Here is a 56,778-nt window from a genome sequence, read left to right on the forward strand (position 1 = left end):
CGTACCGCTGCTCGGCGGCTGCGGCATCCCCGAGACCGACGTCATCGAGGCCGGCGGTCCCGCCAGCTTCCAGGCGTTCCTCGACCGCGACCAGGACATGCTGCTCTTCTTCCGGTCCCCGGACGGGCGAGTGACACCCGTGATCCGGTCGACCGAGCCCGAGGGCGGGTTCGGCGAGGTGTACGACCTGCCGGGCTCCGCGGACCGCGACCGAGGCGAGACAGCCGGCCCGGTGTCGACGGAGAAGGTCGTCATGGCACTGCTGGCCGGTCCGCGGAAGGAGGACCGGACCGCCGGTCTGAGCACCTCCCTGCCCGCCGCCCGCCCCGGCGGCACCGTCGAGGTCGAGCCCTTCCCGGGCGGCCGGGTCACGGCCCGTCTGCCGCTCGCCCTGAAGGGCCTGGACACCACCGCTCTGCACCAGCTGACCTGCACGATCGCCTACAGCCGGAGCGCCGACGGGCGGGCCGTCGTCGAGCTGACGGGACAGGACGGGACCAGGAGGTCCGGGACCTGCGAGCTCACCCCCGCCGGCACCGCCGAGCCGGGCCGCGGGGACGGCCGATGAGTGAGCGGGGTGTACGGGGCCCCGGTGGGGACCCCGCCCGCCCGGCCGGGTCCGGGGCTCAGCGCACCGGGAAGCCGAAGGAGTAGCCCTGCTCCTTGAGCGAGGGGAGGACCCGGCGCAGCGCCTCCACGGTCTGCGAGCGGTCACCGCCCGCGTCGTGGAAGAGGATCGTCGGCCCGTTGGGCAGCTCCCGTTCGACGGTGGCGACCATCGCGTCCGCACCCGGCCGCTCGAAGTCCTTGGAGTCCACGTTCCAGCCCAGCGGGCGCATGCCCCGGGAGGCGGCCAGCTTGCGGCTGTAGGGGGTGAAGGCCCCGCCGGGCGCCCTGTAGTACATGGGCCGTACGCCCCCGGACGCCTCGGTGATCATGCGTTCGGCATCGAGGATCTGCTGCGACTGGTACGCCTCGGACTTCCTGTCCATGGTGGTGTCGTGCGACACCGAGTGGTCGCACAGCCGGTGCCCCGCCGCGACGACCTTCTTCACCAGGTCCGGGTGGGCCTGCGCCTGCGTCCCCACCATGCAGAACGTGGCCTTCGCCCCGTTCTGACGCAGTACGTCGAGCATCTGCGGGGTCCACACGGGGTCGGGGCCGTCGTCGATGGTGATGTTGACGCCGCGCGGCCCCTTGTCCGAGGCGTGCGCGATGCTCACCGCGACCGGCTTGACGCCACCGCCCGGCCCGGCCGACGCGGTCGCCTGCGGCGACGAGCCGCCCGCGGCTCCGGCCTGGGCGGTCCACGCCGCCGCCCCCGCCGCGAGCACCGTCACTCCGAGCGCCGCCCCGAGCACCTTGCCGTACCAGCCCCGCCCACCGCCGTGCCGTGCCATGTCCGCCCCCGCCCTCGCGCAGTTCCTCACCGACCCTCGGCCGACTTGCGGCCACCTGGCAGGACGAGGGAATGCGGCCACGGGATGCGTCCGTTACCGATCACGGACAATCCCGGAGGAGTTCACGGACAACTCGGCGGGCGGCGGGGAACCACAGCGCCCGCAGCGCGGCACCGGGGCACGCGGGCCCGGCGCGGTTGGGGACCCGTCTCGGGGCAGGCCCGAAGGGGCCGGCCGTCTCACGGAAGCCCCGAAGGCGCACATACCCCCGGCGCGGTGCACTACTGCGGGGGCGAGGCGCGTTCCGCCGTCAGCGGCACCCGGCGGCGACAACCGGGCGGTGCGGGCCGTACCGGTCCAGGGCGGTGCGGGCCGTACCGCCCACGTACCGGTCGCGGCTCCTTGCCGAACCGCCCCCCGGGACGTGGTGCGGGTACGGCCCGCCCGTGTACCGGGTGCCACATCCTCCGGCCCTCACACGGAGAACCGCGCCTCACACGGCGCCGCCCTCGAACCGGCCTCGGCGAGCGCCGGCACGTGGGCGGCCGTCAGCGGGTTGCGCGGACCCGCGGCGGTGGCCGGCGACCGGAGGGCCGCCGCGACCGACGCACCGGGTGGGACGACGCGCGGCCCCCGGGCATCCGGTGGGTGTGTGCCCCGTCCGGGGAGCCGTCGCCGGCCGAGGCGCCGGTGACGTCCGTTCCCCGGTCCCGTCCCGAGCGGCTCCTGGCCGTTCGCTTCCGTGGCGCCCGAGGACGCCCGCGGGCCTCACTGGTCCGAGTAGCCGATGTCCCCGACGGTCCACGCGCTCACGTCCTCCAGCGCGACGCGGTACATGCCTCCCGTGTCGGGGATGCCGAAGCTTCCCTGGAGGATCCGGGCCATGTGGAAGTGGAGGTGGGTGGGGCCGTCGTCGTGCTCCGGGCGGCGGTCGCCGCCGCCTTCGGGCGGGGTGAAGGCGGCGGCGAACCGTCCCAGGTGCTCGGAGTCCCGCAGGACTTCGGCCACACGTTCCTTCCAGAGGGCTTCCGGGGCCAGCCGTCCCGTGATGACGGCTCCCGGAATCACCACGGTCAGGGACATCCGACTGGTGTGCTGCGACTCCACCATCGCGGCGATCGTGGCGAGCAGGTGGTCAGGGCGCTTCATGCCTCAGGAGCCTAGTCCGACGAGGGGTGTCGGCGCAGCGGCAGCAATCGAGCCGTCACCAGCCCAGTGCACCCTCGTCAGGCCGTACCTGCGCGGCCGGTGCGACGGGAGGCGCGTCGTGGCAGGTGAAGCCGAGTCGGGTCAGTGCCCGGCGCATCTCGCCCGAGGTGAAGTCGCGACGGTCCTGCCGGGTGATCACTTCCCCGACCTGCATCACGGGATAGACCCGGCGTCCGATGGTGACGGACACACCGGTGACCGGTTCGGGCTCGACGCCGCTCATCGACTGCTCGACCTCACCCTTGACCAGGTCGAAGGGGAAACTCGCGATGACACAACGCATGGCTGCCTCCACGGGGTTGGGGGGTAACACGGATGGGATCGACTGTGCTGCGGCCGGTCGGCGACCGGCGCGAGGGTCTCTCCTCTTCGTCGGGTCCGTCGGGTCGGTGAGGACGAACGGCGGTACGTGCCGACCGCGGAGAGCGGATCTCGCGTACGGGCTAGGCGTTGTTCCTCGGCGCGGAGCGCCGGGTCCTGGAGGCGCCCCGCCCGGCCCCGCCGCCGGCGGCTCGGCCCCGCCTGCCGCGACCCGAACCCCGCCCCCGCCGGTTCGCGTCGGGGGAGTCCGTGCGCGCGCCCTGTGCGGCGGTGGCCGGTGGGGTGAGGGTGACGGGCACACCGGAGGGAGTCCGGGCGCCGGTGATGCGCTGCAGTTCGGCCTCGCCGGGACGGATCCGGGCGGTACGCGGGGTGATGCCGGCGTCGGCCATCAGACGGTCCATCGCGCGGCGCTGGTGGGGCAGGACGAGGGTGACGACGGTGCCGGACTCGCCGGCGCGGGCGGTACGGCCGCCGCGGTGCAGGTAGTCCTTGTGGTCGCCGGGAGGGTCGACGTTCACGACGAGGTCGAGGTCGTCGACGTGGATCCCGCGGGCGGCGACGTTGGTGGCCACCAGGGCCGTCACATGGCCGTCCTTGAACTGGGCGAGCGTCCGGTTGCGCTGGGGCTGGGACTTGCCGCCGTGCAGGGCCGAGGCGCGTACGCCGACGGACAGCAGATGCTTGGCGAGCCGGTCTGCCGCGTGCTTGGTGTCCAGGAACATGATCACCCGCCCGTCACGGGCGGCGATCTCGGTCGCGGTGGCGTGCTTGTCGTCGTCGTGCACGTGCAGCAGATGGTGCTCCATGGTGCTGACGGCACCCGCGGACGGGTCGACCGAGTGCACCACGGGGTCGTGGAGGTAGCGGCGCACCAGGAGGTCGATGTTGCGGTCCAGGGTGGCCGAGAACAGCAACCGCTGGCCGTCGGGGCCCACTTGGTCGAGCAGCGCGGTCACCTGCGGCATGAAGCCCATGTCGGCCATCTGGTCGGCTTCGTCCAGGACGGTGACGGCGACCTGGTCCAGTCGGCAGTCGCCCCGCTCTATGAGGTCCTTGAGGCGGCCGGGTGTCGCCACGACGACCTCGGCGCCGCCGCGCAGCGCGCTCGCCTGACGGCCGATCGCCATGCCGCCCACGACGGTGGCGAGGCGCAGGCCCAGGGCGCGGGCGTAGGGGGCGAGCGCGTCGGTGACCTGCTGCGCCAGTTCCCGGGTGGGTACGAGGACGAGGGCGAGCGGCTGCCGGGGCTGGGCCCGCTGCCCGTCCAGCCGCGCCAGCACGGGCAGGCCGAAGGCGAGGGTCTTGCCGGAGCCGGTGCGCCCGCGGCCCAGCACGTCCCGACCGGTCAGGGCGTTCGGCAGCGTGGCCGCCTGGATCGGGAAGGGCTCGGTCACGCCCTCGGCGCCCAGCGCGGTCAGCAGACGTGCGGGCATGTCCAGCTCGGCGAACGTGGCGACCGGTGGGAGCGGCTCGGTGAGCGTGACAGGGAGGGCGAACTCCTGTGGGCGTGTCGCGGCCCGTGCCTTGGGGCCGCTGTTGCGCCCGGTGTCCGAACGCCGGCTCTGTCGGCCCTTCTCCTGGGCGCGGACGTGGCCGGAGCCGCGGCCGGTACGGCGGGGGGTGCGGTTCATGGAGGGAACCTTCCTCGATGCGGCGTATCGAGGAATTCCTTCCGGCGGTGCGAGCCGCACGAGGATTCACGCGAATGGGCCGACAGACATGCGAAGCAAGCCCGCACGGCGCTGTGGCCGGGGCTTTTCGCAAGAGTGAAAAATCCGGGAATCCGGAGGTCTATGGAAAGCAATGAGCTGGGGCCCGCACCCCTAGAGTGCGGGCCCCAGTCACGTGGTGCGCGTCAGCGTCAGGCGGGAACGATGTTCTCGGCCTGCGGGCCCTTCTGGCCCTGCGTGACGTCGAAGGTAACCTTCTGGCCTTCCTGAAGCTCGCGGAAGCCGCTGGTGGCGATGTTCGAGTAGTGGGCGAACACGTCAGCGCCGCCACCGTCCTGCTCGATGAAGCCGAAGCCCTTTTCCGCGTTGAACCACTTCACGGTGCCAGATGCCATATTGAATCTCCCTTGGGGGGCAGTGCCGGATTCCGCACTTTACGGATCCGAGTCGCCGCGATGATCACCCCTCCGGAAGAATCCGGAAAGCTCTGCAAAGAATCAAATCTCTGGCAACCAAAACTGCAACTGCTATCACGCTAACACACGTCGGGTTGAATCCGGCGAGTGGTTTTCGTGATCGATCAGGAATTCTCATCCCGCCGGACCAGGTAATTCTGCAGCGGCGGGACTAGATATCCGTGCCGCGCTCGTCCAGCTCCCGGCGCATGTCCCGGTTCTGGCGCAGGGCGTCCTCCAGCTGGTCCTCCAGCCAGACGATGCGGCACGCGGCCTCCACGGGAGTCCCCCGGTCGACGAGCTCACGGGCGCGGGCGGCGATACGCAACTGGCGGCGGGAGTAGCGGCGGTGGCCGCCTTCCGAGCGCAGGGGAGTGATCAGGTCGGCTTCTCCGACGGCCCGGAGGAAGGCGGGAGTGGTGCCGAGAACATCGGCGGCCCGCCCCATGGTGAACGCGGGGTAGTCGTCGTCGTCGAGGTTCCCGTTGACCGGGGCGTTGTCAGCCGGCATGGCACCTTCGTTCGGGGGCACGGCCACAGACCGGGCGTCCACGGCACCCGTGCTCCCAAGGAGCCGGCACCACCCACCCGGTGCGACAACCCTAACTCCGGCAGGCACGAGGATGTGGTCCCGCCATGGCAGACTTTCCCCTGCCGCGCGGGTAGGAGCGCGCACCGGAGCAGGACAGCGGCGAACGCCCGAGGACCGTGACGTCAGCCGGTCGGCGATCACCTCCGCGAGGGTGATCGGCCGCGCGAGTCGGCGATCACCTCAGCCGGGGATCTCGGGGGCGTACTCGTTGCGCCCCCACTCGGAGGAACCGAGCGGATAGGTGTACGCGGGCCGTCCCACGTTGCCGCTCGTGCGGAACGGCTTGCCGTGGTCGTCGATGCGTACGGTGCCCTGCTGGTCACCGCTGGACCAGTCCAGCTCCAGGTACCAACTCACGTTGTAGGCACGGGCGTCGGCGAAGATGTGGAAGACCTCGGGGTCGGACTCGCTCACCTGGTACGGGAAGTCGCGTTGACCGGCCTTGGGGGAGAGCGCGGGCCGCCCGGCATCGAGGTCCACCTCGAACGCCGTCGTCTCCACGCCGCCACCGCATCCGACGCCCATCTCGAAGTCGTTCCAGGCCAGCGGCTCGCTCTTCTCCACCACCCGCACATGCAGATCGTCCAGGACGACGGTGGCGGCCCCGGTGCCCTGCACGTTGACCGCGAGCATCTGCTGCCCGGCGGCGACCCCGCCGAGGGCGTGGACCCACCCGCGCGCGTCCGGCTCACCCGGCGGCGGAGGCACCTGCTCGGGCTTCCGGTCGACCAGGTAGTGCTGACTGCAGGGGTCCTCCCACTTGTACGGGTTGACGGTGACGGCCGGTGCGGTGGCCCTGTCCTCGGAACCCCCGCCCCGGGCCGCCCCGCCCCCACCGCCGCGCGAGGCGGACACCGAACCGGCGGCCGTGGGGCTGCCGCTGCGCGAGGCGGACGGCGAGGCCGATCCGCCCTTCGCGTCGGCCGACTCGGAGGCATCGGGCTCGGTGACGCCGGAGTCGACGGACCGGGAGGCAGCTCCCACGGTCCGCTTCCCACCCTGGTCGTCCTCGCCCCCGCCGGGCACGAGGCTCACCGCGAGCGCCGCCGAGACGAGGACGGCGGCCGCGGCGGCCCCGGTCAGGGCGACGGTACGCCGCCGCGCCACGGGGGCCTCCGCCCGTGGCCTCGGCCCGTCCTCGGGAACGGCCTCGGCGGCCGCTTCGGGCCCGTCCGCCCCGGACCCGCCCTTCGCCGACTCGGTCCCGGCCCGAACCGCTTCCCGCGGTCCGTCCTCCGCAGGGGCCCCGCCGGCTTTCTGCCCCCGCCGGGCGTCCGCCAGAACCCACCGCCGATGCAGTTCCACCAGTTCCTCGGGCGTCGCCCTGCACACCCGCGCGAACCGTTCCACGGGCGCGTAGTCCGTCGGTACGGCATCCCCGTTGACGTACCGGTGCAGCGTGGACGCACTCGTGTGCAGCCGCTTCCCGAGCACCCCGTAACTGAGTCCGGACCGCTCCTTCAACCGGCCCAACAACTCCGTGAACTCGTCCCCCGCCACCGTTCCTCCCTCTGCCCACGTTCCGGGCCCCCGTTCCAGGGGCAGGTCATTCCCCCAGGTCAGAGCTGTCACAGGCATTCCAGCGTCCCTGATGCCCCGGCAGCCGTGGCGGTCGGGACGGATCGCTGCACAAGCTTGGGCCATCCAAGCACGCCGCTTTCGGCACCCGGTCGAGCGGCCTGCGTCAACACCCTTACCGCATCTGGGGATTCACATGTCCACACGCACCCACCGCACCCGTACGCTCCTCGCCGCCGCGCTCACGGCCGCCACGCTGACACTGACGGCGTGCGGCGGCGGAGCAGGCGTCCGGGACGAGGGCCCCTCGACGGGATCCGCGTCCACGGCTTCCGGCACACCCTCCGCCGAGGCGAGCGGGGGAGCCTCCGCCGGGGGTTCGGCCGACGGTGCTGCGGGTTCGGGCGGTGCGACGGGTTCGGGCGGTGCGACGGGTTCCGCGGGTTCGTCGGGATCCACGGGCTCGTCGGGATCCGCGGGGTCGTCGGGTGCCGAGGGCTCCGAGGACCCGGAGCCCGTCTCGGGCCCGTGCACGAGCGCCGCCACCCGGACGACCGCCACGGAGGTCACCCGCCCCCTGAACCACCTTCTCCTCACCGTCACCAACACCGGCTCGAAGAACTGCGACCTCACCGGCTACCCGGCGGTCAAGTTCGGCGGGGCCCAGTCCGTCCCGCCGGCCTTCGAGGACTCCAAGCCGCAGGCGGTGGTCACGCTGGCCCCCGGCGAGTCGGGCTACGCGAGCGTCCTTCTCTCGGCGGCGGACGGCAGCGGCTCCAACGGCTACACCGCCAAGTCCCTCACGGTCCACTTCGGCAAGGGCACGAGCTCCGCCGCCCGTCCGTCGCTCCCCGCGAAGGGCGTGTACGTCGACGACTCGATCCGTGTCTCGCACTGGCAGTCCACCATGGCCGACGCCCTGGCCTGGTGACGCACCGGCCGAGGCCCCGGGGGGCGGTCGCGCCGCGGCCGGATGCGTGCTGTCCTGGAATCAGCCAGGAGTACACGCCGATGCGCCACAGCCGGACCGCCGCCTTCGCCTCCGCCCGGTCCCCCGCGCCGACCGGAGCGGGCGGAGGACTGCTGCCGGCCAGGGATCTCGCCGGAGCCTGGTTCCTGATCGTCCTGATCGCGGTGCCCGCCTGGGCGCTGACGCTCGGGCAGGCCCGGGACATGGGCGTCGAACCGGGCACGATGGGGGTCGCCCTGCCGCTGTTCCTGCTGCTGTGGGTGACGATGACGGCGGCCATGATGCTGCCGTCCATGGCGCCGGTGGCCCTCACCTGGGTGCGCGGGATCGGCCGGCAGTCCTCCGGCTGGACGCGGACCGCGCGCACCATCGAGTTCGTGGGCGGGTACCTGCTGGTGTGGACCGCCTTCGGCCTGCTCGTCCACGCGGCCCTGGCCCTCACGGGCGGGCTGGTGGACGACCATCCGTCCGCCGGGCGCTGGATCGGCGCGGTGGCCTTCCTGCTCGCGGGCCTCTACCAGCTCGGCCCGCTGAAGTACGTCTGTCTGCGGCACTGCCGCGACCCCATGGGTCACCTGGTGCGGTACGCCGGATTCCGGCGGCCGGCCCGTGACCTGCGGGTGGGAGTCCACCACGGCGCCTACTGCGTCGGCTGCTGCGCGGGACTGATGGTCGTCCTGATCCCGCTCGGCGTGATGAACGTGGCGGCGATGGCCGCACTCGCCGTGGTGATCTTCGTGGAGAAGCTGTGGTCCCGTGGTCCGCTGCTCGCCCGGGTCGTCGGCGTCACGTTCCTCGTGCTCGCCGTGCTCGCCCCGTTCCAGGACTGGTTGCTGCCGGGACTGCGGGCGTCGATGCCGTCGATGGCAGGTGCGTGACCCAGCCGGCCGGCCTCCCGGCCCGTGTCCGCGAAGTCCCGCCTACTCCGGACCGCTCCACTCGAAGGGGAAGTGCTTGCTGGACTTCCCCGAGCGTTCCCAGGAGAAGCCGAACGCGTCGACGCGGTCGGCGGTGGCCCGGCCCCAGGTGGCGACCTGACCCGGCCCGACCTCGGCACCCGGGGCGTTGTGCACCTGGACGCGTGCGCCGTCCGGTGTCGTCGGGCCGGTGAGTGCCTCGGCCGTGGCGGTCACCCGGCCGGGGACCTCGGCCCGCCAGGTGGCGAGGTCCTCGTCGATCTCGACATGGACGGGGGCGAAGTCCATGCCGCGCATCTCGGGGTGGAACATCTCCCCGAACTGCGCCGGCCACCCGCCCGCCTCACCGCCGAAGATCGCCCCCAGCGCACGCCGCTGCTGCTCGTCGGCCCGCTCGTCGAGGAAGACCGCGGCGTAGGGGTCGGTGTGCGTACCGGCCCAGGGGTTGCCGACGAACGAGCCGAGCATCAGGACGTTGAGGTCGTCGAGCCGCACGTCACCGAAGCTGCCTTCCCGGATGTGCCACACGAGCACGCCTTCGCAGTCGCCGTAGGTCGGGGGCTGGGCGAACGTACAGGGGCACGGTATGGCGCACTTGCACACGTCGAACCAGTCACCGAGCAGGTGCCAGCGTGTACCGGTGCTGACTTGATCCGTCATCTCGCTTCCCTCCTGCCGAGCCCGAGGGAGCTCCATCGAAGCGGCGGGACCGCGCGTCCCGAGTGCGCGACCGGGACGACCGGGCGGCCCCCCTTCCAGCTTGCACCCGCTCCCCGTCAGCAGCCCACCCTGTCCTCGACGAGCTGTCCCTCGATGACGTTCGCGGCCCTGCGGGTGCCGCCCTCGGCGCGCACCTCGGACCACAGCCACGCCGAACGGGCGGCGACCTGCGGGTCGCCGATGAGTTCCAGGAGGGCGCAACGCAACGCCGCCGCCGTGAGGTCCGCGGCGTCGACCCGGCGGGCGACTCCCAGGTCGACGAGCCGGTCGGCGTGGAGGCCCTGGTCGGGCCCGTCCGGTACGGCGATCATCGGCACCCCGGCGTACAGGCCCGCACCGCAGCTGCCCACAGCGGTGTGCGTCACCCACACATCGGCCTGCTCAAGGATCGTCGACGGCGTCCCCCACGGCCGCACCTCGAAGTTGCGGGGAACGCGCTCGACCACCTCGCCGCCACCGCCCGTCTGCAGCACCACATGCCAGCCCGGAAGATCCGCGAACGCCGCCACACACCGGTGGTGGACCTCCCGCGCCCCGAGGCCCCCGGAGTCGGCCAGTGAAACCAGCAGCACCTTCCGCACCTCGGCCGGCCGCATCCAGCCGTCCTGCTCCTGACCGGCGCCGAAGCACGGGCCGACGAACGTCACCGCCTCGCTGTCGACCCGGTCCGCATGCGGCTGCATGGCACGCGGGATCAGGGCCAGCACGCGCCGCGGGCGGCCGGTGAACTCCTCCACGTTCGTGGTCGTCGCACCGCACCGCATCAGCCAGGCAGCGAACCGCGCGCGGTGGGCGAGCCCTCCGGGCAACCGGGCGAGAGCCGCGCCGATCTCCTCCTGGGCCCCCTCCCAGGCCACGTGCGCCGAGGAGAGCTGGACGCAGCCGCGGCCCTGCGCCTCGGCCAGCGCGCGACCCGCGTGCGCGCCGGCGTCGTAGAGGTACAGGTCGGCGGGATCGCCGTCGTACGCGGCGCGCAGCTGGGGGAGTACGGCGATCGCCTCGTCGAGGAAGAGGGAGGCGGAGGCGATGGGATCCTGCGGCCAGTCGCGCTCGGCGACCGGAAGGATGGACGTGATGCCGACCAGCTCGGCGCCGGTGGGGGCGATCAGCTCGGCGACGGAGGCGGCGGTGGCGTACGTGACGCGATGACCGCGGGCCACCAGCTCACGGATGATCTCCAGGCTGGGCAGCACATGGCCGACCAGAGGCGTGCCGATCATGGCGATATGAGCAGGACGGGGCATATCCGGACTTCCTTGGATAGAGGTCTACGTCAGGGAAACGCCGAGGAGCCCGACGGGGAAACGCGGCCCTCGGACCCAACCGTCCGCACGCCGCGCCGGCCGGCTTCTACGCCGGCTCGGTCGACTGCCCGGCCGCCTCGTGCTCGCCGGCGCTGACCAGCCCTGTCTCGTAGGCGACGACGACGGCCTGGACACGGTCACGGAGCCCGAGCTTGGCGAGGATGCGGGCGACGTGCGTCTTGACGGTCGTCTCGGCCAGGTGGAGGCGCGCGGCGAGTTCGGCGTTGCTCAGCCCGCGGGCCAGGAGGCCGAAGACCTCCAGTTCGCGCGGGGTGAGCGAGGCGAGGTCGCGGTGGAGGGCCACGTCGCCGCTGCCGCGCCGGGTGCTGTGTCGGTGTTCAGCTGCGGCAAACCGCTCCACGAGACGGCGGGTGATGGCGGGCGCGAGGAGAGCGTCGCCGGTACGGACCGTGCGGACGGCCGCGGTCAGCTGCTCAGGAGTGACGTCCTTGAGGAGGAAGCCACTGGCCCCGGCGGACAGTGCCGCGTAGACGTACCGGTCGAGGTCGAAGGTGGTCAGGATGATGACGCGGGGCTCGCCGGGGGCGCCGCCGAGGATGCGGCGGGTGGCCTCCAGACCGTCCATCTCGGGCATCCGGACGTCCATCAGGACCACGTCGGGACGGGTGCGGCGGACCGCTTCGACCGCTTCGATTCCGTTGGTCGCCTCGGCCACGACGTCGATGCCGTCGGCGCCGAGGATCAGTCGGAAGCCGGTGCGGACCAGGGTCTGGTCGTCGGCGAGGAGCACCCGCAGCGGCTCGGTCACGGTGTCTCCAAGGGGATCAGGGCCTCCACACGGAAGCCACCGGTCAGGCGTCGGCCGGTGTTCAGGGTTCCGTCGTGGACGGCGAGGCGCTCCCGCAGACCGATCAGGCCCCTACCGCTTCCGGCGGTCCCGACCGGGTGCCCACCGGTGTCGGTGACCTCCACCCGGAGCCGCTGCGGGCCGTACTCGACGGTCACGGCGGCGGTGGCGCCGGACGCGTGCTTCACCGTGTTGGTCAGGGCTTCCTGGACCACGCGATACGCGGCGAGTTCCAGGCCGGGCGGGAGCGGACGGGGCTCGCCGGTCACCGTCAGGCCGACGGGCAGTCCGGTGGCCCGGACCCGTCCGACCAGCCGTTCCAGTTGGTCCAGGCCGGGTTGCGGGGCCAACTCGGCGGCCGGGTCGGCCAGGTCCGCACCGGTGTCCGTCCCCTCGCCCTCGTCGGCCGGGGTGAGCAGTCCCATGACGTGGCGCAACTCGGTCATCGCCGCCCGCCCGCCGGCCTCGACGGCGAGCAGCGCCTCGCCGGCCTGCTCCGGGGAGGTCTTCATGATCTTGCGGGCGGCGCCCGCCTGAATGATCATCACGCTGACGTTGTGTGTGACGACGTCGTGCAGTTCGCGGGCGATCCTGGCCCGCTCGTGCTCGACGGCCCGGCGCAGCGCCTCGGCCTGTTCACGTTCCAGGGCGGAGAGCCGGGCGCGGCCCTCGTCGGTTCGGAGCCTCCAGGTACGCAGGCCGACGGCGGCCACGGACATCGGGATCAGGATCAGCAGCGCGATGTATGCGGTGGGGACGATCGGGGTCACCGAGTTCCCCGAGGTGCCGACCAGGACGACCGACACCGGCAGCGCCGCCAGGGTCGCCACCCGGTACGGGCTGTACACGGCGGCGCTGTAGACGGCGATGACGAACGCGTAGAAGGTCAGCCGCATCACGCTCTGCGGCGTCGCGAGTGTCGCGGCCGTCACGACGCACAGCACCGCGAGCGGGTAGCGGCGGCGCAGCGCCAGGGCACCCGAGGCGATGACCGCGAGGGTCACCATGAAGGCCGCCCCGCCCGGGCCGGACGGTCGCGGCATCACGTACTGCACGCCGGGCGCGATCTCCCGCACCACGACGACGTCGACGTTGTCGATGCCGTAGTAGACGGTGGCGGCTCCGAGTACCAGTGCCACCACCGCGTCGAACTGACAGGCGCGCCGGGTGGGCCGCGGCGGCGGACCGCTCGGGAGGCCGGCGTCGCGGACCGCCCGGCGGGCGGCTTCCCGCAGCCGGCGCAGCGTCGCACGTGAGTCCGTCACCGGCTCATTGTCGCCGCCGCGCCGATCCGCGGAGTCCGTCCCGGCGGTCATTTCCGCCGCACCGGATACTCCACCCGCCTACATCGCAGGGATGACGTTCCCGGGGCTCGTCCGGGCGCGGTACCGCGATGGGTCCGGGCGGGGGACGCGCGCGGGCCGGGCCCGCTCCTAGCGTTCATGCAGCCAACTGCCCGTGATCGAGGAGCCTTTCATGACCATGCCGGTGCTCGAACTGCGCGAGGTGAGCCGTCGGTACGACGACTCTCCGCCCGCTCTGCACGAGGTGTCGCTGACCGTGCAGCCCGGCGAAGCCGTCGCGATCCTCGGCCCCTCCGGCAGCGGCAAGTCCACCCTGCTCAATCTGATCGCGGGCCTCGACCGGCCCGACGCGGGGACCGTCACCGTGGACGGCGTGCGGGTGGACCGGCTGGGCGAAGCCGGATCGGCGCTCCACCGGCGGTCGAGGATCGGCATGGTCTTCCAGTTCTTCAACCTGCTCGACGATCTGACCGTCACCGACAACGTCGTCCTGCCCGCACGTCTCGCGGGCACGGCACGTGGCGAGGCGGACCGCCGCGCGGCGGAACTCCTGGAACTGCTGGGCATCGACCGGCATGCCCGTGCCTACCCGGGGCGGCTGTCCGGCGGCGAGCGGCAGCGCGTCGCGGTGGCCCGGGCGCTGATGAACCGGCCGGCACTGCTGCTGGCCGACGAGCCGACCGGGGCCCTGGACACGGCCGCAGGGCAGGACGTCAGCAGGTTGCTCGCCGGCCTCAACGGTGAGGGCCAGACCGTCGTCGTGGTCACCCACGACCTGGCTCTGGCCCGGTCCTGCACGAACCGTACGATCCGGATCGCCGACGGCCGGATCACCGAAGACGTCCGGTCGCATGACGTCGGGCCGCAGGACGTCGGGCCACAGGGCCTCCGGACGCGCAACGAGGGCTCACAGGCCCTCGGTTCACAGACCGTCACCCCCAAGGCCGTCCGATGAGCGCGCTCGGCAGGGTGGTGCGCTCGGGGGTGGGGCGACGCCGGGTGCAGACGCTGGTGATCGGGCTCGCCACGATGATGGCGGTGGCCGCCTCCGTCCTCGGCGGAACGCTGCTCGTGGTGTCCGGCGCGCCCTTCGACGACGCCTTCGCCGAGCAGCACGGCGCGCATCTGTCCCTGCGGTTCGACGCGGGCAAGGTGAGTGCCGGGCAGCTGTCGAAGTCCAGGGACGCCGAGGGGGTGAGCAGCGCGGCCGGGCCGTTCCGCGCGGTGACGGTCACCCCGCGGTCGGGTGAGACGGGCCCCGGGTGGCCGATGACCGTGGTCGGCCGGGGCGATCCCGGCCGGGACGTGGACGAGGTGGCACTGCTCGACGGGCGGTGGCCCATGCGCTCCGGCGAGATCGTGCTGTCCGCCGACTCCTCGCTCATCCCGACCATGGGCACGAAGGTCGCCTTCACCGGTCTGCCCGGCCGTCCGGCGCTGACGGTGGTCGGTGTGGCCCGCTCGGTCACGCGGACCGCCGACGCCTGGGTGGTGCCGTCCCAGATGCCGGCGCTCACCGCACCCGGCAGCGGCGGCTACCAGATGCTCTACCGCTTCACCGACGCGGGCACGGCCGCGCGGATCACCGCGGGCGGCAGGGCCGTGACGCGGTCCCTGCCGCCGGGATCGGCGGTCGGCGAGCAGTCATGGCTCACCGTGCGGAAGTCCGCCGAGCGGGACACCGCCCTGTACGTTCCGTTCCTCGCCGCGTTCGGCGCCCTGGGCCTGGTCATGTCGGTGCTCATCGTCGGCAACGTCGTCGCGTCGGCCGTCGGCACGGGAACGCGCCGCATCGGCATCCTCAAGGCCGTCGGCTTCACCCCGGTCCAGGTCGTGCGGGCCTACGTGGGCCAGGCGCTGATCCCGGCCGCCGTCGGCACGGTCCTCGGTGTCCTCGCCGGCCACCTGCTCGCCGTTCCGGTACTGGCCGAGGCCCAGGAGGTCTACGGCACCTCGTCCCTGGCCGTCACCCCCTGGGTCGACCTGGCGGTGATCGCCGGGGTGCTCGGCCTCGTGGCGGCGACCGCGTGGGCGAGTGCCTGGCGGGCCGGCAGGCTGCGTACGGTCGACGCGCTCGCCGTCGGGCGCACCGCTTCGGCGAGGCGCGGCCGGTGGGCGGTCCGCCTGGCCGGACGGCTGCCGTTGCCGCAGCCGGTCGCGCTGGGCCTGGCCCGACCCTTCGCGCGGCCCGTTCGCGCGCTGGCCATGGGCACGGCGATCCTGTTCGGCACCGTCGCCGTCACGTTCACCGTGGGGATGGGCGCCTCGCTCGACCAGGTGATGGAAGCCAGAGCTCACGACACCGCCGATGTCGTCGTCCCTGCGCCCCCGCCGGACTTCGGACCCGGGGGCCTTGCCCCCGGGAAGCGGCCCGAGGCCGATCCCGCCGCGGTCGTCGCGCACATCGAGGCCGCCGCCGGAACCGGGAAGTACTACAGCGCCTCGACGGTACGGGCGGCCGTGTCCGGCCTGACCGGCGTCGTCGACGTGATCGCCTTCACCGGCGACGCTTCCTGGGGCGGCTACACGATGGTCTCGGGCCGCTGGATCGACAAGCCGGGCGAGGCCGTGGTCCCGACCCCCTTCCTGACCGCCACCGGCACCCGCGTCGGTGACACCGTCACCCTGAACGGCCTGGCCGAACCGGTCACGGCCCGGATCGTCGGCGAGGTCCTCGACCCCCGCAACGACGGCATGCAGGTCTTCACCGACGCCTCGACCCTCACGGCCGCCCATCCCGACCTGACGGAGACGAGTCATCACATCGCGCTCACGGCAGGCACCGACGTGACCGGCTATGTCGACGCGCTGAACAGGGAGTTGGCCCCGCTGGGGGCCACCGCTCGGGCCGGCGGCCTCGACACCGGCGGCGACATGGTCGTCACGCTCAACACGCTGTCCCTGATCCTCACGCTGATGCTCGTCGCCGTCGCCGCGCTCGGCGTGCTGAACGGTGTGCTGCTCGACACCCGTGAACGGGTCCGGGAGATCGGTGTCCACAAGGCGCTCGGCATGACCCCCCGGCAGACCGTCACGATGGTCCTCACCTCGGTCATCGTGACCGGACTGGTCGCGGGCACCGCGGGTGTGCCGCTCGGCGTGACCCTGCACGGCTGGGTCGTGCCCGCGATGGGCGACAGTGTGGGACTGCGCCTACCCGGTTCCGTCATCGCCGTCTACGGCGTGGCCGAACTGCTCCCCCTCGCACTCGGCGGCCTGCTCATCGCCACCCTGGGCGCACTCCCGCCCGCCGGCTGGGCCGCCGGTGCCCGCACCGCGACGGCCCTGCGCACCGAATAGCGGCCCTCCGCGTCCTCCCCGCGAGCCTTCGCGTGTCCTCAGACCACGGCGCCTGAGTCCCGCGCCCGTCCGCCTCGCTCCAGGGGACCGCGCGCCCCCCTGTCCTGGCCGCGCCCAGGGCGCACCGGCGGTGCGGGATGGCTGCCCTCCAGCTGCACGGCGATCGGCACGGCGGTGAACACCGTCGACGCCATGCCGATCACCACGCCCGCGATCAACGCCACCGAGAAGTCCGCGAGCGAGTCACCGCCGAGTACGGCCAGGGCCGCCAGGATGAACAGCGCGCCCATACCGGTGTTCACCGTGCGTGGCAGCGTCTGGACGACGGCCTTGTTCGCGGTGGTCTCCAGGTCCGCCGCCGGTTCGCGGCGGCGCGCCTCGCGCACCCGGTCGAAGACCACGACGGTGTCGTTGACGGAGTACCCGATGACCGTGAGGAGGGCCGCCAGGAAGACGCTGTCGACGGGTTTGCCGAGCCAGGCGAACAGGCCCACCACCAGCAGCACGTCGTGCACCATGGCCGAGACCGCCGCGGCGGCGAACGTCCACCGGAACCGCACGCTGAGGTAGATCAGCTGAGCCGCGACGGCGATGCCGAGCGCGATGAGCGCGTGCCGGCGCAGTTCGTCGCCGAGGCTCGGGCCGATCAACTCGTCCCGCTCGACGGTGACCTCGCCGCCCTCCTTCGCCAGTGCCGTTCTGATCGTGTGCTGCTCGTCGTTGCTCAGCTCACCGGTGCGTACCGAGATGTCCCCGTCGCCTGACTCCTGCACCACCGCCCGCGGGAACCCGGCGTCGGTGACCGCCGCCCGCGCCGCGTCCACGTCCACGGGCCTGCTGGTGCTGTACTCCACCAGGCGCCCGCCGGTGAACTCCACCCCGAAGTCCAGTCCGCGCAGGCCGATTCCGGCGACGGCGACCACGATCAGCAGCGCGCTGCCGCCGAGCCACCGGCGCCGGTGGTGCACCAGGCGGGGGTTGCGGTGCGCGAGCCAGGTACGCACGCGGCCGGTGGAGGTGATCCCGGTCAGGCCGGGCCGGTCGCGCACGAAGCGGCGCCGGATCGCGAAGTCGGCGAGGACCCGGGTGATCACCAGGGCCGAGATCATCGAGACGAGGACACCGATGGAGAGCGTGACGCCGAAGCCCTTGACGGGTCCGGTGGCGAAGAAGAAGAGCAGCCCGGCCGCGAGCAGCGTGGTCACATTCGAGTCGACCACCGCGCTGAAGGTCTTGGCGAAGCCGGTGCGCAGCGGCTTGTCCAGATGCGCCGAGGACGACTTCAGAGCGCGGACTCCCAGATACTCCTCACGGGCACGTTCGAAGACCAGCACGTTCGCGTCCACCGCCATGCCGATCGCCAGGACGAAACCGGCGAGTCCGGGCAGTGTCAGGGTCGCACCCAGGGCGACCAGCGCGGCGTAGGAGATCAGCGCGTACAGCGCGAGCGCGAGGGTGGCCAGGGCGCCGAGCAGCCGGTAGACGACGAGGATGAACAGCCCCGTCAGGGCCAGCCCGATGATCGCGGCCTGGGCGCTGGCGGCGATGGCGTCGGCACCGAGCGTGGGGCCGACGGTGCGCTGCTCCACGATCTCCACGGGCAACGGCAGCGCACCGCCCTTGACGAGCGCGGCCAGCTCGCGAGCCTCGTCCCGGCCGAAGTCGCCGGTGATCTGCGTGGAGCCGCCGGAGATGCCGACCTTGCACGCTACGTCCGCGTTGACGCCGGGTGCCGAGAGGACCTTGCCGTCCAGGACGATGGCGACGCGCCGCTCCGGGGCGCCCTGCGGGGCACAGGCCGCCGCTCCGGTGATCCGTGCCCAGTCCTCGCCTGCCTGCCCGCGGAAGGTCAGGTTGACCATCCAGCCCGACATGGTCTGCTGGTCGAGCACCGCTTCGGCGTCCTTGACGCCCTCGCCGGTGAGGGCGGTGGGCCCGAGTTCGAGGTACGCCCCCTTCTGGTCGGGGTCGGCCAGGGTGCGCGAGCCGTCCTCGGCCGGCTTCCCCTTCTTCTCCCCCTGCTCGTCCGTCACGCCCCGCACCGGGTGGACGGTCAACTGCGCGGTGCGGCCGATGACGTCGGCGGCCTCGCGCGGGTCCTGCAGGCCGGGCAGCTCGACGAAGATCCGCTGCTGTCCGGACCGGTACAGGCTCGGCTCGGACACGCCGAGCGCGTCGACCCGCTGGCGGAGCACCTCCAGGGCCCGCTGGGTCGATTCGGGATCGGCGTCGACGTCGGGTGAGTCCTTGGTCTCCAAAACGATCTGGGTGCCGCCGCGCAGGTCGAGGCCGAGGCGGGCGGACTGGGTGAGAGCGAAGAAGAGCGACGCGGCGATCACACCTAGGGCGACGATCGCCCGCCACATGGGCGCGCGGGACATGGGTTCTCCACGATGGGCAGGCAGACGGAACCGACGTCTGCGCCGGGCGCGGAGGCGAGCGGTCAGGCGTCGGTACGGACTTCGGTGCTCCATCGGGACGGCGGTCCGCGCGGCCGGCACACGTGCCCGCCCCGGCTCGCTCCCGCGGCCGCGACCACCACGGCCACCCCGGGGCCGCCGACAGCGCGGTGCGGGGCTGCCTCCCCGGTGCCGGGGCCCAGGAAGCCATGGGCCGGGTACGGCACGGCGGGGGTTTGGGCATGGGCGTGGGCGAGCGCGAGGTGCGCCACGGTGACGGGTCGCTGCGCGTCGGCGGTCGCGGATGCCTGCGCGGTCGCCGTCGTGGCCGTGCCCGTCGAGGACAGGCGGGACGCCGACTTGGCCGACACCGGCAGCAGGAAGGTCAGGACCGCGAGCAGCGCGGAGAGCACGACGGCGGCCGGACGCGTGCGGTGTGCGCGGTGCTGCTGCACGCCCCTTGCCACCCCCCGGTCAAGTCGCCGTACGGAATCAGCAGTTGGGTACTGCGAGCCGACGCTCGGCTCTTCCGGCCATCAGTGACACGAACGCCGTGGGGCGCCGGGAGGTTCCCGACTCACCGCAGGAATGCTCGGCGCCGGACCCGGGCACGGCCGGTGTCCGCTCCCGGGTTCAGGTGGGCCGGCGTCACGACGCCCGTCCGTACCGGCTGAACATCTCAGCTCGTCCGGCGCTCCTGCGGGCCGTCCGTGCCGTACAGCCTCGCCGAGGCGGTGGCATGGGCCAGCCTGCGCAGTGCGCTGAACACCGCCTCGCCCAGTACGGTCCCGATCACCACACTCTCCACCATGTCCTCGACCGCCACGCACCGGTCCACGTAGGCGAGGTCGGCGCGGGCGACCTGCTCGGCGGCGTCGGCGTAGTCGTCGAGCACCTCGACGAACGCGCCGTGCCCCAACCGGGCCATGGCGGCGAGGGCCTTGGAAACGTCGGCCGCGGCGGGGTTCGACGCGTCCGCCTGCCAGCCGCGCCGGGAGATGAGGTCGGCGACGACGGTCTGCGCGGACGCCGCCTCGGGGTCGTCGTGCTCGTCGGGTGCGTTGCCCAGGCCGTCCGCGGCGACGCCGAGCACTTTGTGCAGCGGACGCGCTGGATCGTCGATGGCCGCCAGCACGTTCGCGATCTGGGCCACCTTCATGCCGCCCACGTCGAGCAGAGCGCGCACGAGTCGCAGCCGGCGTTCGTGCGCCTCGCCGTAGGTCGCCTGATTGGGGCTGGTCAGCTCGCCCGGAGGCAGCAGCCCTTCACGGACGTAGTACTTGATCGTCGGCACCGGCACGCCGGTCTTTCGGCTCAACTCTCCGATACGCACTGCCGGTTCACTCCTCGGCCTTCGCCCTGTTCGCCGAGCCGGCTCTTGCCGACCTGTCACCCATGATAGATAGTGGAGCTATCAGACAGCGGCGAGTGCCGCTATCTATTATTAGGGGGGTAATCATGGTCTCCTTACGCACGTCCTCAGGGCTCGCGTCCTCAGGGCTCGCGTCCTCGTGGCCCGCGTCGTCGTGGCTGTCTTCGGCGCCATGGCGGTCATGGCATCGACCGCTGGTGCTGTTCTCGGCGCTGATGGCGGTGTCGGCGGTCGTGTCCGCAGTAGGACTCGTCGTCGACGACCGCGTCCTGGCGGGCGCGCCGATCTGGTTCAAACCGTTCAAGTTCTCGGTCTCGTTCGTGGCGTACTGCCTGTCTCTCGCCTGGATGCTGTCGCTCCTTCCCCGTGGGCGACGTCTGGGCTGGTGGGCGGGGACCGTCGTCGCGCTCGCGAGCCTCGTCGAGATGGTGATCATCACCGGACAGGCGGTACGCGGGAAGCGCAGCCACTTCAACCACGAAAGACCGTTCGACGAGGCGCTGTTCAACGCGATGGCTGTCACGGTCGTCATCCTGTGGATCGGCACGCTCGTCGTCGCCCTGCTGCTGCTCCGGGCCCGGATCGCCGACCTCGCGTCCGCCTGGGCGATGCGCTGCGGCATCGTGCTGGCCCTGGCCGGGGCTGCCGTCGGATTCCTGATGACGCAGCCCGCCCCGGGACAGCGGCGCGGCGTCTCCAAGGTGGTCGGCGCGCACAGTGTCGGTGTGCCGGACGGCGGTCCCTCGATGCCGTTGACCGGATGGTCGACGACCGGCGGCGATCTGCGGATCCCGCACTTCGTCGGCATGCACGCGCTGCAACTCCTGCCGCTGCTGGTCATGGTGCTGACCGCCCTCGCGCCGCGCTTCACCCGCCTCGCCGACGACCGGGTACGGCTGCGCCTGGTGCTGCTCGCCTCAGCGGGCTACGCCGCCGCCTTCGCCCTGGTGCTCTGGCAGGCGCTGCGGGGCCAGTCCCTGATCCATCCGGACGAAGCAACGCTGGCCGGTGCCGGCCTGATCCTGGTGGCGGTCGCTCTCGGGACGTACGGGTGCCTGCGGCCTTCGATTCCCGCTGCGGGCGCGGCAACTGCCGCTGAGCAGGCCGGTGCCTCGAAGGAGCTCGTGCCATGACCGGTTTTCTCTTCGAGCTCTCCTTCTGGCTGGCAGCACCCGTCTGGCTGCTCATGATCTTCGCGCCGGCCTGGGGCCCGACTGCGCGCATCGCCGGGTCGCCATGGACCGTGGTGCCCGTGCTGCTCGTCTATCTCGCGCTCGCGGCCGCTGTCTTCCCTGAACTCTGGACCGCGGTCCGCAGCCCGGACCTCGACGCCTTCCGCGACCTGACGGCGCTGGCGGACGGCGCGGGAGCCATATGGGCGCAGGTCATCGCCTGGGATCTGCTGATCGGGCAGTGGATGTACGGGGAGGCCAGGAGGCTCGGGATCCCCGCCCTGCTGATGGGGCCGCTGCTGGTCCTCACGATCCTGCTGTCACCGTTCGGGCTGCTGGTGTTCCTGTGCCTGCGCGCGGCCTGGTCGCGGCGTGCGCCGGCCGGACCGCGTCCGCGTGGCGAGGCATCGGGGGTGCGCTCCTGACCCGGACGACACCGGCTCGTCGGCGTGGCCTTCCGTGCGGCGGCACGTAGAGGGGGACCGGCGTCGGCCGAACAACCCCGGCTCAGGCGGTGCGGAACGTTTCCGGGCGGTCATCCGGAGCCGAGATGCGTACCGAGACCGGCATCGCCGCCCTCATCGTCTTCGCCGTCCTGATCGTCTTCGCCGTCCCCATCGTCTTCGTCTTCTTCGTCTTCTTCGTCGTCTTCCCCGAAGGGGTCGGCGAAGATCGAGAGGAGGGTGTCATCGACCTTGTCGCCGACTTCGTCCTCCGTGAGGAGGATCCTCCGCAGTGCGTTGAGCGGGTACACGTAGCTGTCCGGGTCGCCGGGGGCACCGACGCAGGGGTGATCGAGGGCGGAGGTCTCCGCGCCCGCGCCGAAGAACGGCTCGAGCTGTCCGCTGACGAGGTCCGGGATGTACTTCCACACCATGCCCTTGTGGCGGCGGAACACTTCCCCTACGTACCAGATCGCGCCCTGGACGAAGGGTGTCATGCGCCGGTCGGTGATCTCCTCCATGCTGCTCGCGCTTTCCCGGACCAGGTCGTCCAGGACCGCCAGGGAGGCCGGTGAGAAGTCGAGGACGCCGGCGAAGGATGTCTGGGCGGCCCACGCGGGGTGAGCGCCCTCGCGTTCGGCGAGCCACCCGAGCAGGTCGGGGTGCCGGGTCGGGTCGTACGTCTCGTCAGCTTCGGTCATGCAGGCGAAGGTAACAGCCCCCACAGTGCGCCCCAACAGCCTTGTGTCTACACAGAGTTCACACAGGACGAGCCCACAGCCCCATGCATCTGACGGGGCGTCAGTGGCTAGGCTGACCGGCGGACGGGCGGCGCAAAACGGGGGCCCTGCCTCGCCCGCGTCCCTTTCATGTCCCATGGCCCCCACCAAGGGACACGGCTTTGAGTACACCGATACGAATCCGCCTGCGACGGCGTCTGGGCTCGTGCCTGGCGGTCGTCGCCTCGGCGGGGATGATGCTCGTCGGGCTACCCGCGAGCCCGGCCGCGGCGGCGCCGGGCGACTACGCGAAGGTGACCAGCGGCGGCCGGTGCGACAAGATGCACCTCGGCAGAACCTTCCCGCGGACCCCGGCGAATTCCGGAGCGCCGAGCGGACCGCACCACTGGACGAGGTCCGGGCCGGACGAAGAGTATTACTTCAACCTGGAGTTCAAGGGCTTCGAGAACGTCCCCGCCCCCACCCGCGCCGACCTGAACAGTGTCGGCAACACCGACGCCGACATCCGCAAGTGGGACAACGCCTACCGTGCGTCGAAGAGCGCCGAGGACATGAAGCGGGCCATCTGGGCTCGCTACGCCCGTTACATCCAGGGCAAGCCGTCCCCGAAGCCCTTCGCCAAGTGGGTGCCGCAGAACCTGATCGGCGCGCAGCACTCCCGGGAGAAGGGAAACGTCTTCGAGCGCAAGACCGTCCAGGACTACCGTCTCGTCGGCCCCGACTGGCTGTGTGAGGTGACCGTCGAGATCTTCGACAAGGACGGCAACAAGATCGCCTCCCGCCGGTATGACGCGTACAACCAGCGCACCGGTGACCTCGGTGAGTTCAAGGCCGACGGCAAGCGCAAGCCGGGCCAGTTCACGAGCGACAAGATCATCCTGCGGCACAAGGACGCGAAGTACGACTTCACGAAGTCGCGGTTCACCATGTTCGCCGGGGAGAAGCCCAACGGGGCCACCATCCGCGAGTACAAGTCGGAGAACGCCAAGCTCCGGGGCGAGCGCGGCACCGGCAACAACCCGATCCGGATCGCTGAGCGTCGCGCCACGGCGAAGGGGCTGTGGCCGCAGACGACGTACACGAAGTCCTACCCGGTGTTCAACCCCAGGCCGAACACCGGCACGCAGGGGCCGATCAACTCCCTCGCCTACGGGTCGGGGAAGAATGCGGCCGAGGCGAAGCAGATCCAGCAGCAGCACAACCAGGCCAACACGCGCGGCGTCCTCGGCCGCGGCCCGGGCGGCGTCGACTTCTCCACCCTTGAACTCCAGTACGTCGGCAACCCCGTCAAGGGCAAGGGGCTCGACTACAGCATGAAGGCCGACTTCATGCCCGACGAGGACACCGAACCCGGCTGGGGCGGTCAGGCGAAGCTGGAACTCGCCTCCGATGCCCTGTTCACGTGGCTGGCGCTCACCCCGGACCGCATGTGGGTGAACCTGAACCCGGACCAGCCCGACACGATCATGGACAAGAACTTCGGGGAGACCGACACCGGCCGCGTCCTCCTCGAAGCCGACATGGAGATGAAGCGGGACTTCTCCCGCGCCATGAACCCCGAGGTCTCGCCCGGCAAGGAGTTCATGAACGCCGCGCCGAAGGTCGACGGGGTTCCGTGCTGGGGATCCGGCCGCAACTGGATCGTGCCCGGCCGGGCGAAGGTCCGCGAGCAGGACGGCGGCATCTACATCCTGGACGCGCCGCTGAAGGTCAACCACGCGGCGATGGACTTCGACACCCCCGTCCAGGGTGAGGACTGCTCGAAGAAGCTGACCGAGGAGGAGAAGGCGTACAGCCACCGGCTGATCGACCGCTACCTCGTCCCCCACGTCCAGAACCAGATCAACACCGAGAAGAAGTACGCCGACCTGCGCCGCGTCTACAAGTCCCGTGTCGCGGCCGAGTGGATCCGCGTCCAGGACGCGAGGAAGGCGACCGACTTCCGGCCCATCATCGACAGCAACAACCTGAAGCGGTGGCCGCTGCGCGGCGAGAACGCCGACTGGGACAAGCGGACCGTGTGGCAGGAGATGCGCAAGTCGTTCACCGAGGGCGACTTCACGTATGAGTGGCCTCTCGCCGACGGCCGCATCTACACCTTCTTCGTCGGTGGTGTCGACTTCGCGAAGGCGCCGAAGCGCAACGTCTCCGGTGTGGAGTTCCAGCTCCAGCACCGCGAGCTGCCTCGTACGACCAAGGACTCCGTGCGCGCGGAGACCTCGGCCCGCGACACCGATACCGCGTTCCTCGGCGGGAACGGGGCCGCCGACACCAGCGACGGCAAGCCGGATCCCACGCCGACGCCGACGCCGACCGGCTCCGGGAAGCCGGACCCGACACCGACGCCGACCGGCCCGGACCCGGATCCCACGCCGACCGGGACCGTTCCGGGTAAGCCCGACGACAACGCCCCGGACCCCGACGGTGACCTCGCCGACACCGGATCGGACACCCCCGTGGGGCTGATCTCCGCCCTCGCCGCCGCCGCGGTGGCGGCCGGTGCCGCACTCGTCTGGTGGCGCCGGCGCAGGACTCGCGCCGGAAGCTGACCCACACGACGGCGCCCCACCCCCGCACGCTCGGGGGTGGGGCGCCGTCGTGTGCGGGTGGCAGACCCTCTACGTCGTCTGCCGCACTTCTGACGTCGACGGAGAGCGAGGGGCGGACCGCGGGCCGAGCCGGGTGGGAGCCCTTGCGAGACGGCTGTGGTGGCCGTGGCGGCCACTGACGTCGACGGCCCGGCGCCGCGGTGTTTGCCCAGGCGCCTGCCGGCTTCGGCTGTCCTCTTGTGTTCGACGCATTCGACTCCTAGTGTCATCTGCGTCCCGTACCTGTGCTCTGATCTGCGACGTTGAGCGCGGAAGCGCTTCGACAACGTGCGTCGGGACGGCTACGCCGACCGCATCGCGCGTTCCCGCCGGTCGCTCCCCGATGGCCCCCAGAAGCGTGGAGATGTCATGCAAATGTCACGTCGTGGCGTTCTGATCCTCGGCGCCGTCGGCGCGGCCGTCGCCGGAGGCCTTCCCGCGGGCTCGGCCCGGGCCGCCGAGGCCGACGGAACGGACGCCTCCACGCGCACCGAGCGCCTGTATCTGTCCGGAGAGGACGCCGACCACCCGGTCGACTGGGACTTCCTGTGCACCAGCGGGCGGCGCAGCGGCAGTTGGGACAGCATCCCGGTGCCGTCCAACTGGGAGTTCCACGGATACGGCACCTACAACTACGGGTGGAACCTGCGCCCGGAGGAGAAGGGCCGCTACCGGCACACCTTCACGCCGCCCGCCCACTGGCGTGACAGACGCGTCTTCCTCGTCTTCGAGGGGTCGATGACCGAGACCGAGGCGTGGATCAACGGGGAGTCGGCCGGGCCCGTCCACCGCGGTGGCTTCTACCGGTTCCGGCACGAGGTGACCGGCAAGCTGCGTCCGGGCCAGGACAACCTCCTGGAGGTGACCGTCAGCAAGGAGTCCACCGACGACTCCGTCAACCGGGCCGAACGCCTGGGCGACTACTGGAACTTCGGCGGCATCTACCGCCCCGTCCACCTGGAGGCGTTCCCGCTCCAGCACATCGAGCGCATCGCCGTCGACGCCCGCGCCGACGGCACGCTGCGGATCGACGCCCATCTGTCGGGCACCGGCTCCGCCGACCGTCTCGTCGCCCGGGTCACCGACCTGTCCGGGCGCCCGGTGGGGGCCCCGTTCACCGCCGCCGTCGCGCCCGGCGACACGACGGTGACCCTCAGGACCGCCGTCGACTCCCCTCGGCAGTGGACGGCGGAGACCCCGCACCTCTACCGCGTCGAGGTCGCGCTGCGCGCCGGCGACCGCCGTACCGTCCACCGCGTCGACGAGAGATTCGGCTTCCGCACCGTCGAGGTGCGCCCCGGCGACGGCGTGTACGTCAACGGCGTCAAGGTCATCCTCAAGGGAGCCAACCGGCACACCATCTGGCCCACGTCCGGCCGGGCGACCAGCGCGCGCATCAGCCGCAAGGACATCCTCCTGATGCAGGAGATGAACATGAACGCGGTCCGGATGTCCCACTACCCGCCGGACACGCACTTCCTCGACCTCGCCGACGAACTCGGGCTGTACGTGCTCGACGAACTGGCCGGCTGGCAGAAGTCCTACGACGAGGAGGCGGGCAGGCCCCTCGTCGCCTCGATGGTCACCCGTGACGTCAACCACCCGTCGATCCTGTTCTGGTGCAACGGCAACGAGGGCGGCTGGAACACCGCCCTCGACGCCGACTACGCCCGCCACGACCCCCAGCGGCGCGCCGTTCTCCACCCCTGGGCGAACTTCGGCGGCATCAACACCGACCACTACGAGACGTACGACAGCACGCGCCGCATCCTCCAGGAACAGGGCGACGTCTTCATGCCCACCGAGTTCCTCCACGGCCTCTACGACGGCGGCGCCGGCGCGGGGCTCGACGACTACTGGAAGCTGATGGGCCGTGAACGGCTCTCCGCCGGAGGCTTCCTGTGGGCCCTGGTCGACGAGGGCATCGTGCGGGACGACCTCGGCGGCGCCATCGATGTGGCGGGCAACGCCGCACCCGACGGCATCCTCGGCCCCTTCCGCGAGAAGGAGGCCAGCTTCTACACGATCAAGGACATTTGGTCACCCGTACAACTCGCCGAACCGCAGCGGTTCACGTCCGCCCTGCTGGACGACTTCGACGGCCTGATCGCCCTCACCAACCACTACGCCTTCACCAACACCCGCGCGTGCAGGTTCACTTGGCGACTGCTGGACTTCCGCACCCCGGCGCAGCGGCGGGACGGCCACACGGTGCGTGCCCGAGGCACCGCGTCCGCTCCGGACATCGAGCCCGGCGCGCAAGGAGTGCTGCGCCTGCCCCTGCCGTCCGGCTGGCGACGCGCCGATGCCCTGGCACTCACCGTCACCGATGCCGACGGCCGCGAGATCCGCAGCTGGACATGGACCATCGCCCCCGCCGCCGACCAGGCCCGACGGCTGGTACGCACGGGCCCGGGACCGGCCGTACGCGGCTCCCTCACGGACAACACGCTCCCGCTCGCATCCCGCCACACCACCGTCACGCTCGACGCCACGACGGGCATGCTGGCCGGCGCCACCCACCGAGGCAGGGACTTCGCGCTGTCCCGCGGCCCGCTGCCCACCACCGGAACGGCCGACCTCACCCGCCTGACGCACGGGCCCGACGGCCACGGCTACACGGTGGAGGCCGAGTACTCCGGCGTCCTGCGCCACGTCCGGTGGCACCTGCACCCCAGTGGCTGGCTGCGGTTGGACTACCGCTATCACCTCACCGGCGAGCACGACTTCTTCGGCGTCGGCTTCGACCATCCCGAAAAGCAGGTGACCGGCGTGACATGGCTCGGCCACGGACCCCACAGGGTGTGGAAGAACAGGCTGCGCGGCGTCGCGACGGACGTCTGGACGAAGCAGTACAACGACACCGCGACCGGTGCCGACGGCTGGGTGTACCCGGAGTTCAAGGGCTACCACGCGGACGTCCGCTGGGCGTCCCTGCACACCACCGCCGGACGTCTCACCGTGGTCGCCGAGGACGAGAACCTCTACCTGCGCCTCTTCACACCCCGGTTCGGACCCGACCCCCGCCACACCGCGCCGCCCTTCCCGAAGGGAGACCTGTCGTTCCTCGACGCGATCCCGGCGATCGGCACCAAGTTCGACGCGCCGGCCGCGCTCGGCCCCAGCGGCGCCCCCACCACGGCGAGGGGCGACTACGGCCGAACCCTGTACTTCTCGTTCTCCCAGTAGCACGCCCACCCACGCACCGACACCGCACCATGCGGCCGCCCCCATCAGGGACAGGGTGGTCGGGGTGCAGCGGCGTACCCGGTCCCGCCGGTCACCCCCCGGCGGCACCGGCTCGTGCCCCGGGCGGAGGGACCTGCCGCCCAGCCCCGGGATCAGCACCGCCGCCACCGCCAGGTGCATCAGAGCGAGGCAGATCCACAACTACGGCTGGAGTCGATGCGCGCCGTCGTTGAACGATCAAGGACCACCACTGCCGTATCTGTTCCGCCCGGCGTTCCGGGAGTAGCTTGGTGGACAAGGCCCCATGAGGAGGGCGATGCGATGCCGTGGTTCGTCTGGCTGTTGGCCGCCGCGGCGCTGGGTGCCGCGGAGTTCTTCACTCTGACGCTGGTCTTCGGGTTGCTGGCGGGTGCCGCGTTGGTCGCAGCCGTGGTCGCCGGTGTGGGTGTCGGCCTTCTCGGCCAGCTCCTGGCCCTGGGCGCGGCAGCGGCAGCGGGCTTCCTCATCGTCCGTCCTGTCGCGCTGCGCCACATGGCACAGCAACCCCTCACCTACGAGGGCAGCGACGCGCTGATCGGCAAGCGGGCCGAGGTCATGCAGGAAGTCACCGCTACCCGCGGCCTGATCAAACTCTCCGGCGAGGAGTGGTCCGCCCGCGCCTTCGACGAATGCCTGGTGATCCCCGTGGGAGCGCTGGTGGACGTCATGGAGATCGAAGGCGCCACGGCCATCGTCTACCCCCGCGAACTCCTTCCGTGAAACGGCTGCGCACCCAGCAACGGAGGCACTGTGGATCCAGTGGTCATCCTCACTCTCGTGGCGGCCATCGTCGTCGTCTTCCTCTTGGCCGCCAGCGTGCGGATCGTCCCTCAGGCGCGCCGCTACAACGTCGAACGGTTCGGCCGGTACCGCCGGACGCTGCAGCCCGGCCTGAACCTGGTCGTGCCGGTGGCGGACCGCATCAACACCAAACTCGACGTCCGGGAGCAGGTCTATTCGTCCGACCCCAGGCCGGTGATCACCGAGGACAACCTCGTGGTGAACATCGACACCGTGCTCTACTACCAGATCACCGACCCGCGGGCGGCGGCCTATGAGGTCGCCGACTACCTGCAGGCGATCGATCAGCTCACGGTGACCACGCTCCGGAACGTCATCGGCAGCATGGACCTGGAGGAGACGCTCACCTCGCGTGAGGAGATCAACTCCCGGCTCCGCGCCGTCCTCGACGACGCCACCGGCAAGTGGGGCATCCGGGTCAACCGTGTCGAGATCAAGGCCATCGATCCACCGCACACGATCAAGGAAGCGATGGAGAAGCAGATGCGGGCCGAACGTGACAAGCGCGCGGCCATCCTGCACGCCGAAGGGGAGCGGCAGGCCAAGATCCTCACCGCGGAGGGCACGAAGCAGAAGGACATCCTGGAGGCGCAGGGTGCGCAGCAGGCCATGATCCTGCGGGCGGACGGTGAGGCGAAGGCGGTGGAACTGGTCTTCCAGGCCGTCCATCGCAACAACGCCGACCCGAAGATCCTGGCCTACAAATACCTGGAGACGCTGCCGCACCTGGCGAGCAGCGACAACAACACGTTCTGGGTGATCCCAGGGGAGCTGACCGAGGCCGTCCGGACCGTCACCCGCGCGTTCGGTGACCAGTCGACGGCGGGTGCGCACACCACTGCGCGACCCGAGGAAGCGGGCACAGCCGACGGCGACGACGCGTCGGACGAAGGCCACCCCCCGGAGCTCGCCGCAGGCTGGACGGCTTCGCGCGACGCTGCGGCCGCTGCTGACGAGGCCGGAAAACAGGCCGCCGCCGCGGTGAGCGACGCCAAGGCGGAGGCCGAGGCCGCGAAGTCGCCACAGATGCCGCGCCGGGGGCAGACGTCCGGCGGTTGAGCCCGAATCGGTTGTCGCCAGGGGCCGTTGCGAGGCACCCACCCCTCACCTTGCGGTACGTCAGAGGTCCTTGGCCGGCCAGTCCAGCAGCCGGGCACCGATCACCGCGGTCTGAAGCATGTAACGGTGCGCCGGATCAGCCGGATTCGCGCCGGTGAGCTTGTGGATGCGTTCCAGCCGGTAGGTCAGGGCGCGCACGCTGAGTGAGAGACGGCGGGCGGCCTCGGCGGCCACGCAGCCCGAATCGAAGTAGGCGGTGAGAGTGTCGAGCAGGGGCCCGGCGCCACCGCGAGCCGTCGTCAGCGGACCGAGGCTGCTCACCACGAGATCCGCCATGGCCTGCCGGTCGCGGGTCAGGACGGGGTACACGAGCAGGTCGGCGGCGCGCAGGACCGGGTCCTCCAGTTCCAGGCGCTCGGCCAGTTCCAAGGCGTTCAGCGCCTCTTCGTAGGAGTGGACGACTCCGCCGGGGCCCGACTGGGCTCGCCCGATGGCGACGCGGCCGCCTTCCGTAGCGGCGTGGGCCCGTTTGGCGAAGAACGCCAGAACCTCCTCCTGGTGGCCGGGGGCGATGCAAAGCAGCCGGCCGTCCTTGGTGGTGAGCAGGATGCTGCGGTCGCCGAAGCGGGAGATGAGAGCGCGTTCCACCTGGCGGGGGACCGGGTCGCCTTCGTCGTAGGCGGTGGGACCTTCGGCGACGGCCACGGCGTGGGCGTGTGAGAGGCGCAGGCCGAAGCGTTCGGCGCGTTCGGCGAGGCGCCCCAGGTTGCTGCGGCCGTAGAGAAGGTCGTCGATGAATTCCCGGCGGGCGGCCTCCTCCTGACGCACGGCTTGGCGTTGGGCGCGTTCGTAGCCCTCCGAGAAGGCGTCTATGACCTGGTGCAGGGCGGCCAAGGCCGAGTCGGCCGTGCCGGGAGCGGTCGGCCATGCCGCGCGAGCGGCGGTCAGATGGGCGCTGACGAGGGCGCGCAGCCCGTGGCCGGCGTCCGCGGCCTGCTCACCGAGCTCCCGGCGGGAGTTGAGCTCCTCCCGAGTGAGGCGCCGCCCCGTGGCCGAGACCTCGGCCAGAATCTGGGCACAGCCTTCCAGATACTGCTCAGGAATCTCCCGCTCCGTCATGTCGCCCCCGCATTCTTGACGCGCCGATGACGGTTTCTTGGCGGTGCACCGGCATGCAGACCCTAATGAACGCTGCCGGGAACCGGCAATGCGCGGACGCGGGAGTGCCGTGCACCATGACCTGCGGGGAGCACTGCGGGGGATTCCGGTGCCGGACACCGGCAGGTGTCCGGCACCGGAGCCCGGAGCACGCGATGCGTCACCGACACACGGCGGACGAGCACTGCGGCCGGGAAGGGGGACCAGCTGATGCGGACGTTTCTGGCGGTCGCCACCGGTCTGCCCACGCTCGCGCTGACCGCCGCCCTCGTCGTGGTGCTGTGCTTCTGGATCCTGGTCGCCGCGCGCCTCACCAGCACCCACAGCTTCGATGCGGACCTCGATCTTCGCGCGTGGGGCATGGGCGGCGTACCGGTGGCGATCGCCCTCTCCTCGCTGACCGTTCTGGCCTGGTCCCTGAGCGTCGGCGGGACTCTCCTCCTGGTCGTGTTCACCTCGCCGGGACCCCTCACCGGACTGCTGCGCATGGCCGTGCCGGTCCTCGCGCTGCTCGCCGCATGGCGGACGACTCGCCTGTTCGTACGGCGCCTGCACCGTCTCTTCCCCGATGAACCCGGTCTGTCCGGCCTCGGCCGGGCAGAGGACCGGGACCGCAGCCGAGGCCGGGCTCACATGGACCACGCGGCCTGACGCAGGATGCCACGGGCCGCGGCCCCGCCCGCCTTCTTCACCCTGGGCCTGCTGGGGGCTTCAGCTACTGAGCGGCGGTCTTGAGAAGGTGTCTGTACCAGTGCACCCCTTTGCCAACGCGCTTCGGCCGCTGTGTATCCGTTGCGAAGGAGACAGTCGCGTGGACACCCTCTCGGTAACGCTGGTCTCGGCGTTGACCTCGGGCGCCGTCTCAGTAGGTCTCGTGTGGCTGACCAGTCGGCAGCAACGGCGGGATAGCCATCGGGCTCAGCGTGAGATCCACAACATGTCGTACCTCAACCCTCTCAGATGGCACGCAGCTGAAGCACACCACCGGCTCTCCCTCTACGCCGCGTCCATCGACCGGCATGGCTGCTATCAACCTGCGCAGACCCTAAACGAACCGCGGGAAATTGATGACCAAAGCGATGCCTGGTTCGCTGGCACGGGCATCGCGCTGGTTTCCAGTATCTGGATAACTTCCTGCCTGTTCGCCCAGATGACTCGCACCCGGCACGACATACCGTTCCTGCGCTTGCCGGGGAAAGACGACACAAGACTGGCTGCCTTGATCCTCAAAGTCCATGTAGCTTTCGCCGCCTGTGACGTCTACTACGCGACACAGTCCAGCATCGGAACTGACGTCATCCTCGAACCCGAGGGACGACTCAGGAGCTACAGAGAATTTTGCGATCTCCTTTCGCAGCCGGATCGCCGGGTGTGGGCCGATCCCCTCATCTGGTTTCATCTGGCCATTGCCAACGGCGAGCGCCGCCACAACCTCCAGCGCGTCTTGGATGCCATTCAAGAGCTGTCCGGGTTCCTCGACGCGAGTCTTGCCGGCGGCGCGTCACTCCGCGCGCGCTGGGATGCCGAGCGCTAGAGCAGAGTGCGACGGGGGCCGCGATAACGGCTGCAGGCTCTGAGCTTGGGAAGCTCAGGACGTCTGGCGTCTTGCACGAGTCAATTTGCCTTCGCCCTGTTCAAGCAAGGGCGGCTTCTACGTCACGCCCGCGCCACATCAGCCCCATCGTTGTCGCCGTCCACACCCTACTCACCTGTACAAACTCAAAATGAAAGACACTCAGCGAGCAAGGGCGTTGCGTAGCAGGAACCTAACGATTCGGACTCAACCGGAAGCCACGGTGTCTTTTAGCAACCGCGACTAACGATCTCCGCGGCGTGGGACCATGCACACATGGGGGCACGCAATCTGAAGATCATCGGTTCAATAGCGGCAGTCACTGGGGTCGGTCTCGTCATCTACTTTCGGAGTATTGGGCTTCAGAGATCGGGTGACATAGCCAACATAATCGGACTGTTCATCGCCCTGGCTGGCCTTGCTCTTGCCATATACGGAGTGACGGTTGAACGTCGCCAACCTCCTGAAGGTGGGCAGGCGGCAAATGATCGGGCGGGGCGCCGCGGGGTGCAAGGAATGCGAGGAATCGGTGGCTACCGGACCATTTCTGGCGGCGTGAATGTCGAGGGTGATCACAATGTGATTCAGGATGGTGATACAAATGTGAACTTCGGCCGTGCTGCCGATGTCCACTATTACAGCTCGGACGGCGAACGGCAGCAAAACGGGGGGCGGCATGGGCGCGGGGTGGGACGCCAGAATCGCGGAAATCCTGGACAGGGTGGCCAGTAACTCTGCGACGGCCTCTGACATGAAATTCCTGAATCGCAATCTGAGGCGCACCGCAAATGGCGTCTACCAGATTGGCGAGCATAATATCTATATCGAGGAGGCGGGAACTGTATTAATTGACGGCAGGCGATTCTATGGTCCGAGTGCCGACGCAGTCAAGAGGATTGTCGAGCGCTCTCTGTCCGATCGGTTCGATGAAATCCCAGAGGGGTCCATTCGAACATTCGGTGGGGCGGTCAGCGCAATTGGCTATATCGTATCTGTGGGTAGTGCAGTACTTTACTTCGCTACCGTCGGGTTCTCTCCCGAGAAACTTAGCTCGACCAGCTTCACCAACGCTGCCACTGGCGCGTTAGTGGGGAGCGCAATTACCGTTTGCGGATCGATGATCAAAGATTGGCGCGGTGTCGACTTCAGGTCGCCTGCGCACATCCTTTCAATGATCTTCTTTACGGCGGGGTGGGCGCTGATAGTCGTTGGCGCCTTCAAATTCTTCACCCCTATTCTTGAAAAGTTGCAGGAAATTCGGCCGCCTGGCAACCCGCCAACCTCTGGTTCTGATCATGAAACGGATGGGATGCCCCCAGGGATGGCGGCAGGATTCGGAACCATGGCAGTGGGGATTGGCCTGACTTGGGTCTCCTCCGCCGTCATGGGACTGCGCAGGGACAGGCGCGACGAGTAGCCGCGGGCCTGGGCGCGTCCTCCGGACCAGCGAAAATTTATCTTGGCCGGCGACCATGAAGCCCCGCTACAGGGCGAGGCAGTCAGGTTCGCCGGGTCAATGAGTGGCGGCGGCTTGCTCATCGCCGACGACGAGGAGAACGAGCGCTAGCCGGATCGGTCAGAAGGGGTCTTTCCAATCGGGTACTGGGGGGCGAACAACCCGGCTTTTCCTCGATTGGTTGTCTACTCAGGTTCGGCGCCGACCGCCACGGTTCGCCCTTGTTCGTGTCAGGTACTGATGCCAGAAACAGGAGTCGACAAGCCCATGCAAGAAGAGCTGTCCAGTGAGCCACCTGACCCGTCCTCCTGCGCAACTTCTGGCTGCTGACGACCCTGACGGCAACTGACGCCCCCTGCGTCTGGTGGCGATTGTGAGGGCGCCTCCCGATGCGTCCGTGCGCCCTGCACGCTGCAGTGGGCGACTGCGCCTCTCCCTCCCGGTGCCGGCCGATCTCCCACCGGAGGCACTGTTCTGATCGTCGCCCATGCGGTGATCGACTCATGGCCGCCGGCCCTATCCACCAGGGGGCGCGCGTCGGCGCAGCCCGCGCGGAGCGGGCCGAAGGCTGGAGCGGAGCCGGGGCTCGCGACGCCGAGCACAGGGATTCCGCCTGGGGTCTGCAGGCGAGCGTGACGGCGTTGTGCCGGCCCCCCGAACGGCCCGCCAAGGCGCGACAGGTGCCGGGGACGGGATTTCCATGGAAGACATGGCCCGACTCGACAGTGCATGCCCCCGCCCCCTTCGCTCCGCCGCGGTACTGGGCCTGATAGCGGCGCTGGCCGTCGGCTGTACCGGGTCCGACGCCGACACCACCGTCGCCGGGCCGGCCGTCGCGACGTCGCCGCTGCCCACCGTTCCACCCGCCCAGCCACCGGCACAGCTCACCCGGGCCGAGGTCGAGACCGCGGTGGGCAAGCTGGACGACGTCGTACGGGATGCCATGCGCCGCACCGGCGTGCCCGGTGTCGCCGTGGGCGTGGTTCACGACGACGAGGTGCTGTACGTGAAGGGGTTCGGCGTGCGGAAGGCCGGCACGAAGGACGAGGTCGGAGGGGACACCGTCTTCCAGCTCGCCTCGGTCTCCAAGCCCCTTGCGTCCACCGTGGTCGCCGCGGCCGTGGGCGAGAAGACCGTCGGCTGGGACGACCCGGTCGTCGACCACAGCTCCGGTTTCGCCCTGAAGGACCCGTGGGTCACCCGCCATGTCACGCTGGCCGACCTGTTCGCGCATCGCAGCGGACTGCCCGACCACGCCGGAGACCTCCTGGAGGACCTCGGCTACGACCGCTCGTACATCCTGGACCACCTCCGCTACGAACCGTCGGCCCCCTTCCGCGCCGACTACGCGTACACCAACTTCGGTCTGACCGAAGCCGGCGTCGCGGCCGCGCGGGCAGCGGGGACCAGCTGGGAGAAGCTGTCCGCCGACAAGCTGTACCGGCCGCTCGGCATGGACTCCACCAGCTCCTCTTACGCCGACTACGAGAAGGCGGACAACAAGGCCGCCCTGCATGTGAAGACCGGGGACACCTGGCGTGCCGAGCACGTGCGCAACGCGGACGCCCAGAGCCCGGCCGGCGGGGCCAGCTCCACAGCGCAGGACATGACGAAGTGGCTGCGCCTGCAACTGGCCAACGGCAAGTTCGAGGGACGGCAAGTCGTCGACGCCGACGCGCTGGAGCAGACCCACCTGCCGAGCATGGTCTCCGAGCCGCCGCACGGGCCCGCGGGCAGGTCCGGGTTCTACGGGCTCGGCTGGAACGTGAGCTACGACGACCAGGGCAGGCTGAAGCTCGGCCACTCCGGCGGCTTCGCGCTGGGGGCGGCCACCAACGTCGCGTTGCTGCCCTCGGAGAAGCTCGGCATCGTCGTCCTGACCAACGGCGAGCCCATCGGCGTGCCGGAGGCGATCGCCAGCACCTTCCTCGACACCGCGCAGACGGGCGGGCCGACCGTCGACTGGCTGACGTTCCTCGGGCCGATCTTCCAGCAGTCCCTGCATGGGGAACGCTCGGAGGTCGACTACAGCAAGCCTCCGGCCTCTCCCAAACCCGCCAAGGCGAACAGCGCCTACACAGGAACGTACGCCAATGATTACTACGGCCCGATGACCGTCAGCGCCCAGGGGGACGAACTCACCATGCAACTCGGTCCCAAGAAGCAACGGTTCACCTTGCGCCACTACGACGGTGACACCTTCAGCTACCGCACCACCGGCGAAATGGCCGTCGGCCTGTCCGGCGTGACCTTCACCGTCGGGCCCGGCGGACGCGCCGACAAGGTCCGGGTCGAGAACCTCGACACGACCGGTCTCGGCACCTTCACGAGGAACGACTAGGGCCTGCCGGCAGGGACGGCCGGACACGGCGCAGGAGACTCGCGTTGCCGAGCGTCGCCTGCATCAGCTCCAGCATGACCTGGACAACAAACAAACCCCAGGCCGCCGACCTGGGGTTTCACAATGGAGCGGGTGACGAGAATCAAACTCGCGCTCAAGCTCTCTTCCTGCTGTGGCGGTCGGGAGGGGATGGGGGGGCTCAGGGGAGCCGCGGGTCGACGACGTCGGCGAAGGCAATCGAGGCCTCAGCGTTCACGGTGAACAGGTCGAAGCGGCGATACTCCCGCTGGGTTTCCTCGTCCCTGATGAGCCCCTTCCCCTTGAACGTCGAAATGGAGGCACCCCAGGTGGAGTCCTCCGGATCGAGGCCCCCACGAGGTTACATAACGGGGCTTTCGCGTCACAGGATTCCCCGTGGGCGTCGGCCGGAACGGCCGGCCGTTCCGGCCGCAAGGGCTGCCGGAGCCGGGGCAGGCCATGTAGGCCGACCGCCCCGGCTGGGCCGCCTCACCGGACGTACTTCGCCGGCTTGGTTGCCGCGTTGAGCAGATACTCCAGGGGACCGCGGCGGAAGAAGCGGGACCAGATCGCGGCGAAGACGATCGCCACCAGGATGTACGTGAGCACGGGCACCCAGGACTTCGCGGTGCCGGCGCCGGAAGCGGGCCACGCGGACTGTGCGAGGAAGTGGCCGACGTAGGCCGTCAGGGACATGGTGCCCACGGCGATGACCGGTTTCGCCAGGCGGCGCAGTTGCGGCAGGCGGTCCAACAGCACCGTCGCGCCCACGATCACGAGGATCGCGAAGCCCACGCTGCCGATGATGTCGAACGTGGTGCCGGTGTGCGGCCCGGCACCCAGCAAATCCGAGGCCGACGATACGAGTTGTCCGCCGGACCCGCTGCCACTCGACCCCGCCCCGGAGCCACCGGACCACGACCCGGAACCGCCGGACCACGAACCGGAGCCGCTGGACGACCCCCCGATCCCGCCGAACACCGCGTCCTTGCCCGCCAGCAGCAGGGACAGGCCGTACGCAGCCACGGTGAGGGCGGCGCCGAGCGCGGCCAGGCGCCGCTGGACGGCGGGGGCGGACAGGTCGAGGCGGGCCAGCGCCATCCCGGCGATCAGGAACGGCATCCATGTGATCGTCGGGTAGAGGCCCGTGAGCAGCAGATCGACGACTCCCACATCGTTGAACTTCTCGAGCGGGTCGTGGGCGTTGATGCTCTGCAGAACGGACCCGCTCAGCCACATCTTCAGGACGAACGCCAGCTGCGGCGTGACGAGCGCGAGCCCTGCAGCGATGATCGCCAGAGTCCTGGCGGACAGCCGCAGCAGGGGCAGGGCGAGGAGGAAGTAGACGCCGTAGAAGCCGAGGATGATGACGTCCCCGTACTCGATCGCCAGCACGCTGCCGAGCGCCAGCAGGATCACGGCGCGGATCGCGATCCGGGCCTTCGCCTGGCGGCCGGCGAGGCCGGTCTTCGGCTCACGGCGGCCGGCGATCAGCATCAGTGAGAACCCGGCGAGGGTGGCGAACAGGACCGACGAGTGGCCGTCGGCCAGGAACCGGACCCACGTACCGACGCCGCTCGTGTTCCCCAGCATCGGGCCGATGTGCACGATGTACATGCCGAACACAGCCAGCGCGCGGGCCAGATCCACCCCGACCAGACGTCCCATCGAGGGACTGCTCGAGACCTTCCCGTCGGGCCCGGGCGAGGCCGCGGGCCGTGGAGGCGAGTTCTCCTGCGGAGCCGAAGTCTCCTGCGGGGGCTGTATCTGTGTCATACGGACAATCTCGCCGTGCCGTCAGGAGGCGGACCATCCGGCAGGCTTCGGTGACGCCCCCGCCGACCGGCCGGGGCCACCCCGCCGACCGGCGGACCAGCACCCCGGCCGGTCAGCGGGCCCGGACGGACCACCGCCCTACTTGATGACGGCGTTGGCCACCACGACGACAAGCCCGAGCAGCGCGTCCACCATGCCGATCCGCAAAGCGGAGAGCCACGTACGACCGGCGGCGCGGGCCGCGAGCACGCCCCAGGCGAACAGCAGAACCACGTTCACGGCGAAAACCACGTACTCGACGCCCGCCGAGGGCCACCACCCCCAGGCCGCGCCGAGCAGCAGGACCAGCGTCGGCACCGTCGCCACCACCAGCGGCCACTCGGACAGCAACAGCCGCACCCCGGCGCGCACACCATGGTGGGTCCGGTCGCCGCGCAGGGCGATCAGATGCGCGTAGCCGTGCGCCAGGGCCGAGGCGACGGCCGTGACCAGGAGCCACTGGGCGCTGCTGAACCGGTCTGCGGGCGCCGTCTCGCCCTGCTCCGTCAGGGCGGCTACCAAGGAACTGGCCAGCACCGCCCCGTACACACCTCCGAACAGCACATGGGGCCGCGCCGCACAGCGGCGCAGAGCACGGACGGACTGACGCAGGTACGAGCGGGGCATGGGTGGGCGGTCCTCGAACGGTACGGAAATCGGCTGCGGCCCCGCAGACTCGGCGCGGACCCACGTACCGATCCCATCGGACGAGCACCACGGGCACCATCCGCCGGACCTCGCCCGCCGCCCTGCCGATGGGCCGGAGCGCACCCCCCGAACGGCTGGAGCCGGCCCGCCAGGTGTCCACAGTCCACGGTGATCGCGCCACCGCGTACCCTGCCGGACGTACCGTCGGCGGCAGGCAAACACCGTACGCGAACGTACGAGAACCCGGACGCCCCGACGCGGGGTGTACGGGCCGCCGAGAAGCAGGACAGAGCAGACGAGTGTGAGGCGGAACGCCGGTGATCCGGGTAGTGGTGGTGGACGACGAAGCCCTGGTGCGGTCCGGATTCCAGATGATCCTGAACGCGTCCGACGGCATCGAGGTCGTGGCGACCGCGGAAGGGGCGCACGCGGCCGACGTGATCCGGCGCGAGCAGCCGGACGTCGTACTCCTCGACATCCGCATGCCGGACGTGGACGGCCTGACCGTCCTGCGGCAGATCCAGACACTGCCCGCACCACCGCACGTGGCCATGCTGACCACCTTCGACACCGACGAGTACATCCTGACCGCACTGCGCTCGGGAGCCGCCGGCTTCCTGCTCAAGGACACCGAGCCCGAACAACTCGCCCACCTCGTACGCACCCTGGCCGCAGGCGGGGTGGTGATGTCCCCGAAAGCCTCACGCGCACTGCTGCGCAGTCACCCGGGGGCGGGAGCACCCCTGGACGCGGACACGGCACGCGTCGGCCTGCTCAGCGACCGGGAGCGCGACGTCCTCGTCCTGATCGCGGAAGGACTGTCCAACGCCGACATCGGCACCCGCATCCATCTGAGCGCGGGCACCGTCAAGGACCACGTCAGCTCGATCCTGACCAAGCTGCGGGTCACCAGCCGTGTCCAGGCCGCACTGCTCGCCGAGCGGGCCGGACTGCTCAATGAGAACGGCGACAACACCGCACGGGACAACGGACGATGAGCACAGGCCGGGCACTGTGGCGGCGGGTGCCGCCCTGGGCGGTCGACGGGGGCCTCGTCGCACTCGCCGTGCTCGACGCCTGGGTCAACCTCTACGGCGAGGGAACCACCCCCCTCGTCTGGTCCTGCGTCGCTCTCGGCAGCGCAGCGCTGTTCCTGCGCAGGCGCTTTCCGCTGGCCGTCTTCCTACTGACACTGCCCATGACCCTGTTCATGGACGTGGCGGCCGCGCAGATCACCGCCCTGTACACGCTGGCCGCGTCCACCCGCAACCGCCCGCTGCTGGCCGGCTGCGCCCTGCTGAACGCGACGGCGGGCACCCTCGCCTGGTCCCTGTCCGACGGATTCGCCGACGACCGGACCTGGACGCTCATTCAGTTCGTCTACACGCTGGCCACCGCCACCGCCCCCGTGCTGTTCGGCCAACTCGTCCAGGCCAGACACGACGTGGCCCTCCAGCTCGTCGAGGTCGAAGAGGCCCGGGAACACGAACGCGCCCTGCACGCCCAGACCGTCCTCGCCCGCGAACGCGCCCAGCTCGCCCGCGAGATGCACGACGTCGTCTCCCACCAGGTCAGCCTCATCGCCGTACAGGCCGGAGCCCTCCAGGTCGCCGCCAAGGACCCCGACGCCCGCGAGGCCGCCCGCACCATCCGCACCCTGAGCGTCGACACCCTCGACGAACTCCGCCACATGGTCACCCTGCTCCGAGCCTCCGGCGGCAAGGACACCGAACTCACCCCCCAGCCCACCCTCGCCGACCTCCAGCAGCTCATCGCCAACAGCGGCATCGAGACCACCCTGACCGGCGGGCTCCCGCCCGGCATCAGCACGACCGCCCAGCGCACTGTCTACCGCACGGTCCAGGAAGCCCTCACGAACGTGCGCAAGCACGCCCCCGGCGCCCGCGCCGAAGTACGCCTGTGGCACGACGCCCACCACTTCGGCGTCACCGTCACCAACACCGCCCCCACCCGCCCGTCCGTCGCCCTGCCCAGCGCCCGCCATGGCCTCATCGGCCTGAAGGAGCGCGCCGAACTACTCCACGGCACCCTCACCGCCCAACCCACCCCACAAGGCGGGTACGAGGTCGAACTACGAGCTCCCGCCCAGCCCGACTGAAACCGACGAGCACCCTGCCGTACCCTCGACCGCCGGGAATCACACCGCCACGAACCGGCCGCGATCGCTGCTGAGCACGTGGCTCTGCGCCCCCAGCCCGTGCCCTGCGCCAAACCGAAGCCAGCCGGCCCATCCTGGGCCCGTCAGCCCACGCCCCCTGGCCGTATGCCGACGCGCTGGATCGTGCCGTGCGTCCTACACCAGGCACCCCGACTTCCCCCTCGTAAGCCTCAGGCAGCACAACACACGAGCAGCCCTCATGGGCTACAGCTGGACCGAGGCCGCTCACTGGAGATCATTTACGGGATAGTCCTTATACGACAAACAAACCCCAGGCCACTGACCTGGGGTTTCATCATGGAGCGGGTGACGAGAATCGAACTCGCGCTCTCAGCTTGGGAAGCGACGGCGCTTGGGTCGCTATGTCGCTTCTGGCCTGCGAATATGCCGCTTCCGGTGCAGCTTCGAGGGCTGGTTTTGCACCGCTGTTTTCCGTGGTTGTCCGGTCTTATGGGCACGCTTGGGCACGAGCCCACGCCTGGATGCCGTGTAGGGCTCGACTCGTCCGCTGCGGCGCTGCTTCACCGGGTGCGGGTATGTCGCCTACGCGCAGCCTTACAGATGCAAACTCGGAGCCTCTGTTCGGTCATCCGCCCGGACTTGACGGCGGATGCGCGGGAAGGCCAGCGCCCTCGTGCCACAGGAGCTTGGACGGCATGTCGCCGACCCAGCCGGGTGCGCGCGGGCCCGGGCCGCCAGGTTCGCCCAACGATCCGTCACCATGTCCAAGAGCAGCCACTTGCCCCGAACCCCCGTGTTCCCCGCACAGGTTCCCGAGGCGGGTGGCCAGTTGCAACGACTCGGGCGGCAGCTTGCACGCTTGCGTGTACTCACCCAAGCGTCCCGGTCATCGTCTGGGCAGCACACTCCATCGCATTCAGGTCCAGACGCGTCCCTGCTGTTGCGAAAACACCTATCCCGGGCGGGCAGTTCGGCATCGCACATCGGCATCCAGTCGGGCCCCGGCGCCGCTGGGTCGGCTCACCAGGTTTTCGCGGCGGCCAGCAGGTGATCGCGGACGAGTGTCACGTGTGGGTTGGTGGAGCTGCCCGGGCGCTGGACGAGGTAGGAGGTGTTGATCGGCGGGTCCTCCGGCTGGTGCAGCAGACGGAGGACGCCGGAGGCGAGTTCGGTGCGGCACAGATAGCTGGGCAGGACACTCCAGCCGGCGCCGACGGTGACGGCGGTGAGGACGCTGCGCAGGTCGGGGACGGTGATCGCGGCCTGGGCGTGCAGACGGCGGTCGAAGACGTGGCGCCAGTAGCGGCGGGCGATGGGCAGATCCTCGGCGTAGGCGATCAGTGGAAGGCTCTCCAGGGCGGTGGGCAGCTCCTGCCCCGTGAGCCGTTCTGCCCATACCGGTGCGGCGACCAGGACGAACTCCTCGTCGCCGAGGAGTTCGGCGTGCAGCGTCCGGCCACGGGGCCGCCGGGTGGCGACGACGAGGTCGTGGCGCCCGGCCCGCAGTTCTTCGAGAAGTGATTCGGTCAGCCCGGTGGCCACCCGCAGCCGGACGCCCTGCGTGACCAACTCGGCCAGCACCGTGAGGCCGAGAGTGCCCAGGAACTCCCCGGGTCCCGCCAGATGGACCGGCCCCACGGTGCTGCTCGGTTCCTCGCCGGTGATGACAGCCAACTGGTCGAGGGGCCCCGACAGCCGGGTGGCGAGTTCGTCCGCCTGGGGCAGCGGAGTGACGCCTTGCGCCCGGCGTTCGAACAGCTCGCGGCCCAGGCGCCTCTCCAGTGCCCGGATATGCGTGGTGACGGTGGACTGCGACAGGCTCAGCCAGCGCGCCGCCGCGGTGAAGGAGCCCAGGCGGTGCACCGCGAGGAAGGTGCGCAGCAGGTTCAGGTCCAGCGGACCGGACCCATGAAGGTCGTGATCGCTCACGGCTCCGAGCCTACGAGATGGGCAGGCCGGCCAGGTGCCGTATGTCCCCGGCTCAGGCATCGGTTCTTCGATACCCGCCATCGGTCTCTTCATTGGCGCCGATACATCAACAGCTTTAGCTTCGAAACCAGGGGCCGGCCGCCCAGGAGACGAGGGAAAAGTGAGACGGAAAAAGATTCTTGCGGTCGTGACCAATCAGGCCACCTATGGGGCGAGCGAGCACCGGACCGGACTGTGGCTGGGCGAGCTCGTCCATTTCTACGACAAGGCCGTGAAGGCCGGTCACACGGTGGACGTGGTGAGCCCGGCGGGCGGCGAGGTGCCGCTCGACCCTCGTAGCCTCGGTCGCTTGTTCGTCGACCGGACGGTCCGCGGCTATCTCGACGACCAAGCCTTCATGGACGCCCTGAAAGCCGCCCCTTCCGTTGCCGACACAGATCCGGACGACTACTCCACGATCTTCTTCACGGGTGGTCACGGCACCATGTGGGACTTCCCCGACAGCGTCGGCCTGCAGCGAACGGCCCAGGCCATCTACGCCGACGGCGGCATCGTCTCCTCGGTGTGCCACGGCGCCTGCGCGCTCATCAACCTCCGCGACACCGACGGAAACCCCCTGGTACGGAACCGCACCGTCACCGGCTTCGCGACGGTCGAGGAACGGCTGGCCGGCGTGAAGAGCAGGGTGCCGTTCCTCCTGGAGGACGAGCTGCGCGCGAAGGGAGCCAAGTATGTGCGCGCCACCGTCCCGATGACGCCGCACGCCGTGCGCGACGGCCGCCTGATCACCGGACAGAACCCGGTGTCCACCAAGGCCGTCAGCGACCTGATCCTCGCTGCCTTGGCCGGCACCGAATAACGACCCAGCCAAACCCGGCTCTAGGAGACTGCACCATGTCGAAGATCCTTTTCGTGATGACCGGCGCCGACCACTGGACGCTCGCCGACGGCACCAAGCACCCGACCGGCTTCTGGGCCGAGGAGCTCGTTGCCCCGTACGAGGCGTTCACCGCCGCCGGCCACGAGATCGTCGTGGCCACGCCGGGCGGCGTCGTGCCGCCCCTGGACCAGGGAAGCCTGGCGCCGCAGTTCAACGGCGGGGAGGAGGGCGCGAAGAAGATGGCGGCCGCCCTCGCCTCGATCAGCGAGCTCCAGCACCCCGTCAGGCTGCAGGACGTCGACCTCGACGACTACGCCGCGGTCTTCTACCCCGGTGGCCACGGCCCGATGGAGGACCTGGCCGTCGACGCCACCTCCGGCAAGCTCCTCATCGACACCCTGGCCTCAGGTAAGCCGCTCGGCGTGGTCTGCCACGCCCCGGCCGCGCTGCTGGCAGCCACCGAGGCCGACGGTGGCAATGCCTTCGTCGGCTACCGGCTGACCGGCTTCAGCAACGCCGAGGAGATCCAGAGCGGTCTGGCGGCGGGCGCCAAGTGGCTGCTCCAGGACCGCTTGGTCGAGATCGGCGCGGATTACCAAGAGGGCGAACCGTGGGCCCCGAACGTGGTCGTCGACCGCAACCTGGTCACCGGTCAGAACCCCGCCTCCGCCGGACCCGCCGCAGCCGAACTGCTCAAGAAGCTGGCGTGACCCACGGCTTCGGGATGACCATCCCCGGCGCGTCCTGAGCGGGCGGCGCGCCGAACAGGCGGGTGTGTCTGAGGGGTCTTCCTCGGTTTAGGGCATGCAGAGGGCACGGCCCTCGTAAATGGGACTAGACAACAAACAAACCCCAGGCCGCTTACCTGGGGTTTCATTCTGGAGTGGGTGACGAGAATCGAACTCGCTCTCAGCTTGGGAAGCTTGGGTTTCTTGGCGGTAATTACCTGCGCTGACTTGCGACGAAGTGACGAGGGGGCATGCCTTACGGTCACCCGGATCAGGTGGGCGCACTCGGACGTCGAGGACGGCACCAGGCGTCATGACCTGGCCTGCTTCAGCAGTCCATGGACGGACACCTCACGGTTGACGCTGGCCCACCAGATGCCGTACCTCCGCCTCTCCGTGATCAAATCCTTCGGATCCAGATTTTCATAGGCGTCGAAGATCGACGTCCCTTTCTTCTTGAAGTCATAAGAGGAAACGAAGATGTCCGCTGCCTCTTCCGGTGACCAGTAAGCCAGGACATATCGTGGCTTGCGCGTCACGTTGATCAAATTGTTGTTGTAGCTCACCCTGCTGTGATACAGTAGACGTTCTCCACATTCCTCGGGCTGGCAGTGATATCTACCCTCGTCTTCCTGCCAGGAGGGCCTTGGGAAAAACGAATACTCATTGATCCTGCCTCTGTCCTGTCTCAGTACGGCGAATTGCAGCTTGGCATCAAGTGTCTCGAATTTGGTGTCCTTGGGTAGCGTGATCACCCTCTCCATCTTGAATTCTTCCCCCTCGTCAAGTATGGTGCCCGGCCCTTGGAACTGCCCGGACCCGACTATCCCGAATTCGAGTTCACTCTCATAGCTTTCCGCCTCTGCGGGCTCGGAGTACTCCCCATCATGCTTCCATTCCTGGAGCGCCTGACCATTACGGGCGAATTTAGACGAGTAGCCGTAAACGGTGCAGTCGTCGACGACGATGTAAACCGGAACCTGCCCGTCATTTTTGGCATAAAGTGCCAGCGGAACATGGATGTAGGGCTGGTCCCAGCTCGTTCGTGGGGTACCGAAATCGGCCCTCAGTTTGAAATGCATGGGAGCGGCCGTGGGTGCGTAAAGGGTCGAATATCCGAGACTAACGGCTGACAGGAGAGCCGTTGCGGCGACCCCGGCGGCGAATTTTTTCGGGTAAGGTATTCCCCGCCACGCCTTCTGGTGGATGACGACGAAGGTGGCCCATATCGACCACCCCCACAGGGAAACGAAGAACGGGAGGGCGGGTATGAATTCCTGCTCCTCAAGCCACAAGAAGAGCAGAAGGCTCGTGGTGGCCAGCGCGATGAGCACGCCGAGAAAGACAAAAGCGCCTGATATCCTGAGCTGCCGTCTGCCCCAGTAGTCGATGACCGCGAGCGCCGCTAGGCCCTCCGCCGCGGCTGCCACCAGAAACAGGACGCCGATCAGACGCTGCGCGAAGGTGAGTGCTCCGAGGGCGTCCGGCCAGCCGATGACAACGTGCAGTCCCAGCGAGGCGAGCAACCCCAGGACCATGAGAACCATGACCGCATACCGCCTCCAGCCCTTGCCCGGCCATGTGCTGCTGCCGCCGCCACGCCAGAGGACACAGGAGGGGTCATCTAGGTCCATGTCTTCCGGGTAGCCGAGGCGACGGAGCACCTTTCGCAGTTCGCGAAGGGACCAGGCACTGTCGACCTTCTCGCCGTGGATGGTGATGGCGCGAAGACCGCGACTGTCAGGCGACTCCACGATCACCCAGGGCCGTATGCTCATGGGTCCACGCTCGGTCCCGCTCCGGTCATGCGCACGCCGAGTTGCTCCGTTCAGCGGACCGGTACATGTAAAAAGGCCCCTGCCTCGAACCCACTGGGGGCCTCGCCGATCAGGGCAGGAAGTTCTTCTGCCACTGGAGCGGGTTCAGCGTTGGGCAGATGGAAGCGGGCGGTTTCATCTGATGCTTGACATCGCGTGTCTCGGCTTGGCTGCATGTGGCCCGGCGTAGATCCCTTGGCCTACGCTTCGGTTCATGGGGGCGATGAACTGGAAAGGTGTCCGAGAGCGGGTGGAGGCCCTGGCCCGTGCCGACAAGGCGCGGAAGGTCTTCGGCGCGTGGGACAAGTACGGCGCCACTGGGCACCACTTCCGACTTGCTGATCCCCTGTCAGAGGCGGATGTCGCCGAGGCGGAGGCTCAGTGGGATGTCTCGCTGCCTGCGGACTACCGGGCCTTCCTCCTCGAAGTCGGCGCCGGCGGTGCCGGACCCTTCTATGGGCTCACGACCCTGGCCCGAGCAGATGCCGGGTGGCTGTGGAGTGACCCTGGCGGCGGTACCGTCCACGAGCGACTGCGCGTCCCCTTCCCGGATGTGGAAGAGAGTGCACGTGCTCAGGCTGAGCATGAGCGCAAGGAGCCCGTCGAGACCGACTTCGAGGACGAAGCAGTCTTCGACGCGGCGTACCGAGCCTGGCTGGAGGAGGACGAGAGGCTGTCCGACTGGTTCTTGTCCGGCGCTGTGTGCCTGAGCCACGAGGGGTGCGGCTACTTCGACTGGCTGGTCGTGTCTGGCCCACAGCGCGGGCAAGTGTGGGTCGATGAGCGTCCAGGGGACGGGCGGTTCAGTCCCCTTGAGCAGGTCGGATTCGCGGAGTGGTACCTCGACTGGGTCGAGAAGACTGAGGCTGTTGCACGACTTGGCCGTTAGGGCGGGCAGTCAGGTGCTCCAGGCCGAAGGCGTATGCGCTTGCCAACAGCCAGGGCAGGCGACGCCGCTTCGGTGCGATCAGACGGCTCCCGTCCGGCCAAGCGCGCTACCCGGGGCCTGACGGCGTGGTGCGTCCGGCCCGGTCACCTTCGAGACGACGGCGGATGCGGACGACTGGCTTGCTGAGAAGCAGACGGAGATCCGCCATGATGACGGGAGTTGGCTCCACTGTCTCGGGACCTCTACCGCTATCACCGCACCGCGCGTCCGCGAGTAGCAGGGCCGAACGTCTACGGATCACGGGCGCCAAGACGATCACAGCCAAGGCGTACCGGCTGCTGAAAGCCATCATGGAAGCCGCCCTGGATGACGAGCTGATCACGCGCAATCCGTATCAAGGTGGCCGGTAAGGAGAAGGCAGCTGAGCGGCGCATCGCCACCGTCGCCCAGGTCGACGCGCTCGCCAACGCCAGCGGGATGCGGTGGCGCCTGATGGTCTATCTCGGCGCCTACGGTCCGATGCGCCCGGAAGACGTGGCCGGCCTCCGTCGCCGGGACGTCGACCTCGACAACCTTCGTATCCGTGTCCGCATCGCCGAGCCGGAGCGGATGAACGGGCGGCGGGTCCAGGGCGACACCAAGTCCGAGGCCAGTACCCGGACTGTGATTCTTCCCGCGTTCCTCCGCCGGGAGCTCCGCTGGCACCTGGAGAACTACGCCGAGTCGGGCCCCGACGGGCTGCTCTTCGTCGGCGAGAAGGGGGCTCCGCGAAGTGGCGCAAGGCGCGTGAGATCGTCCGCATGCCCGAGGGTTTCCGGTTCTACGACCTTCGCCACACCGGGCACACTCTGTCGACGCGCTCCGGCGCCACCCTCAAGGACACGATGGTCCGCGCCGGCCAGTCCTCCGAGAAGGCCGCCCTGATCTATCAGCACTCCGACGACGACCGACAGCAGGATGTCGCTGCCGGACTCGACGCGACCGTACGCAAGGAACGCCAGAAAGCTGCAGCCGTGCCAGAAGCAGACCCCGCTGATCCAAACGATCAGCCATCTGGCACGAATCTGGCACGCGACCGCTGATCACCACGGACAGCAAAAAGGCCCGGGTCTCTGACCTGGGCCTTAGTCGTGGAGCGGGTGACGAGAATCGAACTCGCGCTCTCAGCTTGGGAAGCTGATGTTCTACCATTAAACTACACCCGCGTAAGACGCCCGCCCCGAGATCATCCGGAGCCGGTGTCCGATTGCCTCGTCACTCTACCTCATCCTCGGTCCCCGGCGCTGAAGCCGTGGGGCCTGAGTGGGTTTCAGGGGGTGGATGTGGGTACGCGGGGCCGGAGTTGGGGCGTACGGTGGTGGGGTCGGAGAGGGTCCGGGCGGGGTCGGAGTGCCGCCTGGAGAGCCGTTCCTTTGATCCCGTAATGTGGCCTTTCGTCGTCAGGCAGGTGAGCAGCCGACGCGGCTCTTGGGGAAGGGACTCTTGGACTTGATGGAGCGCACCGTCGTCCGTTGTGCCGATGGGCACGTGTTCAGCACCGCTTCGTTCCCGATGCAGCAGGCCGAGCGACTCGGCCCCGGGCGGCTTCTCCGGTGTCCCCGGTGTGCCCGGCTCCGCAGTGTGGTGCCAGTGGCGCTGCAGAAGCAGTAGCGGGAGTAGTCGGGGCAAGCGGTAGCTGGGTAGCTGAGACAGCAGTAACCGCAGGGACAGCAGAGGCACCAGGAAAAGCAGTGACCGCAGGGGCAGCAGGACAGCAGTAGGTGTCGTAAGTGCTGTGACAGCAGGTGTGGTGCCGGGCGCGCGGGAGGCTTGATTGTGGCCGTTCCGCGCGCCTTGCGTATCCTCGGGGCGTGCTTCTCTCAGACAAGGACATCCGGGCCGAGATCGACGCCGGGCGGGTACGGATCGATCCCTACGACGAATCCATGGTGCAGCCGTCGAGCATCGACGTGCGGCTGGACCGCTACTTCCGGGTGTTCGAGAACCACCGGTACCCGCACATCGACCCCTCCGTGGAGCAGACGGATCTGACCCGGCTCGTGGAGCCCGAGGGCGACGAGCCGTTCATCCTGCACCCCGGTGAGTTCGTTCTCGCCTCCACCTACGAGGTCATCACCCTTCCCGATGATCTTGCCTCACGGCTCGAAGGGAAGAGTTCCCTCGGCAGGCTCGGGCTGGTCACCCACTCCACCGCCGGGTTCATCGACCCGGGCTTCAGTGGGCATGTCACGCTTGAGCTGTCCAATCTCGCGACGCTCCCCATCAAGCTCTGGCCCGGCATGAAGATCGGCCAGCTGTGCATGTTCCGGCTCAGTTCGCCCGCCGAGTTCCCGTACGGCAGCGAGCGCTACGGGTCCCGGTACCAGGGGCAGCGCGGGCCCACCGCCTCCCGGTCCTACCTCAACTTCCACCGGACCCAGGTGTGAGCGCGGGAGTGAGCGGCGGCATGAGTGAGTCGGGCGTGCGGGAGAACCTGACCTACGAGGGGTTCGGCGCGGCTGTCCGCGAGCTCGCGCAGAGCATCGCCGACGACGGGTACGAACCGGACATCGTGCTCAGCATCGCCCGCGGCGGGGTCTTCGTCGCCGGTGGCCTCGCCTACGCCCTGGACTGCAAGAACCTCCACCTGGTGAACGTGGAGTTCTACACGGGCGTCGGCACCACCCTGGAGATGCCCGTCATGCTCGCGCCCGTTCCGAACGCGATCGACTTCACCGACAAGAAGGTCCTGATCGCCGACGACGTCGCCGACACCGGCAAGACGCTGAAGCTCGTGCACGACTTCTGCGTCGAGCATGTCGCCGAGGTGCGGTCCGCCGTGATCTACGAGAAGTCGCACTCCCTCGTGAAATGCGAGTACGTGTGGAAGCGCACCGATGAGTGGATCAACTTCCCGTGGAGCGTCGAGCCGCCCGTCGTCCGGCGGGCCGGGCAGGTGCTCGACGCCTGAGTGGGCGCGGTCCTGTGCGGACGTACGTCGAGAAGCGTGACGAAAGGGCCCCCGGCGAGCAGCGCCGGGGGCCCTTTCGGGTGTCCGCGGGGTTCTAGAACGTACCCAGCTTCACGATCGACAGCAGCGCGACCAGCTGGATCGCACTCGCGCCCAGGGCCTTCGGCCACGGCAGGTCGTGGGACTTGGAGACCATCAGGGTGAGGAGGGCGCCCGCGGCCACCCAGGTCGCCCAGCCGAGGACCTGGACGAAGGTCGCGTCGCCACCGGCGAACATGGCGAAGACCAGGCGGGGTGCGTCCGTGAGGGACATGATCAGCATGGAGAGGCCGACCGTGGGCTGCCAGGCGCCGTCGCCGCCCAGCTGGCGGGCCAGGGTGTGCGTGACCACGCCCAGGACGAAGGACGACAGGACCATGGCGACGGCGGTCGTCAGGACGATCGGGACCGCGTTGGACAGGGTCGCGTTGATCGCGTCGTTGCGGGCGCCGTCGAAGCCGAAGACCGCCAGCAGGCCGTAGAGGAAGGTGACGACGAGGGCGGGGCCCCACATCGAGTAGTCCCGCATCTGGAGGTACGTCTGGCCGGGGGAGAGGACGATGCCCCGCAGCAGGTCCTTCCAGTGCAGACGGGGGCCCACCGGGGCGGCCGGGGCCGCGCCCGCGTGGTAGGTCTCGCCCTGGGTGTAGGGGTCCTCGCCGACCGAGAACGCCTGTGTGTGACCGGGGTTGTTCGCCGCGTACGGGTCGGGGGTGCCGCCGCCGGGTCCGTGCGGGTAGCCGGCGTCGCCGAAGTACTCCGGCTCGCCGTGGCCGCCGGGGCCGCCGTGGCCACCGTGACCCCCGGGGCCGTAACCCCCGTGTCCTGCACCCCTGTTCGCCTGCGGCCAGCCGCCACCGCCCGCCGAGCCGCCGTACGGCTGCTGTGACGGCGGGGGATAGCCGTACGACGGCCCCTGGGGCGCCTGCTGCCCGTACGGAGGTTGTTGCGGTCGCGTTTGCGGGGTGCCGTTGTTCCGGCTGCCGCGTCCGATCCTGAATCCAGCCACGTCTTCGAACGTACCTGGTCCGGGCGGCTCGCGTGCCGGGCCCTGCGGTCAGGGCCCGGCTTTGCTGCCGAGCTGTGACATCCCCTAAGGGTGCGGCGGTGCGGTTCCCGGTGGCCGGTCAGGGTTGTGCCGTACGGAACCGGGGGTCGCACCGCCGCTCAGGCGGGTCAGCCCGACAGGACGTCGCCGAAGTACGCCAGGCCCGAGGGGCCGCCCACCGTCGTGCTGCCGAAGGACTTGGCGCCGGTGGCCGTGATGCCGGTGGAGGTGCCGCGCAGCACCCAGACGGATCCCGCGCCGTCGTTCTCGCCGCGGGCGCCGCTGATCAGCTCGGCGCGGCCGTCCTTGTTGGCGTCGGTGAGGAAGACGGAGTGGCCGAAGTAGTCGTACGACTCGGCGGTGCCCGGGACCCCGCTGGTGTCCTGGGAGAACGACTTGGCGCCGCTGCCCGTCAGGCCGGAGGCCGAGCCGCGCAGGACCACGACCGAGCCGGCGTCCGTCTTGCCGCTCAGGTCCTCGTTCGCCACGCCGGCCGCGATGTCGGCGTAGCCGTCGCCGTTGGTGTCACCGGCGGCGAGGCTCCAGCCGAAGGCGTCGTTCCTCTCGGATGCGCCGGGCACGCCGGTGGTGTCCTGGGTGATACGGACCGGGGTGCGGCTGGACAGGCCCGTGGCGGCGCCGTACGTGACCGTGATCGCGCCGCCGTAGCCGCCGTTGGGCTCGTCGGTCGATTTCTCCATGAAGTTGCCGGTGACGATGTCGCCGTAGCCGTCCTTGTCGACGTCGGCGATGACCGCCGCGTAACCGCCGGCGACCTTGGCGCCCGCCGTCAGGCCGGAGGCCGAGCCCTTGTAGAGGACGCCGCGGGTGCGGAAGCCGCCGGTGATCTCCTCCTGGCCCAGCACGAGCAGGTCCGACCTGCCGTCGCCGGTGACGTCGCCCGCCGTGATCTGCTCGGTGCCGACGCCGGTCTGGTCCTGGGTGTCGATGCCGCTGAGGCCCGCGGCCACGCCGGTACGGGAGATCGGGCCCTTGAAGACGTTGAGGCCCGGAGCGGCGATGTTCACCGCGGCCAGGTCGGTGGCGCCGTCGCCGTCGAAGTCGCCGGCGGCGACGGACCAGCCGAGCTCGTAGCGGTTCTCGGGGAGCGGCGAGCTGATGTCGGTGCCGCTCTTGATGCCGGTGGCCCCGCCCCACAGCACGGTCAGGACGCCGGAGTCGCCGGTCGAGCCGATCTGCTCGGCGTGCACGCCGACGACGATGTCGGTGTAGCCGTCGCCGTCCAGGTCGCCGGTGGTGACGCGGTCGCCGAAGTAGTCGCCGCTCTCGGGGACGCCGGGGATGCCGGTGGTGTCCTGGCTGATGATCTGCCGCTTGGTGGTGTCCAGGCCGCTCGCGGTGCCGTAGACGACGGCGATGTTGCCGGCGTTGCTGCGGCCGGCGACCTTGGCGAGCGGGGCGGTGATGACGGCGTCGCGGTAGCCGTCGCCGTTGAAGTCGCCGGACAGGCCGGAGGGGGCGGCGGCCGCCGTGGTGGCGGGCAGGGCGGTGAGGAGGCCGGTGGTGAGGGTCGCGGCCAGGAGAAGTGTTCGCTTGCGCATGGAGATTCCCGTGAGTCCGTTTCCTGGATCAGCAGTTGAGTGGTGTCGCGTCGCCGGTCGGCGTGGTGGCCGGGCGGGTCACTGGGCGATCGCCGAGCCGAAGTAGTAGCCGCCCCTGAGGGAGACGTCGGCCGCGGTCAGTCCCTTGGCGCCGGTCGTGGTCAGGCCGGTGGAGGTGCCGCGCAGGGTCCAGACGCCGCCGGTGGAGTTCTCGTTGTCGACGCCGATGACGAGGTCGGCCTTGCCGTCCTTGGTCAGGTCGGTGAGGTCGACCGCGGCACCGAGGCGGTCCGAGGTCTCGGCGGTGCCGGGCACGCCGGTGGTGTTCTGGGTGTAGGACTTGGCGCCCTTGGTGGTCAGTCCGGAGGCCGAGCCGAACAGCACGGTCACCGACCCTGCCTCCGCCGCCGAGCCGACGCCCTCGCCGGGGGCGCCGACCACGACGTCGGCGTAGCCGTCGCCGTTGATGTCGCCGGTGCTCAGAGCCGAGCCGAACCGGTCGTCGGTCTCTCCCGAGCCGGGCACGTCGGTGCTGTCCTGGTGGACGACGGTCGGCGTCTGCGCGGGGTCGGGGCCGTCGGGGCCGCCGTACCAGACGGTGATCTGGCCGCCCTTGTGGCCGCCGGGCTTGTGCTCGGAGGGGTCGGTGGGGTCGCCGAGGACGAGGTCGCCGTATCCGTCGCCGTCGATGTCGGCGATCGAGCCGTCGGAGCCGTCGGCGTTCGGCAGCTCGGTCAGGACGGTGCCCGTGCTCGTCTTGCGGTAGTAGAGGATCTGGCCGCCGGGGTCGCCGTCCACGGCGTGCGGGTGGACGCGCTCGGCCGCGCCGTCGCCGGTCATGTCCCCGGCGATCGCCTCGTAGGTGGTGCCGATCTCACCGACGCGGTAGTGGCTCAGCGGGCCGCCGGTGCGGGTGAAGGGGCCCAGGTACATGCGGGTGTGGGTGCGGCCGGCGAGGGTGACGTCGGTGTCGCCGTCACCGTCGAAGTCGCCGGTCGCGGCGCCCTGGGAGAAGTTGCTGTACTCGACGAGCGTCGACGGCTGCGGCAGCCCCTTGCCGCCGGACAGCCCGGTGCCGGAGCCCCACAGCACGGTGCCGGAGCCGACGCCCTCACGGTCGCCGATGGCCTCGTTCGAGGCGCCGACGACGAGGTCGGAGTAGCCGTCGCGGTCCAGGTCGGCGGCGGCGAGGCTCGCGCCGAACAGGTCGCCCGACTCGGCGGTGCCCGGAACCCCGGTGGAGTTCTGGGTGATCACGGCCTTACGTGTGGCGGAGATCCCGGACGACGAGCCGTACAGCACGACCACGGCGCCGGCGCAGGACGCCGAGCCGACGGTGGCGCACGGGGCGCCGACCGCGCTGTCACGGTAGCCGTCGCCGTTGAAGTCGCCGGACAGACCGGAGGGCGCGGCGGCGGCGGGGCCGGCCAGCAGGGCGGTGAGCAGGCCGGTGGTGAGGCCGGCGACGAGGAGGAGGGTGCGCTTGCGCAAGGTCGGGTGCTCCTGGGAGGAAAGGGGGGCCGGGCCCGTGGGGACGGGCGGGCCCGGCCGGGATGCGGGCCGGGTACGGCTGCGCTGCGGGGTGCGGCGCAGCCGTACGGCTCGCTGGTCGGTCCGTCGATCCGGTCGGTCCGGTCGGTCCGTCGATCCGGTCGGTCCGTCGATCCGGTCGGTCCGGTCGGTCCGGGGGGCTGCGTCGGCCCCTTCGGTCCGTTCGTTCCCTCGGCCGGTCAGTCGGTCCGGTCGGTCCGGTCGGTCGGGTCGGTCGGGTCGGTCCGGTCGGTCGGGTCGATCAAGTCGATCCGGTCGGCCGTCAGTCCGCGAAGACCGCGCCGAACTGCGGTGAACCGGTCGTCGAGAGGCCGGAGTCGCTCGGGGCGACGCTGCGCGAGCCGGACGTCGTGATCTTCGTGCCGTTGGAGGGCAGGTAGGTCAGGCCGCCGTTGCCGGAGTTCTCGTACGAGCCGATGACCAGGTCGGCCTTGCCGTCGCCGGTGACGTCGTCGAGCTTGAGGTCGGCGCCGAACAGGTCGGTCTTCTCGTCGTTGCCGGGGACGCCCGCGGTGCTCTGGGCGAAGCCCTGGACGCCGGTGGTGGTGTCGATGCCGCCCGCCGAGCCGTACAGGACGGTGACCTGGCCGGTGTCGGCGACGCCGCCGATGTCCTCGGTCGGGGAGGCGATCACCAGGTCCTGGTAGCCGTCCCCGTTGATGTCACCGAGGTCCAGGTCCCAGCCGAAGCCGTCGCCCTTCTCGGAGCTACCGGGGACGTTGCCGCTGTTCTGGGTGACGCCGGTGGTGGCAGCGGGTCCGGAGGCGGAACCGTACGTGATGTTCACCTTGCCGCCGTCGGCGGCGTCCGGGACGGGCGTGCCGTCGTCGAGGGTGGCGTCCCAGCCGGCGCCGCTGACGATGTCGCCGTAGCCGTCGCCGTTGATGTCGCCGACGGCGGTGATGATGCCGGGCTTGAGGGCCTTGGCGGAGGCGGTGCTCAGGCCGCTCGCGGTGCCGGGCACGTAGTAGTTGGTGTTCCAGCCGTAGTCGGTCTGGGTCTCGTAGCCGTCGACGATCAGGTCGGTCCGCTTGTCGCCGTTGACGTCGCCGGCGGTGAGGCTCAGCGGGCCGTGCGGGAAGTCGTTGGAGCCGTTCTGGATGGGCGGCTTGACGGTGTAGCGGCCGCCGGGGGTGCCGGAGGTGCTGAAGCCGCTCTTGAAGACGTGGATGGTGCTGGAGGAGTTGCCGACGGCCAGGTCGGCCTTGCCGTCGCCGTCGAAGTCGCCTGCGGCGAGGTCCTTGCCCCAGTAGTCGTGCGAGGAGGGGGCGGGGTCGGCGACGGTGACGCCCTTGCCGGTGAGGCCGCTCGTGGAGCCCCACAGGATGGCGACGCCGCCGCCGTTGGTGTCGGTGCCGACCTTCTCCCACGGGGAGGAGACGGCGAGGTCGTCGTAGCCGTCGCCGTTGAAGTCGGCGTACGCGGTCTCGGCGCCGAAGCCGTCGCCGGTCTCGGCGGTGCCGGGGGAGCCGGTGGTGTTCTGGCTGATCGTCGTGCGCTTGGCGGACGATACGCCGGTGGCGGTGCCGTACAGCGCGACGACCTGGCCGGCGCGCTCGCGGCCGCTCACGTAGGCGCCGTGCGCGGAGGCGACGACGTCACCGCGTCCGTCGCCGTTGAAGTCGGCCTGCGGGACGTGGGCGGAGTCGGCGGCGGTCGCCGTGGTGGCGGTGAGCGTGAGCAGTCCGCCCGTCAGTGCGGCCGCGGTGGCCGTCGCGAGGGCGATGCGCAGGCGGGGGTGCCTGTGCGGGTGCGCGTGCGCGTGGTGCATGCGGGGTTCTCCTGCGGCATGCGGGATGCCCGGCGGGGCATCGGCAGTCGTTGGGTGCCGGGGTCCGCCCGTGTTGGCCGGAAGTTGTCCTCGGATTCACGGGTGGTTGGCGATCAGGAGACTCGCGGTGGGGCGTAAGGGTTGTACGTGCGTTCGGTAATTCTTCGAGGCG

47 protein-coding genes, 1 tRNA gene and 1 pseudogene (1 of these 49 only partly in view) are annotated in these 56,778 nt (G+C 70.0%); 23 read left to right on the forward strand and 26 right to left on the reverse strand.

Annotated features, from left to right (window positions below; translation table 11 throughout):
- A protein-coding gene (locus ACFYNL_RS17875) for a hypothetical protein (RefSeq protein ID WP_388803831.1) crosses the window boundary here: on the forward strand, positions 1-568 show its 3' portion. It extends 56 nt beyond the left edge of the window; the window shows 568 of its 624 coding nt (coding positions 57-624); its start codon lies off the left edge, out of view; it ends in the stop codon at positions 566-568.
- A gap of 58 nt (positions 569-626) precedes the next feature.
- On the opposite strand, the gene ACFYNL_RS17880 is transcribed toward ACFYNL_RS17875, so the two are convergent.
- The 7 genes from ACFYNL_RS17880 to ACFYNL_RS17910 form a co-directional block, all read right to left on the reverse strand.
- On the reverse strand, positions 627-1,400 hold the full coding sequence (locus tag ACFYNL_RS17880) for a polysaccharide deacetylase family protein (RefSeq protein WP_388803834.1): 774 nt from the start codon (positions 1,398-1,400) through the stop codon (positions 627-629).
- A 768-nt stretch (positions 1,401-2,168) separates the two neighbouring features.
- Positions 2,169-2,549 (reverse strand): hypothetical protein, encoded by a 381-nt coding sequence (locus ACFYNL_RS17885; protein ID WP_388803837.1) that lies wholly within the window; start codon positions 2,547-2,549, stop codon positions 2,169-2,171.
- Between the two features lie 55 nt (positions 2,550-2,604).
- Entirely contained in the window at positions 2,605-2,892 is a 288-nt protein-coding gene (locus ACFYNL_RS17890) for an SCO5918 family protein (RefSeq protein ID WP_388803840.1), read from the reverse strand.
- Positions 2,893-3,052: 160 nt separating this feature from the next.
- A complete protein-coding gene (locus ACFYNL_RS17895) occupies positions 3,053-4,564 on the reverse strand; it encodes a DEAD/DEAH box helicase (RefSeq protein WP_388803843.1) in 1,512 nt (503 codons plus the stop codon).
- A gap of 230 nt (positions 4,565-4,794) precedes the next feature.
- Entirely contained in the window at positions 4,795-4,998 is a 204-nt protein-coding gene (locus ACFYNL_RS17900; RefSeq protein ID WP_007383480.1) for a cold-shock protein, read from the reverse strand.
- A gap of 232 nt (positions 4,999-5,230) precedes the next feature.
- Positions 5,231-5,569 carry a MerR family transcriptional regulator gene (locus ACFYNL_RS17905; protein WP_388803846.1) on the reverse strand — a complete coding sequence of 113 codons (339 nt, stop codon included), beginning with the start codon at positions 5,567-5,569 and terminating at the stop codon, positions 5,231-5,233.
- A gap of 261 nt (positions 5,570-5,830) precedes the next feature.
- Complete coding sequence (locus ACFYNL_RS17910; RefSeq protein WP_388803849.1) at positions 5,831-7,150, reverse strand: helix-turn-helix domain-containing protein; 1,320 nt, start codon at positions 7,148-7,150, stop codon at positions 5,831-5,833.
- Between the two features lie 214 nt (positions 7,151-7,364).
- Here ACFYNL_RS17910 and ACFYNL_RS17915 point away from each other — a divergent pair, with 214 nt between their 5' ends.
- Complete coding sequence (locus tag ACFYNL_RS17915) at positions 7,365-8,099, forward strand: DUF4232 domain-containing protein (protein WP_388803852.1); 735 nt, start codon at positions 7,365-7,367, stop codon at positions 8,097-8,099.
- An 80-nt stretch (positions 8,100-8,179) separates the two neighbouring features.
- Complete coding sequence (locus ACFYNL_RS17920) at positions 8,180-9,016, forward strand: DUF2182 domain-containing protein (RefSeq protein WP_388803855.1); 837 nt, start codon at positions 8,180-8,182, stop codon at positions 9,014-9,016.
- Positions 9,017-9,058: 42 nt separating this feature from the next.
- Here the strand turns inward: ACFYNL_RS17920 and ACFYNL_RS17925 are convergent, their stop codons facing one another.
- The 4 genes from ACFYNL_RS17925 to ACFYNL_RS17940 form a co-directional block, all read right to left on the reverse strand.
- Positions 9,059-9,715, reverse strand: coding sequence for a DUF1326 domain-containing protein (locus ACFYNL_RS17925; protein WP_388803859.1), 657 nt, complete (start codon positions 9,713-9,715; stop codon positions 9,059-9,061).
- A gap of 116 nt (positions 9,716-9,831) precedes the next feature.
- Positions 9,832-11,019 (reverse strand): macrolide family glycosyltransferase, encoded by a 1,188-nt coding sequence (locus ACFYNL_RS17930; RefSeq protein ID WP_388803862.1) that lies wholly within the window; start codon positions 11,017-11,019, stop codon positions 9,832-9,834.
- Positions 11,020-11,125: 106 nt separating this feature from the next.
- A complete protein-coding gene (locus ACFYNL_RS17935; RefSeq protein ID WP_388803865.1) occupies positions 11,126-11,848 on the reverse strand; it encodes a response regulator in 723 nt (240 codons plus the stop codon).
- The gene (locus ACFYNL_RS17940) at positions 11,845-13,203 is read right to left on the reverse strand and encodes a sensor histidine kinase (protein ID WP_388803868.1); all 1,359 of its coding nucleotides are present in this window, start codon (positions 13,201-13,203) and stop codon (positions 11,845-11,847) included. Before ACFYNL_RS17940 ends, ACFYNL_RS17935 begins: the two co-directional genes overlap by 4 nt.
- Before the next feature lie 160 nt (positions 13,204-13,363).
- Between ACFYNL_RS17940 and ACFYNL_RS17945 the strand changes: the two genes are divergently transcribed.
- Both ACFYNL_RS17945 and ACFYNL_RS17950 read left to right on the forward strand, forming a co-directional pair.
- On the forward strand, positions 13,364-14,146 hold the full coding sequence (locus tag ACFYNL_RS17945; protein ID WP_388803871.1) for an ABC transporter ATP-binding protein: 783 nt from the start codon (positions 13,364-13,366) through the stop codon (positions 14,144-14,146).
- Positions 14,143-16,491, forward strand: a complete 2,349-nt coding sequence (locus tag ACFYNL_RS17950; RefSeq protein WP_388803874.1) for an ABC transporter permease — start codon at positions 14,143-14,145, stop codon at positions 16,489-16,491. Before ACFYNL_RS17945 ends, ACFYNL_RS17950 begins: the two co-directional genes overlap by 4 nt.
- Positions 16,492-16,529: 38 nt before the next feature.
- Here the strand turns inward: ACFYNL_RS17950 and secD are convergent, their stop codons facing one another.
- The 3 genes from secD to ACFYNL_RS17965 all read right to left on the reverse strand — a co-directional run bounded on the left by secD (position 16,530) and on the right by ACFYNL_RS17965 (position 20,223).
- Positions 16,530-18,872, reverse strand: coding sequence for a protein translocase subunit SecD (gene secD, locus ACFYNL_RS17955; RefSeq protein WP_388803877.1), 2,343 nt, complete (start codon positions 18,870-18,872; stop codon positions 16,530-16,532).
- A 62-nt stretch (positions 18,873-18,934) separates the two neighbouring features.
- Complete coding sequence (locus tag ACFYNL_RS17960; RefSeq protein WP_388803880.1) at positions 18,935-19,345, reverse strand: hypothetical protein; 411 nt, start codon at positions 19,343-19,345, stop codon at positions 18,935-18,937.
- Positions 19,346-19,569: 224 nt separating this feature from the next.
- The gene (locus tag ACFYNL_RS17965) at positions 19,570-20,223 is read right to left on the reverse strand and encodes a MerR family transcriptional regulator (protein WP_388803883.1); all 654 of its coding nucleotides are present in this window, start codon (positions 20,221-20,223) and stop codon (positions 19,570-19,572) included.
- A 254-nt stretch (positions 20,224-20,477) separates the two neighbouring features.
- Here ACFYNL_RS17965 and ACFYNL_RS17970 point away from each other — a divergent pair, with 254 nt between their 5' ends.
- Both ACFYNL_RS17970 and ACFYNL_RS17975 read left to right on the forward strand, forming a co-directional pair.
- The gene (locus tag ACFYNL_RS17970) at positions 20,478-21,395 is read left to right on the forward strand and encodes a hypothetical protein (RefSeq protein ID WP_388804590.1); all 918 of its coding nucleotides are present in this window, start codon (positions 20,478-20,480) and stop codon (positions 21,393-21,395) included.
- A complete protein-coding gene (locus ACFYNL_RS17975; protein ID WP_388803886.1) occupies positions 21,392-21,859 on the forward strand; it encodes an ABA4-like family protein in 468 nt (155 codons plus the stop codon). Before ACFYNL_RS17970 ends, ACFYNL_RS17975 begins: the two co-directional genes overlap by 4 nt.
- 110 nt (positions 21,860-21,969) lie before the next feature.
- Here ACFYNL_RS17975 and ACFYNL_RS17980 read toward each other — a convergent pair whose 3' ends face one another.
- Positions 21,970-22,578, reverse strand: a complete 609-nt coding sequence (locus ACFYNL_RS17980; RefSeq protein WP_388803888.1) for a hypothetical protein — start codon at positions 22,576-22,578, stop codon at positions 21,970-21,972.
- A gap of 200 nt (positions 22,579-22,778) precedes the next feature.
- Here ACFYNL_RS17980 and ACFYNL_RS17985 point away from each other — a divergent pair, with 200 nt between their 5' ends.
- From ACFYNL_RS17985 to ACFYNL_RS18000, 4 genes are all read left to right on the forward strand, one after another.
- Positions 22,779-25,166 (forward strand): hypothetical protein, encoded by a 2,388-nt coding sequence (locus ACFYNL_RS17985; protein ID WP_388803891.1) that lies wholly within the window; start codon positions 22,779-22,781, stop codon positions 25,164-25,166.
- Positions 25,167-25,580: 414 nt separating this feature from the next.
- Positions 25,581-28,394 carry a glycoside hydrolase family 2 TIM barrel-domain containing protein gene (locus ACFYNL_RS17990; protein WP_388803894.1) on the forward strand — a complete coding sequence of 938 codons (2,814 nt, stop codon included), beginning with the start codon at positions 25,581-25,583 and terminating at the stop codon, positions 28,392-28,394.
- Between the two features lie 321 nt (positions 28,395-28,715).
- A complete protein-coding gene (locus ACFYNL_RS17995) occupies positions 28,716-29,153 on the forward strand; it encodes an NfeD family protein (protein ID WP_388803897.1) in 438 nt (145 codons plus the stop codon).
- A gap of 30 nt (positions 29,154-29,183) precedes the next feature.
- Positions 29,184-30,293: an SPFH domain-containing protein gene (locus tag ACFYNL_RS18000; protein WP_388803900.1), complete on the forward strand. Its 1,110-nt coding sequence runs from the start codon at positions 29,184-29,186 to the stop codon at positions 30,291-30,293.
- A gap of 60 nt (positions 30,294-30,353) precedes the next feature.
- Here ACFYNL_RS18000 and ACFYNL_RS18005 read toward each other — a convergent pair whose 3' ends face one another.
- Complete coding sequence (locus ACFYNL_RS18005; RefSeq protein ID WP_388803903.1) at positions 30,354-31,412, reverse strand: PucR family transcriptional regulator; 1,059 nt, start codon at positions 31,410-31,412, stop codon at positions 30,354-30,356.
- Positions 31,413-31,661: 249 nt separating this feature from the next.
- On the opposite strand from ACFYNL_RS18005, the gene ACFYNL_RS18010 reads away from it, so the two are divergent.
- Complete coding sequence (locus ACFYNL_RS18010) at positions 31,662-32,102, forward strand: hypothetical protein (protein ID WP_388803906.1); 441 nt, start codon at positions 31,662-31,664, stop codon at positions 32,100-32,102.
- 160 nt (positions 32,103-32,262) lie between these two features.
- Positions 32,263-32,985 carry a hypothetical protein gene (locus ACFYNL_RS18015; protein WP_388803909.1) on the forward strand — a complete coding sequence of 241 codons (723 nt, stop codon included), beginning with the start codon at positions 32,263-32,265 and terminating at the stop codon, positions 32,983-32,985.
- 345 nt (positions 32,986-33,330) lie between these two features.
- Here ACFYNL_RS18015 and ACFYNL_RS18020 read toward each other — a convergent pair whose 3' ends face one another.
- Complete coding sequence (locus ACFYNL_RS18020; protein ID WP_388803912.1) at positions 33,331-33,777, reverse strand: hypothetical protein; 447 nt, start codon at positions 33,775-33,777, stop codon at positions 33,331-33,333.
- Between ACFYNL_RS18020 and ACFYNL_RS18025 the strand changes: the two genes are divergently transcribed.
- Entirely contained in the window at positions 33,776-34,441 is a 666-nt protein-coding gene (locus tag ACFYNL_RS18025; RefSeq protein WP_388803915.1) for a hypothetical protein, read from the forward strand. The genes ACFYNL_RS18020 and ACFYNL_RS18025 overlap by 2 nt on opposite strands.
- Positions 34,442-35,189: 748 nt before the next feature.
- On the forward strand, positions 35,190-36,821 hold the full coding sequence (locus ACFYNL_RS18030; RefSeq protein ID WP_388803918.1) for a serine hydrolase: 1,632 nt from the start codon (positions 35,190-35,192) through the stop codon (positions 36,819-36,821).
- Between the two features lie 507 nt (positions 36,822-37,328).
- Here ACFYNL_RS18030 and ACFYNL_RS18035 read toward each other — a convergent pair.
- Positions 37,329-38,615, reverse strand: coding sequence for a DUF418 domain-containing protein (locus ACFYNL_RS18035; protein WP_388803921.1), 1,287 nt, complete (start codon positions 38,613-38,615; stop codon positions 37,329-37,331).
- Positions 38,616-38,753: 138 nt separating this feature from the next.
- Complete coding sequence (locus tag ACFYNL_RS18040) at positions 38,754-39,281, reverse strand: hypothetical protein (RefSeq protein ID WP_388803924.1); 528 nt, start codon at positions 39,279-39,281, stop codon at positions 38,754-38,756.
- 392 nt (positions 39,282-39,673) lie between these two features.
- On the opposite strand from ACFYNL_RS18040, the gene ACFYNL_RS18045 reads away from it, so the two are divergent.
- Both ACFYNL_RS18045 and ACFYNL_RS18050 read left to right on the forward strand, forming a co-directional pair.
- Positions 39,674-40,300, forward strand: coding sequence for a response regulator (locus tag ACFYNL_RS18045; protein WP_388804593.1), 627 nt, complete (start codon positions 39,674-39,676; stop codon positions 40,298-40,300).
- Complete coding sequence (locus tag ACFYNL_RS18050) at positions 40,297-41,421, forward strand: sensor histidine kinase (RefSeq protein ID WP_388803927.1); 1,125 nt, start codon at positions 40,297-40,299, stop codon at positions 41,419-41,421. The genes ACFYNL_RS18045 and ACFYNL_RS18050 overlap by 4 nt, the downstream gene beginning before the upstream one ends.
- Before the next feature lie 1,041 nt (positions 41,422-42,462).
- Here ACFYNL_RS18050 and ACFYNL_RS18055 read toward each other — a convergent pair.
- A complete protein-coding gene (locus ACFYNL_RS18055; protein ID WP_388803929.1) occupies positions 42,463-43,371 on the reverse strand; it encodes a LysR family transcriptional regulator in 909 nt (302 codons plus the stop codon).
- Positions 43,372-43,558: 187 nt separating this feature from the next.
- On the opposite strand from ACFYNL_RS18055, the gene ACFYNL_RS18060 reads away from it, so the two are divergent.
- Both ACFYNL_RS18060 and ACFYNL_RS18065 read left to right on the forward strand, forming a co-directional pair.
- Positions 43,559-44,230 (forward strand): type 1 glutamine amidotransferase domain-containing protein, encoded by a 672-nt coding sequence (locus ACFYNL_RS18060; protein WP_388803932.1) that lies wholly within the window; start codon positions 43,559-43,561, stop codon positions 44,228-44,230.
- Between the two features lie 35 nt (positions 44,231-44,265).
- On the forward strand, positions 44,266-44,961 hold the full coding sequence (locus tag ACFYNL_RS18065; protein ID WP_388803935.1) for a type 1 glutamine amidotransferase domain-containing protein: 696 nt from the start codon (positions 44,266-44,268) through the stop codon (positions 44,959-44,961).
- A gap of 329 nt (positions 44,962-45,290) precedes the next feature.
- Here the strand turns inward: ACFYNL_RS18065 and ACFYNL_RS18070 are convergent, their stop codons facing one another.
- Positions 45,291-46,757 carry a hypothetical protein gene (locus ACFYNL_RS18070; protein WP_388803938.1) on the reverse strand — a complete coding sequence of 489 codons (1,467 nt, stop codon included), beginning with the start codon at positions 46,755-46,757 and terminating at the stop codon, positions 45,291-45,293.
- 253 nt (positions 46,758-47,010) lie between these two features.
- On the opposite strand from ACFYNL_RS18070, the gene ACFYNL_RS18075 reads away from it, so the two are divergent.
- Complete coding sequence (locus ACFYNL_RS18075; RefSeq protein WP_388803941.1) at positions 47,011-47,685, forward strand: SMI1/KNR4 family protein; 675 nt, start codon at positions 47,011-47,013, stop codon at positions 47,683-47,685.
- A gap of 77 nt (positions 47,686-47,762) precedes the next feature.
- Positions 47,763-48,767, forward strand: a pseudogene (locus ACFYNL_RS18080) (tyrosine-type recombinase/integrase).
- A 49-nt stretch (positions 48,768-48,816) separates the two neighbouring features.
- Here ACFYNL_RS18080 and ACFYNL_RS18085 read toward each other — a convergent pair.
- Positions 48,817-48,890 (reverse strand) — tRNA-Gly (locus ACFYNL_RS18085).
- 645 nt (positions 48,891-49,535) lie between these two features.
- Here ACFYNL_RS18085 and dcd point away from each other — a divergent pair.
- Together dcd and ACFYNL_RS18095 are read left to right on the forward strand one after the other, a co-directional pair.
- A complete protein-coding gene (gene dcd, locus ACFYNL_RS18090; protein WP_019754014.1) occupies positions 49,536-50,111 on the forward strand; it encodes a dCTP deaminase in 576 nt (191 codons plus the stop codon).
- A 20-nt stretch (positions 50,112-50,131) separates the two neighbouring features.
- Positions 50,132-50,635 (forward strand): phosphoribosyltransferase, encoded by a 504-nt coding sequence (locus tag ACFYNL_RS18095; RefSeq protein WP_388803945.1) that lies wholly within the window; start codon positions 50,132-50,134, stop codon positions 50,633-50,635.
- Between the two features lie 94 nt (positions 50,636-50,729).
- On the opposite strand, the gene ACFYNL_RS18100 is transcribed toward ACFYNL_RS18095, so the two are convergent.
- The 4 genes from ACFYNL_RS18100 to ACFYNL_RS18115 form a co-directional block, all read right to left on the reverse strand.
- Entirely contained in the window at positions 50,730-51,683 is a 954-nt protein-coding gene (locus ACFYNL_RS18100; RefSeq protein ID WP_388803948.1) for a Yip1 family protein, read from the reverse strand.
- Between the two features lie 167 nt (positions 51,684-51,850).
- Entirely contained in the window at positions 51,851-53,284 is a 1,434-nt protein-coding gene (locus ACFYNL_RS18105) for an FG-GAP and VCBS repeat-containing protein (protein WP_388803951.1), read from the reverse strand.
- A gap of 78 nt (positions 53,285-53,362) precedes the next feature.
- Complete coding sequence (locus ACFYNL_RS18110; RefSeq protein ID WP_388803954.1) at positions 53,363-54,775, reverse strand: FG-GAP-like repeat-containing protein; 1,413 nt, start codon at positions 54,773-54,775, stop codon at positions 53,363-53,365.
- 322 nt (positions 54,776-55,097) lie between these two features.
- Positions 55,098-56,606 (reverse strand): FG-GAP and VCBS repeat-containing protein, encoded by a 1,509-nt coding sequence (locus ACFYNL_RS18115; RefSeq protein WP_388803957.1) that lies wholly within the window; start codon positions 56,604-56,606, stop codon positions 55,098-55,100.
- Between the last annotated feature and the right edge of the window lie 172 nt (positions 56,607-56,778).

Origin of the sequence: Streptomyces sp. NPDC007808 (genome assembly GCF_042868655.1) — a bacterium.
Classification (GTDB): Bacteria; Actinomycetota; Actinomycetes; order Streptomycetales; family Streptomycetaceae; genus Streptomyces.

What these genes read in the sequence shown, in the direction of transcription:
- ACFYNL_RS18030 (WP_388803918.1), top strand. Translation starts at nt 35,190, where the DNA reads ATGGCCCGACTCGACAGTGCATGCCCCCGCCCCCTTCGCTCCGCCGCG.
- ACFYNL_RS17885 (WP_388803837.1), bottom strand. Translation starts at nt 2,549, where the DNA reads ATGAAGCGCCCTGACCACCTGCTCGCCACGATCGCCGCGATGGTGGAG.
- ACFYNL_RS17915 (WP_388803852.1), top strand. Translation starts at nt 7,365, where the DNA reads ATGTCCACACGCACCCACCGCACCCGTACGCTCCTCGCCGCCGCGCTC.
- ACFYNL_RS18045 (WP_388804593.1), top strand. Translation starts at nt 39,674, where the DNA reads ATGATCCTGAACGCGTCCGACGGCATCGAGGTCGTGGCGACCGCGGAA.
- ACFYNL_RS18075 (WP_388803941.1), top strand. Translation starts at nt 47,011, where the DNA reads ATGGGGGCGATGAACTGGAAAGGTGTCCGAGAGCGGGTGGAGGCCCTG.
- ACFYNL_RS18010 (WP_388803906.1), top strand. Translation starts at nt 31,662, where the DNA reads ATGCGGACGTTTCTGGCGGTCGCCACCGGTCTGCCCACGCTCGCGCTG.
- ACFYNL_RS18025 (WP_388803915.1), top strand. Translation starts at nt 33,776, where the DNA reads ATGAAATTCCTGAATCGCAATCTGAGGCGCACCGCAAATGGCGTCTAC.
- ACFYNL_RS17900 (WP_007383480.1), bottom strand. Translation starts at nt 4,998, where the DNA reads ATGGCATCTGGCACCGTGAAGTGGTTCAACGCGGAAAAGGGCTTCGGC.
- ACFYNL_RS18005 (WP_388803903.1), bottom strand. Translation starts at nt 31,412, where the DNA reads ATGACGGAGCGGGAGATTCCTGAGCAGTATCTGGAAGGCTGTGCCCAG.
- ACFYNL_RS18070 (WP_388803938.1), bottom strand. Translation starts at nt 46,757, where the DNA reads ATGAGCATACGGCCCTGGGTGATCGTGGAGTCGCCTGACAGTCGCGGT.
- ACFYNL_RS17890 (WP_388803840.1), bottom strand. Translation starts at nt 2,892, where the DNA reads ATGCGTTGTGTCATCGCGAGTTTCCCCTTCGACCTGGTCAAGGGTGAG.
- ACFYNL_RS18065 (WP_388803935.1), top strand. Translation starts at nt 44,266, where the DNA reads ATGTCGAAGATCCTTTTCGTGATGACCGGCGCCGACCACTGGACGCTC.
- ACFYNL_RS17905 (WP_388803846.1), bottom strand. Translation starts at nt 5,569, where the DNA reads ATGCCGGCTGACAACGCCCCGGTCAACGGGAACCTCGACGACGACGAC.
- ACFYNL_RS17975 (WP_388803886.1), top strand. Translation starts at nt 21,392, where the DNA reads ATGACCGGTTTTCTCTTCGAGCTCTCCTTCTGGCTGGCAGCACCCGTC.
- ACFYNL_RS17895 (WP_388803843.1), bottom strand. Translation starts at nt 4,564, where the DNA reads ATGAACCGCACCCCCCGCCGTACCGGCCGCGGCTCCGGCCACGTCCGC.
- ACFYNL_RS17980 (WP_388803888.1), bottom strand. Translation starts at nt 22,578, where the DNA reads ATGACCGAAGCTGACGAGACGTACGACCCGACCCGGCACCCCGACCTG.
- ACFYNL_RS18115 (WP_388803957.1), bottom strand. Translation starts at nt 56,606, where the DNA reads ATGCACCACGCGCACGCGCACCCGCACAGGCACCCCCGCCTGCGCATC.
- ACFYNL_RS17880 (WP_388803834.1), bottom strand. Translation starts at nt 1,400, where the DNA reads ATGGCACGGCACGGCGGTGGGCGGGGCTGGTACGGCAAGGTGCTCGGG.
- ACFYNL_RS17995 (WP_388803897.1), top strand. Translation starts at nt 28,716, where the DNA reads ATGCCGTGGTTCGTCTGGCTGTTGGCCGCCGCGGCGCTGGGTGCCGCG.
- ACFYNL_RS17925 (WP_388803859.1), bottom strand. Translation starts at nt 9,715, where the DNA reads ATGACGGATCAAGTCAGCACCGGTACACGCTGGCACCTGCTCGGTGAC.
- ACFYNL_RS17940 (WP_388803868.1), bottom strand. Translation starts at nt 13,203, where the DNA reads ATGACCGCCGGGACGGACTCCGCGGATCGGCGCGGCGGCGACAATGAG.
- ACFYNL_RS17990 (WP_388803894.1), top strand. Translation starts at nt 25,581, where the DNA reads ATGTCACGTCGTGGCGTTCTGATCCTCGGCGCCGTCGGCGCGGCCGTC.
- ACFYNL_RS18095 (WP_388803945.1), top strand. Translation starts at nt 50,132, where the DNA reads ATGAGTGAGTCGGGCGTGCGGGAGAACCTGACCTACGAGGGGTTCGGC.
- ACFYNL_RS18040 (WP_388803924.1), bottom strand. Translation starts at nt 39,281, where the DNA reads ATGCCCCGCTCGTACCTGCGTCAGTCCGTCCGTGCTCTGCGCCGCTGT.
- ACFYNL_RS18035 (WP_388803921.1), bottom strand. Translation starts at nt 38,615, where the DNA reads ATGACACAGATACAGCCCCCGCAGGAGACTTCGGCTCCGCAGGAGAAC.
- ACFYNL_RS17920 (WP_388803855.1), top strand. Translation starts at nt 8,180, where the DNA reads ATGCGCCACAGCCGGACCGCCGCCTTCGCCTCCGCCCGGTCCCCCGCG.
- ACFYNL_RS17970 (WP_388804590.1), top strand. Translation starts at nt 20,478, where the DNA reads ATGGCGGTGTCGGCGGTCGTGTCCGCAGTAGGACTCGTCGTCGACGAC.
- secD (WP_388803877.1), bottom strand. Translation starts at nt 18,872, where the DNA reads ATGTCCCGCGCGCCCATGTGGCGGGCGATCGTCGCCCTAGGTGTGATC.
- ACFYNL_RS17950 (WP_388803874.1), top strand. Translation starts at nt 14,143, where the DNA reads ATGAGCGCGCTCGGCAGGGTGGTGCGCTCGGGGGTGGGGCGACGCCGG.
- ACFYNL_RS18020 (WP_388803912.1), bottom strand. Translation starts at nt 33,777, where the DNA reads ATGTCAGAGGCCGTCGCAGAGTTACTGGCCACCCTGTCCAGGATTTCC.
- ACFYNL_RS18105 (WP_388803951.1), bottom strand. Translation starts at nt 53,284, where the DNA reads ATGCGCAAGCGAACACTTCTCCTGGCCGCGACCCTCACCACCGGCCTC.
- ACFYNL_RS17945 (WP_388803871.1), top strand. Translation starts at nt 13,364, where the DNA reads ATGACCATGCCGGTGCTCGAACTGCGCGAGGTGAGCCGTCGGTACGAC.
- ACFYNL_RS17930 (WP_388803862.1), bottom strand. Translation starts at nt 11,019, where the DNA reads ATGCCCCGTCCTGCTCATATCGCCATGATCGGCACGCCTCTGGTCGGC.
- ACFYNL_RS18050 (WP_388803927.1), top strand. Translation starts at nt 40,297, where the DNA reads ATGAGCACAGGCCGGGCACTGTGGCGGCGGGTGCCGCCCTGGGCGGTC.